General features: G+C 38.5%; 41 protein-coding genes (1 of these 41 cut by a window edge). 16 read left to right on the top strand and 25 right to left on the bottom strand.

Annotated features, from left to right (window positions below):
* Window positions 1-143 precede the first annotated feature (143 nt).
* From G9H60_RS11375 to G9H60_RS11365, 3 genes are all read right to left on the bottom strand, one after another.
* The gene (locus G9H60_RS11375; RefSeq protein WP_223144176.1) at window positions 144-1,565 is read right to left on the bottom strand and encodes a TonB-dependent receptor; all 1,422 of its coding nucleotides are present in this window, start codon (window positions 1,563-1,565) and stop codon (window positions 144-146) included.
* Between the two features lie 93 nt (window positions 1,566-1,658).
* Entirely contained in the window at window positions 1,659-2,519 is an 861-nt protein-coding gene (locus G9H60_RS11370; protein WP_223144175.1) for an N-acetylglucosamine kinase, read from the bottom strand.
* A 4-nt stretch (window positions 2,520-2,523) separates the two neighbouring features.
* Window positions 2,524-2,763: a cytochrome b5 domain-containing protein gene (locus G9H60_RS11365; RefSeq protein WP_223144174.1), complete on the bottom strand. Its 240-nt coding sequence runs from the start codon at window positions 2,761-2,763 to the stop codon at window positions 2,524-2,526.
* Window positions 2,764-2,861: 98 nt separating this feature from the next.
* On the opposite strand from G9H60_RS11365, the gene G9H60_RS11360 reads away from it, so the two are divergent.
* From G9H60_RS11360 to G9H60_RS11345, 4 genes are all read left to right on the top strand, one after another.
* The gene (locus G9H60_RS11360) at window positions 2,862-3,347 is read left to right on the top strand and encodes a hypothetical protein (protein ID WP_262900025.1); all 486 of its coding nucleotides are present in this window, start codon (window positions 2,862-2,864) and stop codon (window positions 3,345-3,347) included.
* 47 nt (window positions 3,348-3,394) lie between these two features.
* On the top strand, window positions 3,395-4,420 hold the full coding sequence (gene thiL / locus G9H60_RS11355; protein ID WP_223144173.1) for a thiamine-phosphate kinase: 1,026 nt from the start codon (window positions 3,395-3,397) through the stop codon (window positions 4,418-4,420).
* 1 nt (window position 4,421) lies between these two features.
* Window positions 4,422-5,123 carry a WbqC family protein gene (locus G9H60_RS11350; protein ID WP_223144172.1) on the top strand — a complete coding sequence of 234 codons (702 nt, stop codon included), beginning with the start codon at window positions 4,422-4,424 and terminating at the stop codon, window positions 5,121-5,123.
* Window positions 5,124-5,227: 104 nt separating this feature from the next.
* Window positions 5,228-7,156 (top strand): polysaccharide biosynthesis protein, encoded by a 1,929-nt coding sequence (locus G9H60_RS11345; RefSeq protein ID WP_223144171.1) that lies wholly within the window; start codon window positions 5,228-5,230, stop codon window positions 7,154-7,156.
* On the opposite strand, the gene G9H60_RS11340 is transcribed toward G9H60_RS11345, so the two are convergent.
* A complete protein-coding gene (locus tag G9H60_RS11340; protein ID WP_223144170.1) occupies window positions 7,153-7,791 on the bottom strand; it encodes a phosphatase PAP2-related protein in 639 nt (212 codons plus the stop codon). The genes G9H60_RS11345 and G9H60_RS11340 overlap by 4 nt on opposite strands.
* Window positions 7,792-7,952: 161 nt before the next feature.
* Between G9H60_RS11340 and msrA the strand changes: the two genes are divergently transcribed.
* Window positions 7,953-8,510: a peptide-methionine (S)-S-oxide reductase MsrA gene (msrA, locus tag G9H60_RS11335; protein ID WP_262900024.1), complete on the top strand. Its 558-nt coding sequence runs from the start codon at window positions 7,953-7,955 to the stop codon at window positions 8,508-8,510.
* Here msrA and G9H60_RS11330 read toward each other — a convergent pair.
* Window positions 8,507-11,224: a putative LPS assembly protein LptD gene (locus G9H60_RS11330; protein ID WP_223144169.1), complete on the bottom strand. Its 2,718-nt coding sequence runs from the start codon at window positions 11,222-11,224 to the stop codon at window positions 8,507-8,509. The two genes, msrA and G9H60_RS11330, sit on opposite strands and share 4 nt — an antisense overlap.
* A 162-nt stretch (window positions 11,225-11,386) precedes the next feature.
* On the opposite strand from G9H60_RS11330, the gene G9H60_RS11325 reads away from it, so the two are divergent.
* From G9H60_RS11325 to G9H60_RS11310, 4 genes are all read left to right on the top strand, one after another.
* Window positions 11,387-12,187: an N-acetylmuramoyl-L-alanine amidase family protein gene (locus G9H60_RS11325; protein ID WP_223144168.1), complete on the top strand. Its 801-nt coding sequence runs from the start codon at window positions 11,387-11,389 to the stop codon at window positions 12,185-12,187.
* 8 nt (window positions 12,188-12,195) lie between these two features.
* Window positions 12,196-13,143 carry an MlaD family protein gene (locus tag G9H60_RS11320; RefSeq protein WP_223144167.1) on the top strand — a complete coding sequence of 316 codons (948 nt, stop codon included), beginning with the start codon at window positions 12,196-12,198 and terminating at the stop codon, window positions 13,141-13,143.
* 7 nt (window positions 13,144-13,150) lie between these two features.
* Complete coding sequence (prmA, locus tag G9H60_RS11315; protein ID WP_223144166.1) at window positions 13,151-13,978, top strand: 50S ribosomal protein L11 methyltransferase; 828 nt, start codon at window positions 13,151-13,153, stop codon at window positions 13,976-13,978.
* Window positions 13,979-14,086: 108 nt separating this feature from the next.
* Window positions 14,087-17,026: a DEAD/DEAH box helicase gene (locus G9H60_RS11310; protein ID WP_223144165.1), complete on the top strand. Its 2,940-nt coding sequence runs from the start codon at window positions 14,087-14,089 to the stop codon at window positions 17,024-17,026.
* Between the two features lie 18 nt (window positions 17,027-17,044).
* On the opposite strand, the gene G9H60_RS11305 is transcribed toward G9H60_RS11310, so the two are convergent.
* Window positions 17,045-17,707, bottom strand: a complete 663-nt coding sequence (locus G9H60_RS11305; RefSeq protein ID WP_223144164.1) for a metal-dependent transcriptional regulator — start codon at window positions 17,705-17,707, stop codon at window positions 17,045-17,047.
* A 128-nt stretch (window positions 17,708-17,835) separates the two neighbouring features.
* Here G9H60_RS11305 and G9H60_RS11300 point away from each other — a divergent pair, with 128 nt between their 5' ends.
* On the top strand, window positions 17,836-19,158 hold the full coding sequence (locus G9H60_RS11300; RefSeq protein ID WP_223144163.1) for an Nramp family divalent metal transporter: 1,323 nt from the start codon (window positions 17,836-17,838) through the stop codon (window positions 19,156-19,158).
* Here the strand turns inward: G9H60_RS11300 and ribD are convergent.
* The 9 genes from ribD to G9H60_RS11255 form a co-directional block, all read right to left on the bottom strand.
* A complete protein-coding gene (gene ribD, locus G9H60_RS11295) occupies window positions 19,150-20,178 on the bottom strand; it encodes a bifunctional diaminohydroxyphosphoribosylaminopyrimidine deaminase/5-amino-6-(5-phosphoribosylamino)uracil reductase RibD (protein ID WP_223144162.1) in 1,029 nt (342 codons plus the stop codon). The genes G9H60_RS11300 and ribD overlap by 9 nt on opposite strands.
* Window positions 20,171-23,275 (bottom strand): efflux RND transporter permease subunit, encoded by a 3,105-nt coding sequence (locus G9H60_RS11290; RefSeq protein WP_223144161.1) that lies wholly within the window; start codon window positions 23,273-23,275, stop codon window positions 20,171-20,173. Before G9H60_RS11290 ends, ribD begins: the two co-directional genes overlap by 8 nt.
* Before the next feature lie 8 nt (window positions 23,276-23,283).
* Entirely contained in the window at window positions 23,284-24,330 is a 1,047-nt protein-coding gene (locus G9H60_RS11285; protein WP_223144160.1) for a glycosyltransferase family 9 protein, read from the bottom strand.
* Window positions 24,331-24,338: 8 nt separating this feature from the next.
* Window positions 24,339-25,436, bottom strand: a complete 1,098-nt coding sequence (locus G9H60_RS11280; RefSeq protein WP_223144159.1) for an efflux RND transporter periplasmic adaptor subunit — start codon at window positions 25,434-25,436, stop codon at window positions 24,339-24,341.
* A gap of 72 nt (window positions 25,437-25,508) precedes the next feature.
* On the bottom strand, window positions 25,509-25,991 hold the full coding sequence (locus G9H60_RS11275) for an Lrp/AsnC family transcriptional regulator (RefSeq protein WP_223144158.1): 483 nt from the start codon (window positions 25,989-25,991) through the stop codon (window positions 25,509-25,511).
* A gap of 4 nt (window positions 25,992-25,995) precedes the next feature.
* Window positions 25,996-26,481, bottom strand: a complete 486-nt coding sequence (locus G9H60_RS11270; RefSeq protein ID WP_223144157.1) for a gliding motility lipoprotein GldH — start codon at window positions 26,479-26,481, stop codon at window positions 25,996-25,998.
* Window positions 26,456-27,859, bottom strand: a complete 1,404-nt coding sequence (gene ricT, locus G9H60_RS11265; RefSeq protein ID WP_223144156.1) for a regulatory iron-sulfur-containing complex subunit RicT — start codon at window positions 27,857-27,859, stop codon at window positions 26,456-26,458. Before ricT ends, G9H60_RS11270 begins: the two co-directional genes overlap by 26 nt.
* A 24-nt stretch (window positions 27,860-27,883) precedes the next feature.
* Window positions 27,884-29,170, bottom strand: a complete 1,287-nt coding sequence (gene purD, locus G9H60_RS11260; protein WP_223144155.1) for a phosphoribosylamine--glycine ligase — start codon at window positions 29,168-29,170, stop codon at window positions 27,884-27,886.
* Between the two features lie 8 nt (window positions 29,171-29,178).
* Window positions 29,179-31,500 carry a RecQ family ATP-dependent DNA helicase gene (locus tag G9H60_RS11255; protein WP_223144154.1) on the bottom strand — a complete coding sequence of 774 codons (2,322 nt, stop codon included), beginning with the start codon at window positions 31,498-31,500 and terminating at the stop codon, window positions 29,179-29,181.
* An 88-nt stretch (window positions 31,501-31,588) separates the two neighbouring features.
* On the opposite strand from G9H60_RS11255, the gene G9H60_RS11250 reads away from it, so the two are divergent.
* Window positions 31,589-32,557 (top strand): KpsF/GutQ family sugar-phosphate isomerase, encoded by a 969-nt coding sequence (locus tag G9H60_RS11250; protein ID WP_223144153.1) that lies wholly within the window; start codon window positions 31,589-31,591, stop codon window positions 32,555-32,557.
* Between the two features lie 4 nt (window positions 32,558-32,561).
* Here the strand turns inward: G9H60_RS11250 and G9H60_RS11245 are convergent, their stop codons facing one another.
* Together G9H60_RS11245 and crtD are read right to left on the bottom strand one after the other, a co-directional pair.
* Window positions 32,562-33,035 carry a DUF4293 domain-containing protein gene (locus tag G9H60_RS11245; protein WP_223144152.1) on the bottom strand — a complete coding sequence of 158 codons (474 nt, stop codon included), beginning with the start codon at window positions 33,033-33,035 and terminating at the stop codon, window positions 32,562-32,564.
* A gap of 22 nt (window positions 33,036-33,057) precedes the next feature.
* Entirely contained in the window at window positions 33,058-34,533 is a 1,476-nt protein-coding gene (gene crtD, locus G9H60_RS11240) for a 1-hydroxycarotenoid 3,4-desaturase CrtD (RefSeq protein ID WP_262900023.1), read from the bottom strand.
* A gap of 99 nt (window positions 34,534-34,632) precedes the next feature.
* Here crtD and aspS point away from each other — a divergent pair, with 99 nt between their 5' ends.
* Window positions 34,633-36,393, top strand: coding sequence for an aspartate--tRNA ligase (aspS, locus tag G9H60_RS11235; protein ID WP_223144151.1), 1,761 nt, complete (start codon window positions 34,633-34,635; stop codon window positions 36,391-36,393).
* Here aspS and G9H60_RS11230 read toward each other — a convergent pair.
* The 4 genes from G9H60_RS11230 to G9H60_RS11215 are packed head-to-tail and all read right to left on the bottom strand — an operon-like array spanning window position 36,388 to window position 39,897.
* Window positions 36,388-37,029 (bottom strand): carbonic anhydrase, encoded by a 642-nt coding sequence (locus G9H60_RS11230; RefSeq protein WP_223144150.1) that lies wholly within the window; start codon window positions 37,027-37,029, stop codon window positions 36,388-36,390. The two genes, aspS and G9H60_RS11230, sit on opposite strands and share 6 nt — an antisense overlap.
* 2 nt (window positions 37,030-37,031) lie before the next feature.
* A complete protein-coding gene (locus G9H60_RS11225; RefSeq protein ID WP_223144149.1) occupies window positions 37,032-38,561 on the bottom strand; it encodes a SulP family inorganic anion transporter in 1,530 nt (509 codons plus the stop codon).
* A 44-nt stretch (window positions 38,562-38,605) separates the two neighbouring features.
* Window positions 38,606-38,959, bottom strand: coding sequence for a hypothetical protein (locus G9H60_RS11220; RefSeq protein ID WP_223144148.1), 354 nt, complete (start codon window positions 38,957-38,959; stop codon window positions 38,606-38,608).
* Entirely contained in the window at window positions 38,959-39,897 is a 939-nt protein-coding gene (locus G9H60_RS11215; RefSeq protein WP_223144147.1) for a toxin-antitoxin system YwqK family antitoxin, read from the bottom strand. Before G9H60_RS11215 ends, G9H60_RS11220 begins: the two co-directional genes overlap by 1 nt.
* 119 nt (window positions 39,898-40,016) lie before the next feature.
* On the opposite strand from G9H60_RS11215, the gene fcl reads away from it, so the two are divergent.
* Genes fcl through G9H60_RS11200 form a run of 3 tightly spaced genes read left to right on the top strand, consistent with a single transcriptional unit; the run spans window position 40,017 to window position 42,696 of the window.
* Entirely contained in the window at window positions 40,017-40,955 is a 939-nt protein-coding gene (fcl, locus tag G9H60_RS11210) for a GDP-L-fucose synthase (RefSeq protein ID WP_223144146.1), read from the top strand.
* Window positions 40,956-40,960: 5 nt separating this feature from the next.
* Complete coding sequence (locus tag G9H60_RS11205) at window positions 40,961-41,698, top strand: class I SAM-dependent methyltransferase (protein ID WP_223144145.1); 738 nt, start codon at window positions 40,961-40,963, stop codon at window positions 41,696-41,698.
* A gap of 5 nt (window positions 41,699-41,703) precedes the next feature.
* Window positions 41,704-42,696, top strand: a complete 993-nt coding sequence (locus G9H60_RS11200) for a YhdH/YhfP family quinone oxidoreductase (protein WP_223144144.1) — start codon at window positions 41,704-41,706, stop codon at window positions 42,694-42,696.
* Here the strand turns inward: G9H60_RS11200 and G9H60_RS11195 are convergent.
* A complete protein-coding gene (locus tag G9H60_RS11195; RefSeq protein WP_223144143.1) occupies window positions 42,693-46,673 on the bottom strand; it encodes a S8 family serine peptidase in 3,981 nt (1,326 codons plus the stop codon). The genes G9H60_RS11200 and G9H60_RS11195 overlap by 4 nt on opposite strands.
* A gap of 36 nt (window positions 46,674-46,709) precedes the next feature.
* Window positions 46,710-47,297 carry a ribonuclease HII gene (locus G9H60_RS11190; RefSeq protein WP_223144142.1) on the bottom strand — a complete coding sequence of 196 codons (588 nt, stop codon included), beginning with the start codon at window positions 47,295-47,297 and terminating at the stop codon, window positions 46,710-46,712.
* A gap of 80 nt (window positions 47,298-47,377) precedes the next feature.
* Between G9H60_RS11190 and G9H60_RS11185 the strand changes: the two genes are divergently transcribed.
* Window positions 47,378-48,052: a porin family protein gene (locus tag G9H60_RS11185; protein WP_223144141.1), complete on the top strand. Its 675-nt coding sequence runs from the start codon at window positions 47,378-47,380 to the stop codon at window positions 48,050-48,052.
* Here the strand turns inward: G9H60_RS11185 and G9H60_RS11180 are convergent.
* Together G9H60_RS11180 and G9H60_RS11175 are read right to left on the bottom strand one after the other, a co-directional pair.
* Window positions 48,049-49,389, bottom strand: a complete 1,341-nt coding sequence (locus tag G9H60_RS11180; protein WP_223144140.1) for a dihydroorotase — start codon at window positions 49,387-49,389, stop codon at window positions 48,049-48,051. The genes G9H60_RS11185 and G9H60_RS11180 overlap by 4 nt on opposite strands.
* A gap of 1 nt (window position 49,390) precedes the next feature.
* Window positions 49,391-49,545, bottom strand: partial view of an OmpA family protein gene (locus G9H60_RS11175; protein WP_223144139.1) — the final stretch only. Its footprint extends 1,870 nt past the window's final position; the window shows 155 of its 2,025 coding nt (coding positions 1,871-2,025); its start codon lies off the right edge, out of view; it ends in the stop codon at window positions 49,391-49,393.

Genomic DNA, 49,545 nt, shown 5'->3' with positions numbered 1-49,545 from the left:
CAAAAGACCTCACTTAGCTTTAGAATATAAAACTCCCAATCAAATACATTACAAAAAATCCTTGCCAGTTTTACCTGACAAGGACTATATTTACTAAAAAACTGTCAACCTATTTTAGGACGGGACACCTCATTTATTGGAATTTAAACCAATGTTTTTTCTGGAAAACCAAATAATGCTTTTTCCTTAATTAGTTTAACCACTGAACTTGGAACTAGATTTTCCCATTCGCCCGAACCTTGTTGAATTAAATCCAACACACGATCGGTACGGATTTTCATCAAATTTTCATCATAGGAATGTATGTCTGCCAATTTTTCATTATCCAATAAATATTGGAATAAACCCGTTAGGTGAGCCTCAGGTTGGAAGCTTTTCAAATTGATTAGTTGTCCATTTTCATCCAAGGTAGGATATAAATAAAGCTTAATTTTTAAACCAAATAGGCTAGCAAATGCCGTTAATATGCCCCCCGGATATTGGGTATAATGCTTTTCTTCAAGGATATATTCTAAGTTAGGCATACCCATAATTAAGGCCATTTTTAGGCGACTAAATTTGCTGAGGTAAGCCACTAGTTTGAAGTATTCGTGGAAATTTGAAATCAAGACCGTTTGACCCAAGGAACATAAAATATCTACTCGATCTAAAAAATCTTTTTCATTGATATGATTTCCTTCATTCTCTAAATTCCGAAGGGTTAATTCCGAAACCACACAAATTTTATCGTCATCTATATCAGCCTCATTTTCAAACTGTTTAATTCCTTTTTTGACCATGTCAGAAAAGATATTGGTTACAGGTCTGAATCGTCCACGGATGGCAACAATGTGCTTTTTTGAAAGAGCATCATAAGGTTGCATGACATTCCCGTCTGGCCCAAATAAAGCAGCTTGAGTGAAGCCATGCTTCACTAAGTACAAAGACATCAATCGATTATCTACCTCCTTAAAATCAGGACCTTCAAAGCGAATCATATCAATCTCAATTCGATCAGGAGATAGGTCGTCCAATAATGAAACTAGAATTTTTTCTGGGTCTGCATGATAATGGTAGCAACCATAAATCAAATTCACCCCGATGATTCCTAATGCTTGTTGTTGGAGTATATTGTCATTGTCCAACATATTGATATGTATAACCACATCATTCACAGGACCATTAGGACTTAACTGAAAGCGTAATCCTACCCAGCCGTGTGCATCATTATCTTTCTGGTAATTTAAAGCAGAAACAGTATCTGCAAAGGAAAAGAAACGTTTTTCATCAGCTGACTCCGTCAAACGCACTTTCAATAATTTGAACTCACGATTGAGCATTTTCATCAAGCGCGGCTCACAAACATATTTGCCGGATTCTTCTTCCCCATAAATAGCGTCAGAAAAAGCCATATCATACGCTGAAATAGTTTTGGCTATGGTACCTGATGCTCCACCTGCTTTGAAAAAATTAGCAGCGACATCTTGGCCTGCACCTATTTCTGCAAATGAACCATATATACTGCGATCTAAATTGATCTGAAGGGCTTTTTGTTTCGTCCCTATGGATTTTAATTTGGCAGTCATAGACGAATGAGTTAATTGATTACGAAGGCTACTACTTAGCAAAGTTATATAATTATACTGCTATTTACATGATTTTCTTGAAAACATCCTAACCTATTCAGGCCATCTTTTTGATTTATGATATAAGGTTAGACCTGCCATCGGGCTTTCACTGATATTTCCAACGTGATAACGATTTTTCCGCAACACTTGTTTCAAAATGTCCGAATAATAAAAGGCAACAGAACCCGTGAAATGGATTTTTTGAGTTTCTACTTCGGAATATTTACTAACATACAGTCGGATAAATTCTTGAAAAGCATGTTCTATCATTTGATAACAATACGGATGTTTGCGGTGATCAAACAGAAACTTGGAAAAACCAGCAAACCACCTGTTCGGATATTCTCCTTGGTAAGCTCTAGATAAAATTTCTAGTCGATTTAATTCACCAAAACGTTTAATAAATAAATCGCGAAGATCATTCGGTAGCTCATGATGTAAATAAGCTAATATCAATTGTTTGCCTAAAAAACCACCACTGCCTTCATCCCCAAGCCAAAAGCCTAATGGCGGTATTTGTTCCGTGATGGCTTTTCCATTAAAAAATCCTGAATTGGAACCTGTACCCAATATGCAAGCAATACCAGAATCATCACCACAGAGCGATCTCGCCGCCGCAATTAAATCATTGTCTACTTGAATGATCTTTGCATCAGGGAAATTGGGTGAAAGCCAGTTGCTAATAATTGCTCTTTTGGAATCATCCGTAATGCCAGTTCCATAATAATATATTTCCTCAACCGCTAATTTGCTTAGTTGAGTAAGTACATCCTTTTGAGAAACTTCAATCTCTTCAGGTGTTTGATAATAGGGGTTGATTCCCAAAGAATGAAAACGTTGATATGTTTCATTTGGAGTAGCAATATACCTCCATTCTGTTTTACTTGAGCCACTTTCTATTAGTAGAATCATGAAATTAGGTTAATATGCCAATGGCTTGATATTTGTCAAAAACTTGTGCGGTATGGGGCGCATCTTTTAATTCATTACTCAGATCTTGTCCTGCCCAATGTTCATAATGTTTGCCATTTTTCCAGAGTCGGGAATGGCTCATATCATAAATTTTCCCTTGGAAAGCGACCCAAATTTCAGGGCGATCTTGTCCATTTCTTAAGGCTAACTGTGCCCGTGAATAGTGTGGAAGAGTAGAGTCCAATGTGATTATAATTAGCACGAAACTAAATAAAAAGCATGAAAAGCCGTTTTGTAAGCAAAGATTTTTAATTTTACTTGTTATTTAATGTTACAGGATTTATGAAAAATACATTTCGCGTATTTATTTCCGTCTTATGTTTAAGTTTTTTAGCTGCTTGTAGTAAGGATGATCCTAGCCCAACTCCCCCAACCCCTACACCACTAGTTTCTGATCTCATCAAGAAGGTATGGTCAGCATCCAACATTCAATGGGATGGAAATGTCCAATACGATAAAACAGCTACTTCTAATTTAATTGCAGGTTATGCTCAGTTTAAATTAGATTTAAGTAGCTCTTCCTCCGTTTCTTTAACGGAATACGATGGAAATAAATTTACGGGAACTTATAGTTTGTCCTCAGATAATAAAACTTTGACTTTGTCAAGCTTGAAAACAAGCGATGGATCAGAGCCAACAGGTACTGGAGGAACTTTGGCATTCACTATTTCTGGAGTACCAACAGCCAGTAGCTTGGTGATGGAATCTACTACGGCATACGCAAAAGCAAGTAATAAAAAGATTAGGTTGAGTTTAGTCAATCCTTAATCACAAATTAATCATGAGGCCGCCTCATTGGGCGGCTTTTCTAGTTTATGGAGAAAAGAACAGAAATCGGGTCTTTAGGAGAATTTGGTCTCATTCAACGATTAGCAGAAGGTTTCACATCACATCAACCTTGGACATCTATAGGCATTGGTGATGATGCAGCAGGTTTAGAAGCCAATGGATTTAAAGTTGTTTCTACAACGGAACTTATTATAGAAGGAGTACATTTTGATTTGTCTTATACTCCTTTAAAACATTTGGGCTTTAAGGTTACTAGTTTAGCTCTTTCTGATATAGCAGCTATGAATGCTATACCAGCTCAGCTTTCTGTAGGTCTAGGTCTAAGTAATCGTTTTTCAGTGGAAGCAGTAGAAGAGTTATATGAAGGAATAAAGCTTGCCTGTGAAGAATATAAAGTTGATTTAGTGGGAGGCGATACGACATCTTCTCCCCAAGGATTAATTATTTCCGTGAGTGCCTTAGGCTTAGTCGCAGAAGATCAACTCGTAAAGAGAAGTGGTGCAAAACCCAATGACGTTATCTGCGTGACTGGGGATTTAGGAGGAGCTTTGATGGGATTACAGTCCCTGGAAAGAGAGAAACAGGTATACTTGGCTAATCCCGATATGCAACCTGAACTGAATGAAAAGAATTATGTAGTGATGCGCCAACTTAAGCCGATGGCCCGTTTTGATATCATTCATGATTTAAAAGAATTAGGTGTAGTTCCAACTTCAATGATCGATTGTTCGGATGGTTTAGCCTCTGAAATTTTGCATTTATGTAATGCTTCAGGTACGGGTGCCAGGATTTTTGAGAAAAACATACCGATCGACGATGAGACTTATTTAGTAGCTACTGAATTCAGTATTAGTCCATTGACAGCGGCATTGAATGGGGGCGAAGATTACGAATTAGTATTTACCATAGCGCAAGCAGATTTTGATAAAGTAAGTAAGATAACCGATGTTACAGCCATTGGTTACATGACGGATATTCCTACCGAACGCGTGCTTGTGATGAAATCTGAGCAAGTTGTAGCTTTGACAGCCCCAGGATTTGGCCCACAATAATATGTCAGTAGCTATCATGCAGCCTTATTTTTTCCCTTATTTGGGCTATTTTCAATTAGTTCAATCGGTGGATGATTTTGTCTTTTATGACGATGTCATGTTCATTAAAAAAGGCTGGATAAATAGAAATCAAATATTAATGCAACAACATGCATTTTTATTCACTATCCCCTTAGAAAAACAAAGTCAGAATAAAAGTATTCGAGAATCTAGCATAGCTTGGGGACCTGAATTTCCTAATAAATGGCTGCAACAAGTCCAGTCGGCCTATAAAAAAGCCCCTCACTTTTTGGCAGTGATGGAATTAATTGAGTCTGTTTTACAAAAAAAGCCCACAAGTATTGCTGATTTGGCAGCTAATAGCGTCATGGAAACTTGGCAGTATTTGAACTTAGAAAAAAGATTTCACTTTAGTTCAGAATTGGGGGTTTCAAAAGACCTAGATCGTGCTGAAAGACTCATGGCTATTACCGAAAAATTGGGAAGCAAGGAGTATATCAATGCCAAGAACGGTCAAGAACTATACCAAAAGGAATATTTCGCCGAACAAGGATTTCAATTAAATTTCTTAAATCAATCCTTAGTTCCTTATTCTCAAGGAAGTAAGCAGGATTTTATCCCAGGACTTTCTATGATTGATGTCCTGATGTGGAATTCAAAAGAAGATATCGTATCTATGCTTTCAACTTATTCTTTGATTTGATCAATCAGTATTCCGTTTAATAAATTTACATACTATTTGATTGTAGATTTGTTAACTTTGTTGGAATTCTCTTTAACAGAAAGTTCTGAAAGTAATCGAGTTCTATGTCACAATCTTTACTCCTCAGTAAATACTCCAATACCTTCCTTTCCAGGTGGTTAGTGTTTGCTTTTGATTTGGGAATTGTTGTTTTTTCTTTCTCTGCGGCAACTCTGCTTCGCATGAATTTTCGTTTGACAGACATAGATTTCAATGTTTTTAAGTACCATTTCTTATTTCTTTTTGTCTTTAGAGCTCTTTCATTTTTGTATTTCCAATCCTATACGGGGATAATCCGACATACTAGTATAGAGGATGCCGTTATCATTTTGAAGGCCGTATTTACCGGAACTTTCTTAGCCACCATGCTATCCCTGGTAGTAAGGTATTATTTCAATTTGGATACCATGTTTTACGTGCCTCTATCCATCTTACTTATTGATTTCTTTATCTGCTTATTCTTAATGGTCTCATTGAGGTTTTGGGTTAAATCATTTTATGAGTCATTTATTCGTGAATTCAGGCCTTCTGTAGGGATATTGATTTATGGAGCAGGATATACAGGAATGCTAACTAAAAACGTCATACAAAATGACCGTGGAATTAATTATTCCATTTTAGGTTTTATTGATGATAATGAATCAAAAATAGGGAAGACTATTGAAGGAATTCGCGTGTATAGTTTGGCGGAAGCCATGGACAAGTTTGTGGATAAAACAGAAGGTTTGGAAGTCATCATGGCTATTAATAAAATATCTTTGAAAGTTAAAAAAAGGATAACGGATGTTTTTTTGGATCGAGGAGTGGTTGTTAAAATCTTGCCTCCAGTAGAAAAGTGGGTGGGGGGAGAATTTGCCGTCAATCAAATTCATAATGTAAAAATTGAAGACTTGTTGGGTCGAGATGTTATTCAGATGAATAATAAGCAAGTGGCCGAACAGCTATTCAGTAAAACTATTTTAGTAACAGGCGCTGCTGGATCCATCGGAAGTGAAATCGTTCGTCAATTAGTAGCTTATTTGCCAGCATCCATTATTTTGGTAGATCAAGCAGAATCAGGATTGTTTGACTTAGAATTTGAAATTTCATCGAGTGTTCCCATTAATACTAAATTATCTGTATACGTGGCCGATGTGACGGATCAGAAACGTATGTCTAGGATAATCTCTGCGCATAAGCCTAACTTTATTTTTCATGCAGCGGCTTACAAGCATGTGCCTTTGATGGAAAGTAATCCTTACGAGGCAGTAAGAATTAATGTGTTAGGGACTAAAATTCTCTCAGAATTAGCAGCAGAATATCATGTCGAGCGTTTTGTGATGGTTTCAACCGATAAGGCCGTGAATCCTACGAATGTTATGGGAGCTACCAAGCGATTGGCCGAAATGTATACGCAATCCATGAATAATTTAGAGGGTGTCTCTACCAAATTCATTGCCACACGTTTCGGGAATGTATTAGGCTCAAGTGGATCAGTTATTCCATTATTCAAAAAGCAAATTGAGCGGGGTGGACCAGTGACCGTTACCCATCCTGATATTACCCGCTATTTCATGACCATTCCTGAAGCTTGTGAACTCGTTTTAGAGGCTGCTACTATGGGAAATGGGGGGGAAGTATTTGTTTTTGATATGGGGGATTCAGTTAAAATCATCGATTTGGCTAAAAAGATGATAACTCTGAGTGGCCTTCGGGTAGACCGAGATATTGAAATTAAATATACCGGTTTGCGACCTGGAGAGAAATTGTATGAAGAGTTGTTAAATAACAATGAAAATACCTTGCCAACGCATCACCCCAAGATATTAATTGCCAAAGTCAATACCCCAAGTTATTCCTACATGGAAATTCAATCCAATGAATTAGAACATATTTTGGACCATGGTACGAGTAATCAGTTAGTCTCTAAAATCAAAGATATTATTCCTGAATACAAATCCAATAACTCGGTTTTCGAACAATTGGATAAAGCATCAATCCGTTCCAAGGGTTAGATTTTCAACCACCTTTTTGCTAAAAAGATTGCTCCAATGGTTACAATGGGAGCCGCTAGCACGTCCATGGTATAGTGTACATGCTGTACTAATAGGAGAGCCATGAGTAATACCGTTAATGCATAAGCCCATTTTTTCTCTCTAGGGTTTGGCAAAAAGAAACAGACGAAAACCATGGTGGCTGTATGTCCAGAAAAGAAAAGATCCTTGGTAATGGCTAAATTCTCTCCGTAAATAAATATTTCAGCCAAAGGGTCATGCAAATCCACTAAATTGACGGGTGGATTTAGTGGTATTAAGTAAATACACGTAAGTCGAATTAAGGTTTCAAGGTTGAATGCCCAGGCAAACCAAAGAAAGGTGTTAGGATTTGGAATTAGTCGAATTAGGAGGTAAATAACACTACAATAAATGATGCTAAAAATAGGGTAAGAGACATTCAAGGCGGGAATATTGGCCAAGATGATGTCTTGAATTAACATACCTTCACGCAGCTGAATCCACTGGAAATAATCATCTGCCTTCCATGGGAAAAGCATGAAAACCAGTAAAGCACTTACGAATTTCCATCGAAAAGCACTTTCTTCCCAAGCCCTTGACCAGTTTACTCGAACAGATTGAATATAACTTTTCATGCTTATCTTTGGTTCTATCTATAATTTAAGTCCGCAAAACTACGTTAAAAATTAAAATAATGGAGAAATTGATGAAAAATGCCTGGGTAATTCTCGGAATAGTAATAAGCTTTTCTCATTTTTCATGTGGAAACGCTACAAAAGATAAAATAAATACAAAAATGGCAAATACAGAGTCTAGTCATGCACAACTAGAAACCATCACCTTTGGAGCGGGATGCTTTTGGTGTGTGGAGGCAGTTTATCAAAGAGTAAAGGGTGTTCATTCTGTGGTTTCAGGATATATGGGGGGTAAAATGAAGAACCCAAGTTACCGGGATGTGTGCACCGGTTTGACTGGTCATGCCGAAGTTTGTCAATTGACCTATGATCCTAAAGTGGTGTCCTTCGAGACTTTATTAGAAATTTTTTGGCAAACTCATGATCCTACTACCTTGAACCGTCAAGGGGCCGACGTGGGAACGCAGTATCGTTCGGCTATATTTTATCATACCCCCGCACAAAAAGCAGCGGCAGATCAGTGGAAGCAGAATTTGAATGCAAAGAAAGTTTTCCCGAACCCCATTGTAACAGAAATTGTAGCGGAAAGCACTTTTTATCCAGCAGAAGATTACCATCAAGACTATTTCAATCAAAATGGAGAAGAGCCTTATTGTAAAATAGTGATCAAGCCTAAGATGGATAAATTCTTAAAAGCATTTAAAGACAAATTAAATTAGAATCCACCTTTGTCGTAAAAGCTTCTTCTTCTTGAAATTTTCAGCTCTTGTAGTAAACTTGATTTAACCCGTAAATCGAAGGAATAGTTGCTCGCTCTTCCGTAAAATGGGCTGGCTATTGGCGTCCAGTTGAAGTTTAGCTCCCAGCAGTGTAAGTCCCTGTGTACGGAAATATTGGTATAAGTAAGTCCACTATATTTGAAGTCATATCCAGAACTAAAAGAAAACTTCCATTTCTCACTCAGGCTCAAATCCCCCTGAAAGGTTAAGCCACTGATGTTTTGTGATGGTGCTAATCCCGCACGGTTCATGCTAAATTGATAACTGAATGAAAATGACCAGGGTATATTCCAGTCGACATAATCATCCCGATTTCGGTTGATTTGCTTCAATTGGGCTTCTGATGCATTTTTGCTCACTTTTTCTCCTTGGCCTTTAGCCGGAGCAAATCTTTTGCCAATGGATAAATTAAAGGATTGTAATCGGGCTAAACCCTCTCCTTTAGTGACCATTAATTCAGGAGTTCTTCTTCCTACCACAGCAAAAGACTGATCTGGAACATATAAATATGGATCTAAATTACCTCCTATGTTGATATCAAATTGTTTGATTCTAGAATTGGCATTAAAGGTCAAGTTGGACAAGTTAAATTCCTTAGCGAGTAAATTATAGCTTCCATTAATTCCAAAATTGTCAAGGATATTGATCTTTTCGGATTCTTTGGTAGCTGTATCCGACTTGGTTTTTAATTTAGCTTCCAAGGTATTTTGTATACCAAAACTAATACTTCCCGAAGCGCCTCCATAACTCAGTTGGCGGGGGTCAAAAGTGCTAATTCTACGAATATCTCCTACTTGTTCTTCGCCATTGGTATTGATGAATTTTCTATTGTTAATTCGCACATCTTGGTAATATCCATAAGTAGGGTCTGAATAATCAGGGGTATAACTCAAACTGATACTTGGTGCCATGGTATGACGTACTGCTTGTAATCTACCTTTGCTAAAACGCATGGTTCCATACACACGGGTGTTCATACTAGCAGAAAAGGAAATTTGTGAGCTGAATTTGGGCAATCCTCCTACTGTATCTATTCTCACGGTAGAATCAGACGGCATGTAGGTGTACTTATAGGAACGGGTATACATATTTCCTGACCAGGAAATCCCTGGAGTCAGGTTGATGTAGGGATTGATTTTTATATTGGGTAAAGACAATGGAATGCTGTAATTGAATTTTGTCTGCGCTTTTTCCAATAACATAGGAAGGGTACTGCCATTCAATGGAATAACTCCGGGAGGCAAATCATCTGCATTTTTTGGAATAAAGGGTTTTTGAATAATTCCTCGTTGGCTGTTGGATTCACGTGGGTAGACATCAAATTCATATCGAGTGTATAAATCCGATACTTGGTTAGTCAAACTGACTGTACCTGAAAAGTCCATCCCAATTCTAAATTGATCGATGAATCGATCAGCTATGGCATTCTTTTTCTTGAATGGCTGGAATTGGTTAAGACCTAGATTGAAATCGGTACCTGCATCAAAAACGCGAGTAGTTGTATTTTGGTTGATACGTAGACTGATTCCACTTCTAAAATTTTGCCCGATGGCTTTGGTGTATTGTACAGAAGAACCAATGGTATTAGAAAGGTATTGCTGTGTATTGAAGGTATTGAATTGATTGTAAGAATTCGATGCAATATTAACTGAGGCCGAGAAACTTGAATTACCTAAACTTCTCGGGCTATGAGACCATTGTAAGGCAAAATCTGTACGTGTTGAAGGGCTAAATTCAGAGCCAGAATTATTGCGATTGAGGGCCAAGTTAAATGAGCCTGAATATCGATAACGCTTATTATACTGGGAATTGGCACCTAAACCCCAGCCTCCTTTGGAATAGATTTGCCCTGTGAATCGAATACCAATATTTTCACTAGCTGCCCAGTAATATCCCCCATCACGTAAATAAAACCCACGGCCAGAAGGCTCTTCTCCATATGTGGGAATTAAAATCCCTGATTTACCCGCTTCTTTGGGCTGAGAATAAGGGAAAAAACCAAAAGGTAAACCAATGGGCAGGGGAATGTCGTTCAGTTCAAAATGAAATGGTCCAGAAATGATTTCTTTCTTGCCTACCACTTTAATTTTACTGGCCCGAATGTTAAAATGGGGATGGCTTAAATTACAGGTTGTATATATGGCATTTCGGATGTAGAGGTTTTCTTCTTCATCTTTTTTGACATTTTTTCCTTGGACAAAACCTTCACCTTGTTGGGTGACGATACCTTTGATGATAGCTCTTTTTGATTTGAAATTATAGCGAATTTCATCAGAGTCATATTTGTCGCTTCCTTGAGTAAATACTGGTAGACCCACCATTTTTTTGCTGGTGGTATCAAAGGTTCCTTTGGCATAAACCTCGTTTTTTGCCCAATCTAAGCGGATGTATTCTGCTTCTAAGCTGATGTTACCATATTTTACTTTGGCACCACCATACAAGTTTACTATTTGCTGATCAGCATCTAAAACGGTGGAGTCAACCGCGGAATAAAAGACAGTAGTTTGTAAATCTTGACTCTTGCTAGCAGTGTCTTTTGGAATACTTTTTTGAATTGTATCGGCGCGAACTATTCGTTGAGCATGGACATTAGGTAGGCCTATGCAGGTTAAAATTAAAACAACGAAAAGAAAATAGATGCAATTCTTTATCAAATCAGCGTTAGTTCAACGTTCAGCATGTGAATATCATCAAGGGAATGGTGATAAATTCGCACGTTAATGAACGAAGGATGGAATTTAAAAATTATATTTGTCTTTGTATAAGCATACAAAATTACATCTTTGCGACTTACCTACGTCTAATTCATTAAAATAATGTTTACAGTTCTTAGAGCTTTTGTTGGATTTGCCTTAACATGCTTGTTAATCGCTGCCATACCAAGTCTTCCTGAGCCTACTCGTGCTGCTAAGCGTAACTTGGTTAAAACGATATGTTTGGATGCTGGTCATGGGGGAAAAGACCCGGGATGTTTAGGCCCCAAGGGTGCCCAAGAGGGGAAAGTAACGTTGAAGATTATATTGGAAGTTGGAAAGCGTTTAAAAAGCGAATACCCTGATTTAAAGGTGGTTTATACACGAGATACCGATGATTTTGTAGAGTTAAATGAGCGAGCTAATATTGCCAACCGCAATCGATCAGATTTATTTATCTCGGTGCACTGTAATGCGGCACCCAACAGGGCAGCTTATGGAACGGAAACCTACACGATGGGTTTGCATAAAACAGATGGCAATTTGAACGTAGCCAAACGAGAAAACTCCGTTATTTTGCAAGAGAAAGATTATCAAACTACTTATAATGGTTTTGATCCTAGTTCTCCTCTAGCCCATATCATGATGGCCAATTACCAAAGTGCTTTCATGGCCAGTTCGGTGAAATTTGCGTCTAAAGTAGAAGAGCAGTTTGCGAAAGTGTACAATAGAAAGAGCTTTGGGGTTAAGCAAGCTGGTTTTTTAGTTATTTGGAGAACAGCAATGCCCAGTGTCTTGATTGAAACAGGATTTTTAACTAACCCAGAAGAAGAGGGTTATTTAAATTCGGATAAAGGTCAATCAGAGGTGGCGGATGCTATTGTAGGAGCATTTAAAAAGTATAAGGAAGAAATCGAAAAATAGATTCTGACATGTTTCAAAGTAATGAATTAAAAGTTGGGTTTTTGGCCTTAATCGCCTTTTTAATCCTCTATTTTGGCTTCAATTTTCTAAAAGGAAACGATGTGTTTTCTTCTTCTAGAATCTATTACGTTGAATATGACAATGTGGATGGCTTAATGGTATCCAATCAAGTCATGGTCAATGGTATTGAAGTGGGTAAGGTAAAATCAGTCACCTTACAGCCAGAAAAAGGTAATAAAATATTAGTTACACTACGTTTGGCTAAAGATTTAGTCATTCCAGATAAAACGGAGGCAATCTTAATGGATGGAGCTCTGCTTGGAGGGAAAATTATTCGTTTGGAATATGCGGGAAAAGGGGCCTTACCTGAGGAGTCTTTTATTCCGGGTTCCTTGGAAAAAGGAGTAACCTCTTTGTTAAAAGAGAGAGCTATTCCTGTAATAGAGAACGCCGACTCTCTATTGATTTCCTTTCGTCAAATTAGTAAGAAATTTGAACACACGGGTTCATACTTAAATGAACTAATCAAAAGCTCCAATAGCACAGTTAAAGGAATTAATGGCTCAGTGAACGGGATGGTAGAAGAAAACCGGAACAACATTGCTCAGATTTCTGCCAACATGAAAATACTGTCGCAGAGCCTGATTGAAACTGAAAAACAATTGAAACCAATCTTAGTCAAATTTAATACCGTAGCGGATTCACTTCAAGCCTTACAGGTGGGGAGGACATTGCATGAAGCTAATTTGGCTGTTGCGTCCATACAACGCATTGTTTCTGGTTTGGAAAAAGGTCAAGGTACGGCAGGTAAATTCTTAAAGAATGATAGCTTGTACGTGGGTTTAAACAAGACCTTATTGGATTTAGATAAATTATTGATCGACTTCCGCTTGAAACCTAAGCGATATGTGAATATTTCCGTATTTGGGAAGAAAGATACACCTCCTAGTAATTAATTAAAACATGGCAACGATTCAAGCGCGTATTTCAGCTTCTGCTGAATTGTCGGATATCCTATTGGCAGAACTTGGCGAAATAGGTTTTGATATTTTTGAAGATACAGAAGAAGGATTTTTTGCATATTGTCCAGAAGCCTTGTTTAATCAGGAGTCCTTTCAAGAAATAATAGATCGTTACCAATCTCTAGGTCAAATAGATGTAGCAATGGGGCGTATTGAAAAGCAGAATTGGAATCAGGTCTGGGAAAGTAATTATGATCCGATTCGGATTTCTAATTTATTGTTTATTCGTGCAAGTTTTCATGAGTCTGAGCCTGGTTATCAGATGGAATTGGTCATAAATCCCAAAATGTCTTTTGGAACAGGGCATCATGAAACGACAAGTTTGATGGTCGAAGCTTTGTTTACTTTAGACTTGGAAGATAAATCCGTGTTAGATGCAGGTACTGGAACGGGGATTTTGGCTTTTGTAGCTAAAAAACTAGGAGCAAATCCGGTGAATGGATTTGATGTAGATGAATGGTCTGTTGAAAATTCAATTGAAAATGCCGCATTGAATGATTTGAATGGCATTCGATTTGATTTAGGAACGATTCGGGAACAATCTGCAGATGAATATGATGTAGTTTTGGCCAACATCAACCGCAATATTTTATTGGATGAAATGGCCGAATATGCTCTTCGGATTAAAGCTGGAGGACATTTATTATTAAGTGGATTCTATCAGGAGGATGTGCCATTATTGTTGCAAGAAGCCTCAGAAGCTGGTCTTACATTTATTTCCGAAAAGGAGAAAAATCGCTGGACCTGTTTACACTTGAGAAAGCTATAATTTTGTAGTTTTCTAATATTAGCCTATATTTTTTCGGTATTTCGTTTAAAAACCTTATTTTTGAAGGTTTTACTCTAAGAACTCGTGTAATCGAGTGCTTTACTTTACATGAAGATCTCCCCTAGTAAGCCTTTTCAGGTAATGTATTCTTTGTTATCCCATGAATGCCTCGGCTATTTGTTCGAAGTCTTTGTGGTGCAGTTAAATGAAAAATCTCAATTAACCTGGGAATATCAAACTTTAACGACTCGAAATTTTCATGAATTTGCCCATGGCTTGGATGAGCGTGATGAGCAAGCGGTGAAGTTAATCGAAGGGATGAAGCCTGCCGCTATTTTTGAAAAGTTCAATACTTCCAAGCGTAAAACGATGGAAGAGTTTTACTTGAAGACATTTGATGCAGAAAAAGGAGAGAAGGAAATTCAAGAAGCAGTGCTGAGTGTCGTTGAAAAAAAGCGTGGCCAAGTATTTGAGTTGATTTGTCCAGATAAGACTTTGTTCATCATGGGGAATGATGGAAACCCAATGCGCCAGCATGTACAGATACAACCTGAGCCTGTTGAGGTGCTGTTTCATTTTATGCGAAATGAAGAAAATACCCACTATTTCCCTACTTTAAAATACGCAGGAAACAAGTTGGAGTTTCAATATAAAGACGCCATGGTGTTGTGTGATGAACCTGCCTGGATGTTATTGAATCAAAAATTATATCATTTTAAGCCAGCGCTGGAAGGGAAAAAATTAAGACCATTCTTGAATAAAAAGTTTGTGGTGATTCCCAAGAACATGGAGGAGGATTATTTCCGCAAGTTTGTGAAAGCGATGGTGGCTAGGTATCCTGTTCATGCCAAAGGCTTTGAGATATTTAACACAGAAAAAAATTGCCAATATCTCCTTTCTTATGGACCTATTGTCAATAAAGTAGAAGAGGAGAAAGTTCCGAGTAAAAAATCAGCGGCTTTGGAAGCTGCTGACCGTTGGAATTTTGTGTTATCATTTCAATATGGCAATAATCGCTTCCCATGGGATGGTCTAGGTTCCGAAGCGAATGTCCTATTTGAGAAAAAAGGAGATAGCTATGCTTTCCAAAAAATCATGCGCTCCTTGACCAAGGAAAAAAGAGCCTACCAGCAATTAAAATCCTTAGGATTACAAATTGAATTAGATGGAAAGGCCGTTATGTCTCGTGGAGAGGCTGTTCAATGGTTGACTTTACATAAATCGGCATTGGATCAAGCAGGTTTTAGTGTTCAGTTTAAAGGCGATGGACAAGCTCCACGTTATTTCTTAGGTAAACCTGAAATTAAAATCAGAATTGGGGAGAAGTTGGATTGGTTTGATATTCAAGCGATTATTTCCTTTGGGGAATTCCAAATACCCTTTTTGAAGATTCGTCAGTTGATCTTACAGAAAAAGAAAGAGTTTCATTTACCTGATGGCTCCATTGCTATCATTCCCGATAATTGGTTTCATGATTACCAAGATTTATTCTATTTCTCAGAGACCAGACCAGGTGAGGATGGGGTGTATTTAAGGCGCCAACATTTCCAATTGGTTCAAGAATGGGAAAATCAGGATTTGGTCAAAACGGCTTTACGTAGTAAAACCATGAATGACTTGGCATTGGAGACCAAAGAGTTTCCAGTTCCTAAGCAGTTCAAAGGAACTTTAAGACCTTATCAGATGGAAGGCTACCGCTGGATGCGGACACGTCAGGCGGCGGGCTTAGGTGCTTGCCTAGCAGACGATATGGGTCTAGGAAAGACAGTTCAGACTTTATGTTTATTGCAGAGCTTAAAAGAGCAAGGGGAGACTTTACCGAGTTTATTGGTGATGCCTACTTCTTTGTTATATAACTGGGAAATGGAGGCAAAGAAATTTACTCCTCAGTTAAGGGTACTTGTTTACAGTGGTCCTCAAAGAGAAAAATTGCAAGCACAATTAGGCAAAGTAGATTTGATACTTTGTTCTTTTGGCATGGTGCGGTCAGATATTGATTGGTTTGAAAAGCAAGCCTTTAGTTATGTCATTTTGGATGAGTCACAAGCGATTAAAAATCCACTGGCAAATATTACTAAAGCCGTTCAGAAGCTTACGGCTAAATACCGTTTGGTGATGACAGGTACTCCATTGGAGAATTCAACCATGGATCTTTGGTCACAAATGAATTTTGTCAATCCCGGTTTACTTGGCTCACAGCGTTATTTCAAAGATTTGTTCCAAGTGCCTATTGAAAAGAAAGCAGATGCTGAGAAAAAGAAGCGTTTGTATTTCTTGATTAAGCCATATTTATTACGAAGAGAAAAACGACAAGTGGCAGCGGATTTACCTGCTAAAATGGAATCAGTTACATACTGTGTGATGTCGGAAGAGCAGGAAAGATTGTACGATAAAACGAAATCCTTTTATCGCGATGTCTTGTTGAAACAAATCAAGGATGAAGGTTTGCAAAAATCTAGATTCTCCGTTTTACAAGGTTTAACTAAATTACGCCAATTGGCTAATCATCCATCTTTATGTGAAGAAGGTTATGAGGGGGAATCTGGTAAGATGGAAGCCGTATTAGAAAAGTTGGAGACAGTCTTAGAGCAGCATCATAAAGTGTTGATTTTTAGTCAGTTTGTCCAGCATTTAGCTCTGATTAAAAAAGCCTTGGATGAAAGAAACATCGCCTATGCCTATTTGGATGGAAGTACATCCGACAGAAAAGGCCAGGTGGAAAGTTTCCAAAAAGCAGATGGGCAGTCGGTATTTTTGATTTCTTTAAAAGCCGGTGGAGTAGGGTTGAATTTAACCGCAGCGGATTATGTCTTTTTGTTGGACCCATGGTGGAATCCAGCAGCGGAGGCGCAGGCGATTGATCGTGCGCATCGAATAGGTCAAGTCAAAACCGTATTTACCTATAAGTTTATTTCTAAACAGACGGTGGAGGAGAAGATTTTGGCATTGCAACAAAGGAAATTGGATCTTGCCAATGATTTGGTTACTTCTGACGAAAGTATACTGAGAAACTTAAGTGAAGACGAGGTCTTAGATTTATTGAGTTAAGCTTTCCAGTATTCTAAATTAGCCTAATTTAATTAAGATATTTTTAGCCACTTCATGGCTAATGAAAACCGGTTCTGAGTCATTGATGGACACAGATATGGAACGGTCAAAAGAATTGATCTCTTTTACCATGAGTTTTGCTCCTAAACTTAAATTTAATCGCGTGAGCAATTGAAGAAAAACTGCTGAATCCTTGGCAACTCCCATCAATACACAAGCTTTATTCTCTTTTAAATCCGATAGATGGACATAGCTTAACTCAGGAAGAATACCTTCTTTATTGGGAATAGGATCACCATGCGGGTCTGTTTTAGGGAAATCTAGGAACTCATCTAATTTATTGATTAAGGCTTCGGATTCAATATGTTCTAATTGTTCCGCAATTTCATGAACTTCATCCCAATTGAAGCCCATTTTGTCAACTAAAAAAACTTCCCATAATCGGTGTTTTCTTACGACTGACAAAGCTATTTTTTCACCTTCTTCAGTCAGTCTTACTCCTTGGTACTTTTGGTAATTCACCCAACCTTTCTCGGCCAGTTTGCGGAGCATGTCGGTTACTGATGCGGCTTTGGTCTGCGTTAATTCAGCTACAGCATTGGTAGAAATATCTTCTAAAGTCGATTCCGATAATCGATATATAATTTTTAAATAATTTTCTTCCGCAAATGATGTGGCCATTTTCTATTGTTATACTGTATAAAAGTAAGCAAAATGCGACAGAAAATAAATTTTTAGCCTCGACTAAAAAATATTTTTGTTTAATCGTAATTCTTATCTATATTTGTTTGTAATAAAACCATTATTCCATGTCAAATGCTTGGCGATCAGAAGGTAAGACTCGTTCTTTAAGTGAGGTATACGGAAGTATTCCCATTCACTCAGGACCTGGCTTCTGGAAAAATTTACGCGCATTCATTGGCCCTGGATTTATGGTGGCAGTAGGGTACATGGATCCGGGAAACTGGGCTACTGATTTAGCTGGAGGTTCTCAATTTGGTTATACCCTGTTGTCGGTTATATTTATTTCCAGTCTTTTTGCCATTGTATTACAGCATTTAGCATTAAAATTGGGAGTTTCTACAGGCCGCGATTTAGCACAAGCCTGTGGAGAAGCTTTTTCTAAACCGGTAGCCATTTTTCTTTGGATACTCTGTGAATTAGCGATAGTAGCTTGTGATTTAGCTGAAGTAATTGGGTCAGCTCTTGCGTTAAATTTGCTTTTTGACATTCCAATTCTGTATGGTATTTTGATTACCATATTGGATGTGTTCTTAATTTTATACTTCCAGCACCGTGGCTTCAGGGTGCTGGAATCTATTGTCATGTCTTTATTGGCAGTAATTTCACTCTGCTTTGGTTACGAATTATTGCTATCTCAGCCTGATATTGGTAGTGTGATGAAAGGACTTGTTCCACAAGCATCAATTTTTCAAGATTCTAGTCAATTATATGTTGCCATAGGTATTTTGGGAGCTACAGTAATGCCTCATAATCTGTATTTACATTCGAGTATCGTTCAAACGCGCGCGTTTGCTCATACCGATGCTGATAAAACCAAAGCGGTTAAATTTGCTACGATTGATTCAACGCTTTCTTTGGGATTAGCCTTTTTTATCAATGCAGGTATTCTGATTTTAGCTGCATCAGCCTTTCATATCAATGGAATGCCACATGTGGCTGATATACGAGATGCTTATCAATTATTAGATCCGGTTTTAGGGAGTAAATGGGCCTCAGCTTTATTTGCTATAGCCTTATTAGCCTCTGGCCAAAATGCCACATTAACAGGGACTTTAGCGGGTCAAATCGTCATGGAAGGTTTTATTGATTTGAAATTGGCTCCTTGGTTACGTCGATTGATTACTCGAATGTTGGCTATTCTTCCAGCCTTTTTCATCACTTGGATTTGGGGAGATAGTAAGGTTGGGGAATTATTAGTCTTTTCCCAAGTGGTACTTTCTATGCAATTAAGCTTCGCAGTAATTCCTTTGGTGTGGTTTACTAGTGACAAAGCTAAGATGGGTAAATTTGTGAATCCAGTATGGTTGACGACCCTTTCTTGGATAATTAGTGCTGTGATTTTAGGTCTGAATGCCTATTTATTGATGCAAATATTTGGCCTAGCTTAAATCAGCCTGGTACCACACATTGTCTTCTCCCACTTGTATCCCTTTTTTCCAGTTAAGCGATTGTTGAGGTTCAGCAATTCCTTTTCCTAGTTGAATACTGCTTTCTTGTTTCCAAATTTCATCCACTAAATTAGATTGTAGAAAGGCCTCAAGGGTTTTTGCACCACCTTCTACCAAAATGGAAATCAGGCCTTTTTGATAGGCGAATTCTAGTATATCCTCAATGCTGTATTCATTTCCAATGTTGAACCAGCTATATGGGCCATCTTCTGCAGCGAAATGTTTTGTAATAATCCACGTGACCTGCCCATCTTGAAGTACTTGACTGCTTTGGGGGATACGGTGATGAGGATCTAACACTATCCGAATGGGATTTTTTCCCGGCCATAAGCGGACATTTAAACGTGGATTATCCTGAATGATGGTATTGACACCGACCAATATCCCTTGATGTTGGGTACGCATCTGATGCACCATGGCTTGACTTGCAGGATTTGAAAACGTTACGGGCTTCCCATTTTCTTGGGAAATAAATCCATCTTGAGAGGCAGCCCATTTTAAGGTAATATAGGGTCTTTTCCTGGTATGAAAAGTAAAAAAGTGACGGTTGATGTCAGTACCCTTTTTCTCTAAAACTCCTTGAGAAACCTTAATTCCCGCATCTTTTAATTTTTCAATTCCTTTTCCTGCTACCAGTGGATTGGGGTCTAGATTGCAAATAATGACTTCCCTAACTTGGGATCGAATCAATAAATCAGCACAAGGAGGAGTTTTTCCTGTATGAGAACAAGGCTCTAAGCTAACATAAACAGAAGAGCCTATGCTATCTTCAGGATTGGCTAATGAATTGATGGCCATGACTTCTGCATGTGCTTGGCCATATGCTTGGTGCCATCCTTCACCGACGATTTGGTCATTTTTAACAATGACACAACCTACTAAGGGATTAGGTGCAACACGCCCTGATCCCAATAGGGATAAATCCAGGGCACGTTGCATCCAAATCTCTTGTTTATTCATGGCCTACCAAAGAAGGACTCTCTTCTTTTTCACCTTGGTGTTTTAAGTTGCTAGACATGTAGCTATAAATAGCTGGAATGATGTACAAGGTCAAAGTAGTAGAAAATAACATACCACCTACTACAGCAATACCCATGGATACACGGCTTTGAGAACCAGAACCTAAAGCAAGTGCAATTGGTAAAATACCTAAAATGGTACAAAGGGATGTCATTAAAATAGGGCGGAAACGAGCAGTAGCTGCTTCTTGAACCGCTAAGACTTTATTGGATCCAGCTTCCTTTCTTTGATTGGCAAATTCCACAATCAAAATACCATTTTTCGTAACCAAACCGATGAGCACGATGATACCAATTTGTGAGAAAATATTCAATGTCTGACTGAAATCCCATAAAGTTAGTAAGGCACCTGCCACGGCAAGAGGCACAGTAAATAAAATAATTAAGGGATCAATAAAGCTTTCAAACTGAGCCGATAGAATTAAGTAAATCAATAAAATGGCTAAGGCAAATGCAAATAATAAAGAAGAACTAGATTCTTTAAATTCCTTACTTTGTCCATCATAAGCGGTAGAGAAAGAAACATCTAGAGTCTCTTTGGCTATTTTATCCATCTCATTTAAGGCTTCACCCAAGGTTACCCCTTTGGCCATTTGAGCTTGAACGGTAGCCGCTACATAACGGTTATAACGGTAAAGCTGCGGAGGAGTACTTTGTTCCGTAATTTTTACCAAATTATCTAATTGAATTAAATCGCCTCGGTTATTTTTAACGTATAATGATTTCAAATCATTCACATCATTACGCATGGGTCTATCGATTTGACCAATTACTTGATACTGCTTGCCATCCATGATAAAATAGCCGAATCGACGACCTGAAAGTCCTAATTGAAGGGTTTGTGCAATGTCTTGAATAGCGATACCTAGGTTTTGAGCTTTGGCACGATCAATTTCAATGCGTAATTCAGGTTTGGTAAATTTCAAATTGACATCCGATGTTTCGAATTTTGGATTATCACGCACTTTCGCTAGGAACTGAGGCATGATTTTTTTCAAACTCTCAAAATTAGGAGCCTGAACCACAAAGGCAATCGGTAAGCCACCGCCACCACGCTGTCCGGTAGAAAGTGTTGGCTCTTGTATTAAGTTGGATCTCGCTCCAGTAAACTTCTTGATTTTAGGAGAAAGTTCATCCGCAATTTCCTGTTGACTTCTTCTTTTTTCAGGATCACCTAATAAAATACGGAAACTACCTGTGTTGGCAGCACCATTTCCAAAAGGTGGAGAAGTAATGGCATAAATCGCATAACGTTCTTTAGCTGGAATGGCCTCCATCAAAAACTTAGCCATTTTATCAGTATAGTTCAACATATAATCGAATGTGGCTCCTTCAGGTGCTGTAGAACTAATACGTAAGGCTCCACGGTCCTCAAGAGGGGCTAATTCAGAAGGGATGGCATCGTATTTAAACAAGGTATAAATGATACCAATCAAAGAGACCATGATAACCCAAGCCATCCAGCGGATTTTCAAGAAAGATTCCAATGATCCCTGGTAAGCTGCAGTTAACCAAACAAAGAAAGGTTCTGTAACACGGTAAAACCAAGGTTTATGGTGTCCGCCTTTCAACAATTTGGAACTCAACATGGGTGTTAAGGTCAAGGAAACAAAAGCTGAAATGATAACTGAACCAGCCACCACTATACCAAATTCACGGAATAAACGCCCTGTAATACCTTGTAAGAAAATTACAGGAAGGAAAACCGCAGCTAAAGTGATGGTGGTAGAAATTACAGCGAAATAAATCTCTTTCGAACCTTCTAGGGCCGCTTTCCATGGCGTCATGCCATCTTCAATTTTGGAATAGATGTTTTCCAACACCACAATAGCATCATCCACAACAAGTCCGATGGAAAGTACAATTCCTAATAGTGTTAGTACATTGACCGAGAACCCGACTAAGTACATGAAGAAAAATACACCAATCAAACTGACCGGGATTGCTGTTAAAGGAATCAAGGTTGATCTCCAGTCACGCAAGAATAAGAAGATGATGATGGTTACCAATAAAATGGCAGTAAGGATAGTTTCTTCTACCTCTACTAAGGATTTACGTACGTATTTGGTATTGTCAAAGCCTTCTTTTAATTCTACGTCAGCCGGTAAGGTTTGGCGAATTTGAGGAAGTTTTCTATTGATGGCATCTACGATTTCAATTTGGTTGGATCCCGGTTGAGGAATCACCGCAATGGAAATCATAGGTGTCATATCACGCTTAAAGAAAGTTTTATCATTTTCTGGAGATAACTCGGCAAAACCAACATCGGAAAATTTCACAGATCGACCATCTTGTTCTTTGATAATCAGATTATTGAAGTCTTCTACGGTAGTCATTCTACCTTGAGTACGTACCGTTAATTCCGTATTCGCACCTTCAATACTTCCGGATGGCAACTCAATATTTTGTTTACTTAATGCCGAAACGATATCTGGAGCCGTTAAACGGAAAGAAGCCAAACGTTCTGGGTCAATGTGCATACGCATGGCATATTTCTTCTCTCCCCACATTTGTACGGAACTTACTCCTGGAATGGTTTGGAATTTTTCCTTCACATTTCTTGTGGCTAACTCGTTTAATTCCAATAAACCGCGCGTTTTAGAGAAGATATTGATATTGTAGATGGGGTTGGCATCTGCATCAGCTTTGGCAACTACTGGAGGATCCACATCTTTTGGCAATAAAGCCATAGCTCTAGAAACACGGTCACGAACATCATTGGCTGCATCTTCAATATTGACAGCTAAATCAAATTCTACTGTGATGCTTGAACGACCATCTCTACTGGAACTAGCTAAGGTTCTAACCCCAGCAATACCATTGATGGATTCCTCTAAAGGTTCTGTAATTTGAGATTCAATAATGTCGGCGTTAGCTCCCGTATAGGAAGTCTGGACCGTTACCACAGGCGGATCCACGGATGGGAACTCACGAACCCCCAAATAGGTATATCCAATGATTCCAAACACAATAATAGTGATGGACATTACAATGGATAATACGGGTCGTTTAATGCTGGTTTCTGATAGAGAGGCCATAATATGTATTATTTATGATTTGGTATTTCGTGTAAAATAGGATTGACTTCTAAAGCGTTTTGGAGTTTATTCCAAACCTCGTCAAAGCTTAAATCTTTAGCTGGGCCATTTTCATGGTATACCAGGCTGGCAATTTGACTCAATTGATATGCCCCTGAATAAGACATGTATTTTTTAAAGTCGGCAAATTCACCTAACATTACCAAGGCAGGAATTTGAAAGGCATTTGCACAATGCGTTGGTCCTGAATCAATTCCAATAAAAAAACTCGCGGAATTGATAAGGAATAAACTGTCTTCTACGCTGGTTTTACCAACCAAAGAAAGAAATTTTGGGTGTTGAAAAGTAAGACCTTGGCTTGTTCCAATTTCCACAATATTCACATCCCATTCTTGAATGGCAGCTTGTATCAATTTAACCCAATTCTCATCAGTCCATTCCCGACAAGGGTCATTGGAGATACGATGAATAAGCCAATAATTGCCTTCAAATGGGAGAGGGAATTTTTTGTTAGGTAGGTAAAGCGTAGGTTGTCCCGTGATTAATCCTAGGCCAGCTAATTGAGAAAAATTCTCTAATAAATTATGCTGAGCGTAGTAATTGTGTATGTTGATATTCAGCTCTTTGGCTTTTTCGTTCTCTAATGGAATATGGAAATAAGGATCTTTTCTTAATTCGTTTAAATGAAGATTGAAAAAATGTTGAAAGGGATTCCACTTGGTTAGGAAATAGCTAAACAGCATATTTTTTTCAGTTACCAAGCGGAAAATTCCAGGATGGTGTTCCAAAAGTGGTCTAAAATGGCCTTGAATGATCCAAACTAGTTTTGCTTTCGGGTATTTAACATGTAAGGCAGGTATGATGGGTTCTGAAGCAACAATATCACCTAAATGTTGGGCCAGTAAAATCCCCAAAACAGGTCGAGATGGCTGAAATAAACGCTGAAAAATAACCCAAGTACAAAGCTGTACATAGGCAATTAAACCAGCAAACAAATAAGCTAATTTGCGGAATTTAAATTGCCAAAGAGCTGTACTTAGGTAAATGCTGGGCATCTTTTATCTTATTGAACTACTTCTTTAATATCCACTTCACCGTCTGGTTTAACTTGGATGATACCATTGGTAATCAAGGTGTCCCCAATCGATAGTCCCGATAAAATTTCCACGGTTTTCTCTCCACGTGTTCCTAATTCTACTTTGGTAGAAACGGCCTTGCCATTTTTTACGATAAATACTTTACTTCCTTTAGATTCAGGAATGACAGCTTCTGTGGGTACCAAAATGGCTGATCCTTTGGTTTTAAGAATCAAATTAACTTTTGCGAATGCCCCTGGAACCAAAACTCCACCTGGGTTAGGAGATAAAGCTCTAATTTGAAGCGTACGCGTTAAAGGATCAATTTTTGGATCAATGGCGTATACCTTACCTGAATAAGTTTTAGTTTCATTTTCTGTCACAAATTCAATGGTGTTTCCTTTACGAATTTGAGAAGCATATTTAGCTGGAATAGAAAATTCTATTTTTGCCGGATTAGTATTCGTTAATGTCGCAATTTTAGTGGTAGGCGAAATATAACTACCCATACTTACATAACGAAAACCAACAGTTCCTGAAAATGGAGCGCGAATGGTTGTTTTTAAAATTTGAGCTTTTAAATCTTCAATATCAGCCGAAATGGTATTAACAGAGTTTACCGCAATATCATATTCTCTTTGAGAAATGGCTTCCTTTTGAAGTAAAACCTTTTGACGAGCTTCATTATCTTCCGCTAATTTTTTGTTATAACCTAGCTTTCTTAATCGCGCCTGCAAATCATCGTCATTGATATGTAATAAAATAGTTCCTTTCTGAACGACATCTCCTTCTTTAATATTTAATTGGATAATTCTTCCTGCTATTTCAGATCGGATTTCGACTTCTTCATTAGGTAAAATACTACCAGTAGAATTGATCATGTCATCTAGTCGAGTTGATTTCACCACCATCACTACAACAGTAGTTTTACCACCTTTGCCCCCACCAGGACCACCCTTGCTTTTCTCTTTACCTTCTGCCTTTTTCTCAGCGAAAAAAGTCTTTTTTACCTTGGGGTAAAAGGCGATGCCTAATATCAAAACGATTACTAATAGGCTGACGATTGTTTTTGTAATCTTGTTCATAAGGTCAATTCAAACGATGTTAATTATTCAAGTTAGGTAATTTTATTGGTGCATCTACCCCAATTTATAGGTTTATCTAGTTTTTTCTTGATTTAACCAAGGTAAAATGCTTTCATTTTGTATTTGATTCATCACAAAGTGGCTTTGAGCGTTTCCAATATTCTTGATACTCGCCAGTTTATGTAGGATAAAATCACGGTATTCATCCATATCTGCCACCACAATTTTAAGTAAGAAATCACTATGTCCGGAAACGCAGTAACATTCTTGAACTTCCAATAAATTCATCACATCTTCTTCAAACTGCTTTAGGTATTCTGCAGCATGTTCTTTTAGTGAGATATCACAAAAAACAGTTAGAGATTTTCCTAATTTGTTGGGATTGATGGTGGCTTTATATCCAGTAATCACCCCATCTTTTTCCATGCGCTTAATACGTTCATGGATAGGCGTGGGACTCATACCTAATCGCTGAGCCATATCCTTGTTGGACATGTAGGCATCTTCATGTAAAAAAGCGAGGATTTGTTTATCAATATCATCAATCTTGGACATGAGATTAGGGATTGGGAACTAAGGATGCTCCGATAGAAATTATTCCAGCTAAGGTATCAGTTCGCATGTCATGCGAAAGAAGCAATCGATATTTTCCTTTTTTGGGGAATTTTAATTGCTTAAAAATCAAAAATTTATGGCTGTAAATATCACCCAATCCTTCCCCTTTGGCTTTTCCCGATTTTGGGTCATACAAAATAGCTTCTGCTAAGGCTTGTTTCACTAATTTTCCATCAGCTCCCATCACTTTAGGAATGAAGTAAAAATTATTGAATGGATAATCGTTAGATTGACGTAAAGCAACATATAAGCTATACGATTTATCTAACTCTTTGATTTCAAAAGGATAGCTAATCTGATTTTTTTGAGACCATCCATATTCTCCCATTTTGCTTGTTTGGTCAAATACCTGATCACCTTGACAAGCCAGCAAAAAGCCCAAGGAAAAAAGGAATAGAACGAATTTAAGCAGTTGGTGTCTCAGGGCCATTTCTAGGTGGTCTGGGTTTAAATTTCTTCTTGAATTTCTTTTTAAATGGCTTTGGTGTTGCCTCTCCAGTATTTTCAGCGCCTTCTGGGCTATTGACTACGGGAGGTTTTACGCGGTTATCAGGACGCTCAGAATTTCCTTCTGGCTTGTTTTGCAGTCTATTGGGGTTGTTTCCAGGTCCTTTAGTCCCTTTTTGGAAATTGCCACGTGCCTTTTGATCTCCATTATTTCTTCTTGGATTATCGGAGCGTTGACCACTAGGTTTTCCTTTCCCGTATTTTTTGTCCATCCTTTCCAAATCTGAATTTAATTCAGATAATTTAGGCTTTTCAACCTCAGGAACGTCAGGATTTAGGTTTTCAAAGGAATCTGGAATGATGCCTTTTTTATTTAAATCAATGATTTCTTTTACTCGGTCACAGGTCACTGGAATCCAAATGGATTCTTCTCCGGCATAACCAAACCACATCATGCGTTTAAAGATGTCTGTTTTTTGTAAAATAGCATCTCCACGTTTGGTCTTAATGCGACCTTCAATGGTTGGTATTTCTTTTAAAGCATCCATGTAGGTCTCTAATTCATAATTGAGACAACATTTTAAACGCCCACACTGTCCACTTAACTTGACAGGATTCAAGGATAAATTTTGATATCTAGCTGCCGAAGTGGTAACATTTTTGAAGTCGGTTAGCCAAGTAGAACAACATAATTCTCTACCACAAACACCAATTCCTCCTAATCTTCCAGCTTCTTGACGCAGCGATATCTGCTTCATTTCCACCCGAATTTTAAATTCCGTTGCCAAAAGTTTAATTAATTCACGGAAGTCTACTCGGTCGTCTGAGGAATAATAAAAAACGGCTTTCGTTCCATCAGAAAGAAACTCTACATCTGAGAGCTTCATGTTTAACTTTAAATCACCAATGATTTGACGGGTACGATAGAGTGTAGGTAAATCTCTTTCTAACGAATGACGGTGCTTTTCCTCATCTTTTTCTGTGGCAATGCGCAGGATATCTTTGAGTTTATCATCGTCTTTGATACCTTTTTTTAGTAATTGTAAACGCACCAACTCCCCTTGAAGAGATACAACACCTAGCTGTACGCCAGATGAAGAATCTACCATGACAGAGTCTCCTGTGTGTAAAGCTAATTGATTGGGATTGCGGAAATATTCTTTTCTGCCGGCTTTAAATTTTACCTCAACTACGTGAAAACGTTGAAATTGAGGCACATCCAGGTCGGATAGCCAATCAAAAACGTTCATTTTATTACAAGCACCAGTACCACAGCTTCCATTGCTTTGGCAGCCTGAAACTGCACTATCTGTTGATGCCTTGGATCCACATGATCCAGTTGAACACGATTTACATGCCATAAGTATATGTGTCAATCGGTCTCATTACGACTTATAGCGTAATACGTCGAGACCAATATCTCGTCTAAAGTTTTTACCTTCAAATTGAATGGTTTGAGCCGCCTTTTGAGACTTTTGTATGGCTCTTTCCAAGGTATTTGAAGTGCCTGTTAGGGCCATTACTCGGCCTCCCGAGGTAACAATTTGTCCGTCTTGCTCACGGGTCCCAGCATGAAATACTAGGGCTTCTTCTACTTTCTCAATACCTGACATGATATCCCCTTTTCGGTAATCCTCAGGATAACCTCCTGCCACGACCATGGTCGTAACGGCGTATTGGTTAGAAATCTGTAAACTTTCAGTTTTTAAATTCCCTTGAGCAGCCGCAAGAAGCAAAGATAAGAAATCTGATTCGATTCTTGGCAATACAACCTCAGTTTCAGGATCCCCCATGCGGGCATTGTATTCAATCACATAGGGTTCTCCCTCGTGATTCATTAAACCGATGAAGATGAAACCCTGGTAGGGAATATTTTCTGATTTCAGTCCTTGGATAGTCGGCTCAATCACTTTTTGCTTGACCAATTCCATGAATCTTTCGGTAGCAAATGGTACAGGGGAAACTGCCCCCATGCCACCGGTGTTCAGGCCTTCATCGTTTTCACCTATTCGCTTGTAATCTTTGGCTTCTGGTAAAACCACATAGTTTTCTCCATCTGTCAAAACAAAAACAGAAAGCTCAATGCCGCGTAGAAACTGTTCCACGACTACTTTGGAACTTGCTTCGCCAAATTTGGCATCATATATCATTTCTTTGAAAGCTTTTTCTGCTTCGGCATGACTTTGAGCTATAATCACCCCTTTACCAGCGGCTAATCCATCTGCTTTTAATACAATCGGTAAAGATTGAGTAGCCAAATAAGCTAAACCTTCTTCTCCTGTTTCTTTAGTAAATGTTTTAGAAGCAGCCGTTGGTACACCATGAGCATGCATGAAGTTTTTAGAAAAATCTTTACTTCCTTCTAATTGAGCTCCCAATGCACCAGGGCCTACAATTCCTACATGTTGTAAATCTTCTTGTGATTCAATGAAATCCCGAACACCCTTCACCAAAGGTTCTTCTGGTCCTACAATCACTAATTCAATTTGATGGGTTCTAATAGCTTCTACTATTGCCGTGAAATCAGAATACCCAAAAGGTAAATTCATACCCAATTGGGCAGTTCCAGGGTTGCCTGGAGCTATGTATAATTGACTTAATAATGGACTTTGGGATATTTTCCAGGCAAATGCATGTTCTCTTCCTCCGGATCCCAAAAGTAATACATTCATAATTTTCGTTAATTGGCTAGTTCACTTAAAAATTTAATACGCATTAATCGCAACTCTTCCTCACTCACATCGTCGATATTGCAATTGTCTAATGCTTCGGTAATATTATCGGTATCAGAACTTAAGAAGTAATCATAGATTTCCTCTTGTTTATCTGGTTCAATGACTTGATTGATGTAATAATCCAAATTCAATTTTGTTCCAGAATAACAAATGGCTTCAATCTCTTCGATTAATTCAGCCATACTTAACTCTTTCTGATATGCTATGTCGTCTAAATCAATTTTACGATCTACTTGCTGAATGATGTAAATCTTGATTTTGGATTTGTTGACTGTTGATTTAACTACAACCTCACGAGCCGTTTCAATCTCATTTTCATCTACATATCGATTGATAACATCCAAGAATGGTTTTCCAAACTTGATTACTTTCCCCATTCCGACCCCATTAATCTGGGCCATTTCTTCCTGAGTACTTGGATAGGTGGTAGCCATTTCCTCCAAAGAAGGATCTTGAAAAATCACATAGGGAGGTAGGTTTTTCTCCTTGGCTAATTTCTTGCGAAGGTTCTTTAGCAATTCGAATAAAGCATCATCATAGGCTTTTGCACCTACACCCGCATTCATTTCATCATTCTCATCGGGTTCCGCTTCTTTCTCATAATCATGATCTCTGGAGAAAGTAACTGGATAGGAATCTTGAATGAAGTTGAGGCCTTTTTCGCTCAATTTTAAAACTCCGTAGTTTTCAATATCCTTAACTAAATAACCATGTATGGTGATTTGTTTGATGAATGAAATCCATGGCGATTTCTCGTCGTCTCCATGATGTTCTTTCTGCGATTTCTTTTTGAGTTTTGGCTTTTTAGGAGTTGGATTGTCCTCATCTTCATCCTCATTGTCCTCGTCATCATCATCGTCATCAATAGCCTGGCTATTCCAAGAAACAGTTTTTCCGGCACCAAATAAGGGTAATTTATCGTGATCGTAACTTTGAACGTATTGATTTACTTTACCTTCTAACACATCTGCAATGTGCTCTGCATCAAATTTTTCTTCGGTTTCTTGAACGGCTTGTAAGACTAAAACAACTTCCCTTTCCGCCTTGAACGTAGGCGTAGGATGTAGGCAGTTGTCGCAGAAGCCACAGTTTTCCGCCATGTATTCCCCAAAATAATTGAGGAGTTGCTTTCTCCGACAAACACCTAAATTGGCATAATACACCATTTCGGCCAATAATAATTTGGCATTTTCTTTTTCAGAAACCGCTTTATCTTTATTGAACTTGTCTAACTTAAGAATATCGTCGTACGTATAAAATAAGATACACGTTCCATCCAATCCATCTCTACCTGCTCTACCAGTTTCTTGGTAATAGCCTTCTAGGGATTTAGGGGCATCATAATGTATCACAAAACGTACGTCGGGTTTATCGATACCCATACCAAAAGCGATGGTGGCTACCATCACTTCCACCTCTTCATTGAGGAAAGATTCCTGATTAGCCATGCGAATAGCAGGATCTAGACCAGCATGGTAGGGAAGGGCTTTTATTCCATTGACATGTAATAAATCAGCTATCTCTTCTACCCGTTTTCTACTCAAGCAGTAAATAATCCCTGCTTTCCCAGAATGGCTTTTGATGTAGCGAATTAGTTGTTTGTCAATGTCCTTTTTAGAACGTATTTCGTAATAAAGATTTTTTCGATTAAAGGAAGTTTTAAAGACTTTGGCATCTTCTAAATTCAAGGTCTTTTGAATATCCAATTGCACTTTAGGCGTAGCTGTAGCTGTTAATGCAATGATGGGTAATTTCTCGTCCACCGACTCAATGATGGCACGGATTTTTCTATATTCAGGCCGGAAATCATGTCCCCATTCTGAAATACAATGTGCTTCATCTATGGCAACAAAAGAAATGTTGGCTTGTTGTAAAAAATTGAGATTCTCCTGCTTATTCAAAGATTCAGGGGCGATATACAACAACTTCACATCACCGCTTAATACCTCGTTCTTTACCCGATTCATTTCAGCACGGGTCAGAGAAGAATTTAAAAACTGAGCATTGACACCAAAAGCAATCATTTGATCAACTTGGTTTTTCATCAAAGCAATCAAGGGAGAAATAACAATGGCTGTTCCTGGCATGACTATTGCCGGGAGTTGGTAGCAAAGGGATTTACCTGCTCCAGTAGGCATGAGTACAAAGCTATTATTCCCTTGAAGCGTATTTTGGATGATAGCTTCCTGTTCTCCACGAAATTGGCTAAATCCAAAGGTCTTCTTGAGATGCTCCTTTAACGTATCGTTGGAAATTTGAATGGGCATAATTTTAGGAACTACTGGTATGTTTCACAATGTAGCAGAATTATTCGTAACTAGTTAATTAACTTTGTGAACTCAAATTCTACTAAAATTGAAATTAAACAAAAATATTCAATCCACAGCAAAAAAAGTTTTAACCCAAGAAGCAGAAGCTATTTTACAAGTTAGTGATGCCATAAATTCTGAATTTGAAGCTTGTGTGGAACATTTATTGGCAAATCCAGGCAGAATTGTCTTTACTGGAATTGGCAAATCTGCATTAATTGCTCAGAAAATTGTGGCTACTCTGAACTCCACAGGAAGTCCCGCCTTGTTCATGCATGCAGCTGACGCTATTCATGGGGATTTAGGAATGATACAACGTGGAGATTCGGTTATTTGTATATCAAAATCTGGTGATACCCCTGAAATAAAAGTATTAGTGCCATTAATTAAGCGCTTGGGCGTTTCTTTAATTGCAATGGTCTCTAATAAACAATCGTATTTAGCTCAGCAGTCAGACTTTGTTCTTCATGCTCAGGCGGATACAGAGGCTGATTTATTGAATTTAGCTCCAACCACATCGACTACCGTTGCTCTTGCTTTGGGAGATGCCTTGGCCGTGTGTTTGTTGGAATGCAAAGGTTTTACATCTCAAGATTTTGCCAAGTATCATCCGGGTGGAGCTTTGGGTAAGCGACTATATCTTAAGGTAGCGGATATCTATCCTCAACATGAATTTCCTTGTATTTTACCTCAAGCAAGCATTCAAGAAGCAATTCATGAAATTAGCTCCAAGAGGTTAGGGGCCACTACGGTCATGAATGAAAAAGAAGAATTGCTGGGTATAATTACCGACGGAGACGTTCGTAGAATGTTGGAAAAACAACAAGATTGGGCCAATATCCAGATTGTTCAGATGATGAATTCCAATCCTAAAACCATTTCTTCAGAAGCTTTTGCCACAGAGGCTCTTTCCATCATGCAAGAAAAAAATATAACGCAACTGGTCGTCCTTGAAAAAGAAAAGGCCGTGGGATTTATACATCTCCATGACCTTTTACGTGAGGGTATCGTGTAATTTTTTACCTCATTCTGTTGGAAGATTGCACTAGCATTTCATCCTTACGGATTAAGCGATTCGCAATCATATTGGCTAAAAGGGCTACGATTAAGGCATAAAACCCTAGGTCATAGGCTCCTTGCATTTCTGGATTAAACAGAGGAATTGTTTTTTTGTAAATGGTGTAAAAACTATATCCCATGGTAGCAGCAATTAGCATGGAATTGACCAATCCCAAAGCCATTTGACGCATTCTGTTCTTGAACTGAAACAAGATATAGGCTGTCAAGGCTACCGAAATCAACAATAAAATCAAGGGGATATAATTGGCTTCTACATGGGCTTTTCCTTGGATTTGGGAAGTCCACTCTGAGATAAACACTTGTGCTGTTTCACCAGACATTCCTGTTTTGGTCCATAATGGCCAGCCGGATATCACTAAGATTTCAGCAATAACAACGATAAGTAAAAAAATAGATTGGGGTCTTTGAATCATGATATGTCAATTTTCTGCGAAATTACGCATTTTCTTGAAAAAGCTTGGAGGCAATTTTGGCAGAAGATAAACAAAGTGGAATTCCTCCTCCAGGATGAACACTTCCTCCAATCCAGTATAAGTTTTTAATAGCACTTCGGTAATTCGGGTGACGTAAAAATGCCGCAAAACGATTGTTGGAGGCATTTCCATAAAGAGCGCCACCTGAAGATGATGTCCGATCTTCTATTCTTCGAGGGTCTAAATAATCCTCAGCAACGATGTATGAGCTAATATCTTCTCCAAGGGCCCGACTTATTTTTTGAATCACTCTTTCACGAGTAAGTCGTATTAATTCATCCCAATTTTGGCCTTGATTTGCAGGAGCATTGATTAAAATAAACCAATTTTCTCCACCTGCAGGGGCATCTTCAGGAGCTACTTTACTGGAAATGTGGAGATAAACAGTTGGGTCGTCCGACAAAGTTTTGTCCGTAAATAGGGCTTTAAACTCTTCTTGGTAGCGTTCAGAAAAGAAAATGTTATGCACTCCAAGTTCATCCCATTGTTTATTCATTCCCCAATAAAAAATAATGCCAGAGCTGGATTTTTCTTGTTGCAACAACCTTTTAGGCTGAATTTGATCCGGAAGTAATTGTTGATAGGATGGTCGGATATCCATGTTACTCGCCAATATATCAAAGGAATATTTCCCTTTGGCAGTTTCTAGTCCAACCGCTTGCTTATTTTCACACAGTATCCGATTTACCTTTTCATTGAAATGAAATTGTACACCTAAATCTTGAGCCAGTTGATGCAAAGATTGAGTAATAGCAATCATGCCCCCTTGCGGGAAAAATGCCCCAATATTATATTCTAAATGAGGAATGATGGAAAGTGTAGCTGGTGTTTGATAGGGGTCTGAGCCATTGTATGTGGCATATCTGTCAAATAATTGAACAGTTTTTGGGTTTTTAAATCGGTTTTTATGGGCTTGATGCATGGTAGAAAACATGCCTAAGCGCGGAATGTTTAGATAGCCGTTCCAAGCCTTTTTACTGAACCATGTGCTCGTTTGATGTAAAGAATTTTCAAGGAAAAGTTCTGAAATGATTTGGTATTTTTCTTGTAAACCCAAGATGAAATCATGCACATTTTTTTCATTTTCGCCCAAAATCTTAGCGATTTCATGAGCTGTATCTGCGGAGTTTTCCAGCGTACACAGACGAGTCTGATCTTCCCAGAAATAGCGACAAACCTCAGGTAGTCGGGTATAATTAAAGTAGTCTCTTGGGTCATTATTGGCTAGTGTAAATAATTCATCCACCAAATGGGGAAGGGTAAAAAGAGAAGGGCCTGCGTCAAAGCGGAAGCCATTGATTTGAAATTCGGAAAGCTTACCCCCAGGGAAGGCATTAGCTTCAAAAACCTGAACTTGATGTCCTAAACAAGCCATGCGAATAGCAAAAGCCAATCCTCCAACGCCTGATCCAACAACCCCAACTTGTTTCATAGTCATGATATTTCTCAAATGGGTCTAACTTATTAAAAGGACAAAATGTTTAAAACGGATATTTTCCGTAATTTTGCACAAATTTTTTTAATCTGAGAATAAACTATGCTACGCACTCATACGAATGGCGAATTACGATTGGATCATGTAGGGCAAGAAGTTACCTTATGTGGTTGGATACAGCGAACAAGAGATAAAGGGGGAATGATTTGGGTTGATTTACGTGATCGCTATGGTATCACGCAGCTGATGTTAGAGGAGGGAAAATCCAGTCCAGAAGCATTAGCTATGGCACGTAATTTAGGAAGGGAGTTTGTGGTGGAGGCTAAAGGGGTGGTCGTAGAAAGATTAGCTAAAAATGATAAATTAGCCACAGGAGATATTGAGATTAAAGTGAGTGAAATCAAAGTGCTTAATCCAGCCAAATTACCTCCGTTTTTGATTGAGGATGAGACGGATGGTGGCGAAGATGTGCGCATGAAATACCGTTATTTGGATCTTCGTCGTACTCCTATTCGCGAAAGCTTACGTTTACGTCATACTGTGGCCAAAGAAGTGCGTCGCTATTTAGATGATGCAGATTTTATTGAAGTAGAAACTCCAGTTTTGATTAAATCTACTCCAGAAGGAGCTCGTGATTTTGTGGTGCCTTCTCGCATGAATCCAGGTGAGTTTTATGCGCTACCTCAATCCCCTCAAACCTTCAAGCAATTGTTGATGGTTTCTGGTTTTGACCGTTATTATCAATTGGTTAAGTGTTTTAGAGATGAGGATTTGCGTGCGGACAGACAACCTGAATTTACGCAGATCGACTGTGAAATGTCATTCGTAGAGCAAGAGGATATTTTAAATATGTTTGAGGGATTGATTCGTCATTTGTTTTTACAAGTGAAAGGATTGGATATTGGTGAAGTATCTCGAATGACTTATGCTGATGCGATGAAATATTATGGTTCTGATAAGCCTGATATTCGTTTTGATATGCATTTTGTGGAATTAAAAGGAGAAGAAAATGATCTTACCACGGGTAAGGATTTTCAAGTATTTGATTCGACATCGCATGTGATTGGTATTTGTGTGAAAGGCGCAGCTGAATATACCCGCAAGCAAGTTGATGAATTAACAGATTTTGTTCGTCGCCCACAAATTGGTGCCAAAGGATTAATCTATGTGCGTCATCAAGCAGATGGTTTGAAATCATCCGTTGATAAATTTTATGGAGAAGAGGACTTGAAAAAATGGTCTTCTGCCTTCCAATCTGAGCCAGGAGATTTGATGCTGATTTTAAGTGGTGAAGGAGATAAAGTGCGTAAGCAATTAAATGAATTGAGATTAGAAATGGGTACTCGCATGGGATTGCGTGATCCAAATAATTATAAAGTGCACTGGGTCGTTGATTTTCCTTTGTTGGAATTCAGCGAAGAAGAAAATCGCTGGTTTGCGATGCACCATCCTTTCACAAGTCCTAAGCCAGAAGATATCCCTTTAATGTTGGCTGGTGATTTGGGTAAAGTTAGAGCCAATGCTTATGACCTTGTGGTGAATGGCGTTGAAGTAGGAGGGGGATCTATTCGTATCTTCCAAAAAGAGCTTCAATCAACGATGTTTGAGGTTCTAGGGTTTACTGAGGAAGAAGCAAAGGCCCAATTCGGCTTTTTATTAGACGCCTTTGAATATGGTGCACCTCCTCATGGTGGATTAGCCTTTGGTTTTGACCGTTTATGCTCTTTATTTGGAGGTTCAGAATCGATACGCGATTACATTGCATTCCCTAAAAATAATGCAGGTAGGGATGTGATGATTGACTCACCCTCACCCCTGGCCCCTGCACAATTAAAGGAACTAAAAATTAAGACGGATTTATAATTCTTCGTCGAAATTAAAGGAGAACACAGAACTTTGCCATTCGTTGGGATCAATGTTCAAGATTTCTTTAATCTCTCCATGATGCATATCGAATACCCAGCCATGTAGGTATGGGTATTCGAATTTTTTCCATGCTTTTTGAATGATGGTGGTTTTTGCCAAATTGAGCACTTGCTCTTTTACATTAAGCTCCACTAGGCGATCAAATTGATCCTTTTCACTAGGAAGGGCGTGAATTTCTTCGAAATTCTTTTCATAAACCTCCTTGATATTTCTAAGCCATTTATTGATTAAACCATAGTCTTTGTTGGTCATGGCAGCACGAACACCTCCGCAATTGTAATGCCCACAAACGATGACATGTTTTACTTGTAATACCTCCACAGCGTACTGTAAAACGGAAAGTAAATTCATATCTGTATGTACCACCATATTGGCCACATTTCGGTGCACAAATATATCACCCGGATTTGCATGGGTTATTTCTTCTGCTGGTACTCGACTATCGGCACAGCCAATCCAAAGAAATAGAGGCTTTTGGTCTTTGGAAAGATCATCAAAATAGTGTTCATCTACCGCTAATTTTTCCGAGGCCCAGGCTTTATTACTTAATAGTAGTTTTTTATATTCTTTCATGTTTATTTCTTTTTGATTTCGGCTTCAATGCCTCTTTCGTGAGCGGTATTAATAAATTCTTGAATCAATAATTGAATATCATGGTCCATAAAATGCACTTTCGTCGTGTCAATATATACTTCCGAACCGGAAGGGATTTTACGGAAAGTTTCTTTTAAAGCCATTTTATGTAAAAAGGTTACGTCTTTTTGGAATTTAATCAAAATTTCATTTTGACTACTAAACACGGAAAATACGGAAGAGTAATTGGTGACAATTACAAAGCCAATCCCTACAATGGTTCCAATAAAGATACCCCACAATAAATCAACCATAACGACCACTATGATAGTAATTAAAAATGGAATCCACTGTTTCCAGCCTTCAGAAATCACTTTTTGGAATTGACTTGGGTGGGCAAGTTTATAACCAGTGTACAACAAAATGCTCGCTAAGCATGCCAAGGGTATTTTATTTAAATATTGGGGCAATAATAAGACAGCCAAGAGTAAGAGTATGCCATGAAAGAAACCTGACATTTTACTTTTTCCTCCTGCATAAACATTGGTAGAAGATCGAACAATCACAGATGTGATGGGTAGACCTCCTAAAAATCCAGAAAAAATGTTTCCTACTCCTTGAGCCACAAGTTCACGATCTGCAGATGATATTCTCTTTGCTGGATCCAATGAATCGGTAGCTTCTAATGATAATAAAGATTCTAAGCTAGCCACTAATGCTAAAGTGATGGCTAGGCTGTATACTTTAGGATTACTAATAATCGACCAATCTGGAAATGCCATTGCCTGCCCGATTTCGGCAATATTAGAAAATATAGGTAAGCCTACCATGTGGTCTTTGGAATTACCTAAATACCAATGAGGCATCCAAATGCTGTAGGCAGCATTGACAAGAACGCCTAAAATTACGACGAATAAGGAAGCAGGTAATTGGCTAAATAGGGGGATTTTTTTACTGAGTGGTGTCCAGGAAAACAGTAAGATTAATCCTCCAAGGGCTATAATTAATGCCCCTGGATTAATGGATAATAAAGAACCTATTAATTCACTAAAGGTATTTTGACCATCGGAACTTTGGTTGAATTCGAACTCCCCAATGAAATCCAAATCATCTCCAATGGCATGCGGTATTTGTTTTAAAATGATGACAATTCCTATGGCCACCAGCATTCCGCGAATAACTGAAGAAGGGAAAAAACTTCCCAATTTGCCCATTTTGCCAAGGCCCAGAATAACCTGGATAATGCCAGCTAAGATAACAACAACTAAAAAACCGGCAAAAGAACCAATGTCTGTAATGGCATTTGCCACTATAATGGTTAGACCTGCCGCAGGCCCACTAACAGATAATTGAGAGCCAGATGTCCATGAAACAATGGTTCCGCCAATGATACCAGCAATTAAACCGGCAAGCAATGGTGCACCTGAGGCCAAAGCAATACCTAGGCATAGAGGTAGAGCGACCAGAAAGACCGCAATTCCGGATTTCCAATCCCCTTGAGCGAAGGATTGAAGATAATTTTTGAATGACATATACGTGTGGTTTGATTAAAATCTACAATAATTGGAAATGGAGATTAACCACGCATATCGGGAGGAGGGGAAAAGGTTTGTAAATGAGGATATGTCAACCGAAATGGTTGAAAAACATGAGCTTCCAGAATGGACTCTGAGTAAAATAAGAATTTTAAATCTTCATGCTTGGTGAATATCGATATGTTATGTTGTGAGTTGCCCTCTTCCTCTTCTTCCTCCTCCTCGCAAAGCTCAACCCAAGGGGCCATGAACATTTTTGATTCTAAATTATCTGTTTTGATTGTGGTTTTAGATACAGGTATAGTCGACGCAGCCGTGATGGAATTAAGCTGCGAATACACCGTAGCTACCATCAGGAAGGCAAAGGCCAATAAAGTAAAACCTAGCTGTTTCATTAGTCGAATTTCTGGGTACTTTGAAAGATAATTTTAGCTTGATTATCTCTCTCTTGCACTAGAACCGGCGTAAAGTTATCAAATTTATCCTTTCCATAACGCCATTCTTTTTTTAATCTACCTCCACTTCCTTTTTCATGGTATTCTCTCCATCGCCCTACCTTGACGCTGTCGTCTAGCTTGCCTTCTTCTTTGAGGAGGCCATTGGGATAAAAAGATAAAAATTGCCCAACTACTTTACCGTATACTTTAGGGATAACCTCTTTTATCTTTTTTTGTTCTTTATCGTAATAAGAAATAAGGGATTCGGCAGGAAATCCTTTTTTAAAATATAGCTTGTTTTCTAGTTCAAACTCCTGACCATAATTTTCCCATCGCCCATCTTTAACGCCCATGTAAAAATGGCCTTCTTCTACTAAGTTTTCATGTACAAACTTACGATACGGCCCATGACAAATTTGGGCATTTTTACTATCCTTAATGGGAGAATTTACTACTCTCGATTGAGCTGGATCGTACCACCAAATTTCTTGACTATAAGGACTTAAGGCTTCGTCTTCTACGTATTTTACGACATTTAACTCCTCTACTGTAGCTCGGTTGCCACTTCCATAAGAGCCTATTCGGCGTTCCGTTTTGACACCTAAATATTCATCTTTAATCTCTACCTTTTTCTTTTTGGAGTTGTTTTTCGATTTTGAACCTATGTTCTCTATTCCCAATTCAGATAAAATGGCCTTGCTTTCTTTTTTCCAATTGGCGCTTTCATCTTTGGTTTTACCTACCAATTCGGAGATACTTTGTGCCCTTCCTTTACTTTTTTGGCTAGTATCAATAGCCGGCTTTTTATTCGTTTGCAAGGCATTATTTTGCCCATGACTAGGAAGAAATCCAAGCAATAAAAAACTTAAACCTAAAATGTAGCCAGATTTAATCATGTAAAATGGAACGATAGCACAGCAAAATTATTTCGCAAATTAAGAATTTAAATAATTAGAACCTGCTTTTATGTATTTTTGCACTCTTATAAACTCGTTTTATTTAAATATTGATTGAATTGGAAAAAGTAGCAAAAATATTCGTTGCGGGACATCGTGGCATGGTAGGTTCTGCCATTGTCCGTCAACTTAGTTTAGAGGGATATACAAATTTAGTACTACGTACATCTGCTGAATTAGACTTACGGAATCAAGCAGCCGTAAATGATTTTTTTGCTCAAGAAAAACCTGATTATGTTTTTTTGGCTGCCGCAAAAGTAGGAGGGATTGTAGCAAATAATACCTATCGTGCGGATTTTCTCTATGAGAATTTAGCGATTCAAAATCATGTGATTCATGCTTCTTTTATAAATAAGGTGAAGAAGTTAATGTTTTTGGGATCATCTTGTATCTATCCCAAAATGGCTCCTCAACCTCTGAAAGAATCCTATTTGTTGAGTGGTTTTTTAGAGCCAACCAACGAGCCTTATGCTATTGCTAAAATAGCAGGAATTAAGATGTGTGAGGCCTACCGCGCACAATACGGCTGTCAATTTATCTCTGTTATGCCCACCAATTTGTATGGTATTAATGATAATTATGACTTAGAAAATTCACACGTCCTACCAGCCATGATTCGGAAATTTCATGAGGCAAAGGAACGTGGTGATTCCTCCATTACCCTTTGGGGAACAGGTTCGCCTCAACGCGAATTTTTGTATGCAGATGACCTAGCCAAGGCATGTTTATATCTCATGGAAAATTATAATGAGTCGGAATTTATCAATATTGGAACGGGTGAAGATGTTCGTATTTTGGAATTAGCCGAGATGGTTAAAAAAATTACGGGCTTTGAAGGAAGCATTCACTGGGATACTTCTAGACCTGATGGAACCCCAAGAAAGCTCATGGATGTTTCCAAATTGCATGAGTTAGGATGGAAGCACGAAGTGGAACTGATGGACGGAATTCAACTCGCTTATCAAGATTTTTTACAAAACCCCAAAGGAAGGAAATAGGAAGGATGCAAGTGAAGGAGTGGTTTAGTACCTGGTTTGATTCCCCATATTATCATATTTTATACGCCCAGCGTGATGAGGTGGAGGCTGCGGCTTTTATTAGATCTTTGCAATCTAAGCTAAAGCTTCATCCTGGAGCTCAAGTTCTAGATGTGGCCTGTGGTAAAGGTCGACATGCCATTACCTTGCATGATTTAGGATTGCATGTCAAAGCTTTTGACCTTTCCCCCTCCAATATTGAGCAAGCTCAAGCTTTTGCTACTGACAACCTCTCATTTTTTGTTCATGACGTAAGAAATGCCTTATCTCCTGAATTCCATTTTGACGCGATCTTTAATTTCTTTACCAGTTTTGGTTATTTTGATTCACAAGCAGAAAATCAGCAGGCCTTCCAAGTATTGAGCGATGTGCTGAAAAAAGAGGGCGTTTTTGTTTTGGATTTTTTTAACCCAAGTTATGTTATTGCTCACTTGATAGAAGAGGAAAGTTTAGTTAGAGGGGGAATTCATTTTAAGATTAAGCGCTGGGAATCAGAAGGGTATTTGTATAAGTCAATCGATTTTGAAGATCAAGGAGAGTGCTTTCATTTTGAAGAGCGGGTTGAGCTGATATCCAAAAATGCTTTTATAGCCTATGCGGCCCAAGCTGGATTACATTTGGTGGATTTGCTTGGAGATTATAAATTAGGTTCTTTTGATGAAAAGAACTCTAGTCGTATGATATTCGTCTGGGTCAAAAAATAAAACCCATGGATTTTTTTAACGCATTGTGGACTTCAGAATTGCCTGATGGGCGTTTTGAAACCAGCATTCAGTCTATTCCTTTTGATACTCTTCCTTCGGATAGAGTATTGATTCAAGTTATTTATTCCTCACTCAATTACAAAGATGCCTTGTCCGCCAATGGACATAAAGGGATTACCCGTGATTTTCCACATATTCCAGGAATAGATGCGGTTGGTAAAGTTATGTTTGATCCTAGTCAAACCTTTGCTGTAGGACAAGAGGTAATCGTTACGGGTTTTGATTTGGGTATGAATACTCACGGAGGATTAGCTGAATTTATCGCAGTGCCTGCCAATTGGATCATTCAACTCCCCCATGGGATGTCAGCTCTTCAAGCCATGCAATGGGGTACAGCAGGCCTAACAGCAGGGATGGCTTTGTCTGCACTTTGGCATCAAGGCCTTCGGCCCCAACAAGGAGAAATTGTGGTAACAGGGGCAACAGGAGGAGTGGGTATGATTTCCATTTTATTACTCAAACATTTGGGTTTTCAATTAGCAGCCATTACTGGGAAAATGGATCAATATGAGTTTTTAAAGCAAATAGGGGTAGATAGAATTATTGATCGTGAAGAATTTCTATCTGAAAAACCTCGCGCCTTGTATGCCATGCAATTTGCTGGAGCCATAGATGTGGTAGGAGGGGAAGTGTTAACTAAGATCATTAAAAGTTTACATTTTGGAGGATCGGTAGCTGCTTGTGGAATGGCTTCTAGTGTAGACTTACCTTTGCAGATTTATCCATTTATCTTACGAGGAGCCAATTTATTGGGCATTTATTCAGCGGATTCCCCATTAGAAAAAAAGCAGGAAATTTGGGATAAATTAGCCCATGTTTGGAATATTCCATTGGATGCCATTTCACGCACCATAACATTGGCAGAAGCCCCTGCATTTTTGGCTAAAATTCGGGAAGGGAGCCATATTGGTCGGACAGTTGTTCAAATCAAACCCTAATATTTAATAAATTTCACGGGTGCTTGAGTCGGGTAATCGGCCATTCTTAATAAATAAGATCCTGAAGGAAGGATTCTAACATCTAGGCTAATACTATTACCTGAAATTGCCGACGAGTTAATGATTTTTTCTAGGACTTTTTTGCCTTGTAAATCCCAAATCTCAATATGGTACTCATCTGGTATAGCCTGATCTGGCAAACCTAATTGAATATATTCTTTGGTAGGGTTGGGAAACAAAGTTAATTGTTGGAATGGGTTTTCTTTTTTTGTGGCTAATATGACCACATTGATATAATCGGAAACAGCTAAACATCCATTTGCATCGGTTACCTTAACTTGATATGCTCCCGTTTGAACAGGAATATAGCTGGCTTGATTGGCACCTGATATTGCCGTAATGCCGAAATACCATTGGTAGACACTTGCATTGGCGGGTGCTTGTAATATTCCAGAACTATAGGTGACTGCTGGCGTAGGTACAGTACCTACATTTATGTTTAAAGCCTGGGTGGTGACAGGACATGATCCGCCATAACTTGCCACCATTTCAAATTTGCCTTTTGTCGTAGCTTTATAAGTTAAGCTCGTAGCTCCTGTAATCGCTTTCCCATTTAGATACCATTGAATGAGGGTATTGTCGGACGCTTTACCTTGGATGGATACACTTGCACCTTGACAAACAGTCAAATCACCAAATGGGTTAATGGATGCGGTGGGGGCATCTTTAACACTTACAACTACGGCTGCTCTAGGACTAGGACATCCCAAAGATTTGAATTTCATGTCATAGAAATAATAATATCCTGAAGTGATAACCCCGCCATTAAATAATGCCCCGGGAATATTCAGAATATTAGGGATGGTATATGGGAATCCAATGTTTGTAGCCGCATTTATTGTATCTGACTTAGTTCGATTGCTTCGATAAATGGAAGCACCATCTAGACAGGTTTGACTTAAATAATACGTGCCTGCATCCGGAATCTGAAGGTTAAGTGTGATTACCATACCCGAATCATTTTTATCATCTACTAATTGTCCTGTTAATCCTGCACTACTTAATGTTCTGGTAGCTTTGACGGTTTTTGTAACTGTAGAAACCACATTGCCAGTTTCTTTATTGATGACATCAAACGTGATTTTACCTGATGTACCTACATAAATCCGGGCACTTTCTAAAATAATTGGCACTTTAGCTTCTACGATAACCGTAGGGCCAAAAGTGGTATAATAAGTACCTCCGCCAAATTCTGATTTTGTTTTAGGGCCAATTCCTCCACTGAAATCATTATATGAAGCGGTGTATTTACTGTTGATGGGCACTTTGATGTTTAATCCAGAACCTACCAAAGTGTTATCACTATTGTACCAAAGTGGAGTTCCAGAAGTAGCAGACAATGTCAATTCGCTTAAACCAACGCATTGTATTCCACTTACGATAGGAGCGCGCGGGTTTTCAATAGTTTCATTAATAACATAGCTGTTATTCCCAGTATTTTGATCGTTAGCTAGTGAAGTAAGTAATTCAAAAGTATAAGTTTGTCCAGCTTGTAAATTGAAGTTTCCGGTAATAGTTTCTTCCGCTTCTTTACCAGACAAAATTTCGGCAATAGTTCCTGACGAACTACCTACTTGTACACCATTTTGTAGAATTTTTAATTCGTAAGGTACTTTGACTTGGTCTTTCAATCCTTGATTTTTCACGACTATAGAAAAACTGCTGCTAGTAGATGATGCGCAAAAATTACCCGTAGAAGAAGTAATTGATAACGCACTGATGTCGTTGGAGGCATTGGCAGTTTGAATGACATATTCTTCAATTTCTCCGCTACCAATATTTCCACATGCAGCCGCTAATGTGGCGCTGTTTCCTAATTCCGTAACTACTCTCATTCGGTAATATTGGCCCGTTTCAGTTGCTGGAAAATTACTAGCATTTCCAGAAAATGAAGTCGCTGTAAGGATTCCACTGTTCAAAATCATTTCGTCACTATCCTCAAAGTCACCATCTTGGTTCCAATCGACAAACACTTTGGTTTGTTTGGATTGAGCCGTACTGTATTTTAATTCTATAGGGATTTTTGATCCAATTTCAACAGGGATAGCATTTTGAGTGAAATCTTGACTAGTCGAAACGCTGTTACTATATGTTCCCAAGGTGAATTTTTCTAAGGCATTACTTTTATTTTGTGCTGTTATGGAGCAATAAGCTTTGCCTCCCATACCAGAAATTAAAAGTGCATAATCTTGTTTGGAGTTCTTTAATGTCCCTTTGTGAGATACGGTTAAGCTGTAAGACTTCCCTGGTACCACATTGCTGACCAAAATTTGTTCTATATTATCACGGATATTATCACCGGCCACTGCAGCTTTGGTGGGATTATCTGGATCTAAAATAAAAGGTAATAACTGACCATCTGCCGACTGCAAACGAATATCCAAATCATTCATTAACATGGGTATACGTGAGTTAAGGCTTGAAGGGATAATGGGTAACACTTTTCCATTACTACCTTCATAGGCCGGATCTGTCCAAGCAATAGTGACATGAAGTGGACCTTTACCAGAAGCGATCAAATCCATTTTTTTGCTAGCTCCATTGGTCAGAGACTCTTCAGTAATCAGATAGGATTTATCCTGATTTTGAAGCATTTTCCCAGCTTTTTCCATATCCAATAATCCCCAACCACTGGTGTAGTCAGGCCCTGCTTGTCCCACATCAAAAGCGGTATGAGTAACTAAACCTCTCAATGTAGAAGCCCACATGAATTTTTTATTCAATTGTAAGGAGAGTTGTTGTAATAAAAATAAAGAACCTGATACCTGAGGAGTGGCCATGGATGTGCCACTCATTCGCTCATAGTCTGTATTGCTCAAATATCCCGTGGAAAATAAATCTTTTCCTATGCCAATGATTTCAGGTTTTATTCTTCCGTCATCTGTAGGGCCACGGCTCGAAAAGCTGGTAACGGTCACATCACTTGGCTTGACAGGAGATGAAGTAAGCGGTTCTGCGGCTCCAACGGAAAGCATATTTTTTGCAGTAGCAGGGCTACCTACTGTATTAAAACCCGTATTGGTACCTCTTACTACATTGGAAGAATCTTTGGAATTACCAATCAGATAATATTGACCCGCCGGAGGTCCATTTTCATCAGCACTATTTCCTGTGGCTGCCACCATCAAGTAATATGGAGAATTATAAGCAATTTTATCTTTGGCTTGTGCATCGTCATCATAAAATCCAAATACGTAATCTTCTGTTACGCTCATTTTATCATCACCAAACCAACGATATTTGTTCACGTCTTCATCATAACTCCATCCCGCAACAGCACCATAGGAATGGTTACTGATGAGAAGGTTGGGTGAGGCCGCACTGATTTTAGCATCATCATTTTGGAAGTCCCACGACTTCAATGTTGCTTCAAAAGCCATTCCTCGAGCCTCCGGATTAAATATTCCAGAGGCAATCATAGTGCCACCCACGTGAGTAGAGTGTTCTCCAAAAGTTATGGACTTTTCTTGAGCCAAGACCCTTCCAGTCAATTCCTGATGGCTGGTTCGAACGGTTTGCTCATCCCATACTGCCAATTTGCCATACAAGCTATCAGATTTCCCTGTTAAATTGAGACCAAGAGAACCTCCAGAATAAAATTGATTGGTTTTTGTGGCAACGGAAGCCATTTTATTCGAGAATACTCCTTTGTAAATAGGTTTTCCATTAGGATTGATACTTTGGAGATAAATGGACCTTTTACCTATTTTTGCCGAGGAGGCAATCCCTTTTTCAGCTGCAAGCTGTTGTACTTTAAGGTATAAACTATCTTTTTGAGAACTATATTGGTTAGCAAAATTAAGGATTGCTTTTCTTCTCTCTAACGGATATAATTCACCTTGTCCAAAACTCCAAAGAGATGCACAAATCCAGAGTATGATGGTAGAAAAGAAAGATAATAAAGGTTTCGTTCTCAAATTGTTAGCGGATAAGAACTTCTAAAATACTATAATTTATTTGATTTGCACTCGAAAGGTTTTTCTATGTAAATAACATGGTCCGTGGGCAAGTATCGCTTTCCTATGGTGAATGGTTGGATAACCGGCATTACTCTCCCAACCATACTCAGGATATTCCAGGGCCATTTTTTCCATTAATTCATCTCGATAAGTTTTTGCCAAAATGGAAGCGGCAGCAATTGAGAAGTACTTAGAATCACCCTTTACAATGCAGGTATGAGGTATTAATGGGTAGCTAATAAAACGATTTCCGTCGACCAAAAGATGGTCTGGACGATGTTTTAACTGATCGACAGCTTGATGCATGGCCAAAACACTAGCCTTATATATATTTATTTTGTCAATGGTAGGTGCATCTACTTCTGCCACAGCAAAGTCAATGGCATCACGTTCCACTTCCTTTTTAAGTTGAAGTCTTTGTTTGGCATTTAACTGCTTGGAATCAGTTAAAAAGGGATGGTGAAAATCCAGGGGTAAAATAACAGCAGCAGCAACAACTGGACCAGCTAAGCATCCACGACCGGCCTCATCAAGACCTGCTTCATAACCTACATTTGAAAAATAGGGAAGAAGTGTCGACATTTGTATTCTAAATTAAAATTGTGTTCATTTTCATCGCTCTAATGTCTACAAAATTGATGAATAATTCTCTAAGCTATCTCATGCGCTCAAAAATTTATCTTGTATCAATCTTGTTTTTGACATTGACTCACCTAATTTCGGCACAGGTGGATAAACCAAAAAAAATATTTCATTTGGCCATGAAATCTGTGCGGTTTAATGGAGATGGCTCCAATGGAGAAGCCTATTTGTTTAAACCTTCTATCGAAGTGGGTTTCGGCTTACAATTTCCAATCAATAAACATTGGAGCTTCAATCCTGAAATAAATTTGGCACAACGAGGACATCACGGTAAAGCCACATACACAGATTCTACCTATACAGAAAGAACTATTACCTTAAACTACTTAGACCTGAACCCAAATTTTGAATTAACCTTAGGGAAAGTGTCTGAGTTTTCGAGCAATATATCCATTTGGGGCGGACCATATTTTGGAGTAGGTCTTTGGGATAATACTTTAGTCGAAAATCGCATTATCAATCCCAATAAACCGAATAGTTACATGACTATTACCAATTCCAGCGAAAGCTTTTCAAGCGACTTTCGCCGAATTGATGCAGGGTTAAAATTTGGTATAGGTATTGTAGCTAAGCGTTTTGTAGCCGCAGGTTTTACCTATCAAACAGGTTTTGTCAACATTACTGCAGCTCCAGTAAAAACCTATAACCAGTCTTTGGGATTTTATTTTAGGGTCTTTTTCGACGATATGTTTTAATTACGGTCGAAAAGCAGACGTTTGCCTAAAAGACTTTCATTAAAATTTCCGTTTGAATAAGCTAAATGTCCGGATACAAATGTTTGAGCTATGCTAGCTCCAAATGTATGTCCCTCCATTGGTGACCATTGGCATTGGTATTGAAGGTTAGATTTTTCGACTTTTTGAGGTTTGTTGAAATCAACAATAGCCAAATCTGCCCAATAGCCCTCTCTGATATATCCTCTATCTTGAATTTGGAAAATATCGGCTACCGTATGAGCGGTCTTTTCAGCAATTTGAGCCAGCGAAAGTACACCTTCTTTTTCTAAGTCAAACAACATCAGCAAAGGGTGTTGGACCAAAGGTAAACCAGATGGGGATTTCCAATAACCTTGTTGCTTTTCTTCCCAAGTGTGTGGGGCATGATCTGTAGCGATGATGTCCAAACTACCTGTTTGTAATGCTTTTCTAAGGGCGTTTTTATGTCTAGAATCTTTGATAGCTGGATTACATTTAATCTGATTACCCAATAATTCATAGTCCGATGCATCAAACCAAAGATGATGTACACATACCTCAGAAGTAATGCGTTTTTCTTTAGAAGCTTTATCTGTTTCAAACAAAGCTAATTCTTCTTCAGTGGAGATATGGAGAATATGTAATCGCGTATTCCATTTTTTGGCTAAATCGATGGCCATGGATGAAGATAAGTAACAAGCCTCTTCATTTCTAATTAAAGGATGAATAAAGGCTGGAGCATCTTCAGGATATTTTTCACGGAATAATTGAGTTCTTGCCTTAACGGTAGCCTCATCTTCACAATGTGTAGCAATCAATAATTCACTCTTAGAAAATATATTTTCCAAGGTGGTTCTATTATCGACCAACATGTTGCCCGTTGAAGAACCCATAAATATTTTTATTCCACAAACATCTTGTTTGTTGGTTTTCAAAACCTCTTCCAAATTGTCATTCCCCGCTCCCATGAAAAAGGAATAATTGGCTAAAGATGAACGTTGTGCAATGGCATATTTATCAGCTAAAATCTCTTGAGATAAAGCATTGGGGACAGTATTGGGCATCTCCATGAAACTGGTAACTCCCCCAGCAACAGCAGCCCTTGCCTCACTCGCAATATGTGCTTTATGTGTTAAACCAGGCTCTCTAAAATGCACTTGATCATCGATCATTCCGGGAAAAACATGTTTGCCAGATAGGTCGATGATTTCTTCATTTCCTTGTGGACTAATGGAACTTGCAATTTTGTCAATTCGGCCTTTTGAAATGCGTATATCTCCTTCTACAATCTGACCTTCATTGACTATTTTAGCATTTTTTAATAGGTAATTCGACATATTACTCCGCTTTAATTTCTGTGATTTTAAATTCTGTTCTTCTGTTTTGTTGATGCATTTCTTCGCTACATTCAACCCCGTCAGCACATTCATTGACTAATTGACTTTCTCCGTAACCCTTAGCCCTAATTCTTTTTTGATCTATACCTCTCTGAA

The organism is Aquirufa aurantiipilula (assembly GCF_019923745.1).
GTDB lineage: Bacteria > Bacteroidota > Bacteroidia > Cytophagales > Spirosomataceae > Aquirufa > Aquirufa aurantiipilula.
This window is presented reverse-complemented; position numbering and strand designations above follow the sequence as displayed.

Excerpts from the sequence above, each read along its gene's own strand:
- G9H60_RS11185 (WP_223144141.1), top strand. The coding sequence starts at position 47,378 with ATGCGCTCAAAAATTTATCTTGTATCAATCTTGTTTTTGACATTGACT.
- G9H60_RS11180 (WP_223144140.1), bottom strand. The coding sequence starts at position 49,389 with ATGTCGAATTACCTATTAAAAAATGCTAAAATAGTCAATGAAGGTCAG.
- msrA (WP_262900024.1), top strand. The coding sequence starts at position 7,953 with ATGGCAAATACAGAGTCTAGTCATGCACAACTAGAAACCATCACCTTT.
- G9H60_RS11350 (WP_223144172.1), top strand. The coding sequence starts at position 4,422 with ATGTCAGTAGCTATCATGCAGCCTTATTTTTTCCCTTATTTGGGCTAT.
- G9H60_RS11280 (WP_223144159.1), bottom strand. The coding sequence starts at position 25,436 with ATGAACAAGATTACAAAAACAATCGTCAGCCTATTAGTAATCGTTTTG.
- G9H60_RS11320 (WP_223144167.1), top strand. The coding sequence starts at position 12,196 with ATGTTTCAAAGTAATGAATTAAAAGTTGGGTTTTTGGCCTTAATCGCC.
- G9H60_RS11285 (WP_223144160.1), bottom strand. The coding sequence starts at position 24,330 with ATGCCCAGCATTTACCTAAGTACAGCTCTTTGGCAATTTAAATTCCGC.
- purD (WP_223144155.1), bottom strand. The coding sequence starts at position 29,170 with ATGAATGTATTACTTTTGGGATCCGGAGGAAGAGAACATGCATTTGCC.
- crtD (WP_262900023.1), bottom strand. The coding sequence starts at position 34,533 with ATGACTATGAAACAAGTTGGGGTTGTTGGATCAGGCGTTGGAGGATTG.
- G9H60_RS11245 (WP_223144152.1), bottom strand. The coding sequence starts at position 33,035 with ATGATTCAAAGACCCCAATCTATTTTTTTACTTATCGTTGTTATTGCT.
- G9H60_RS11270 (WP_223144157.1), bottom strand. The coding sequence starts at position 26,481 with ATGGCCCTGAGACACCAACTGCTTAAATTCGTTCTATTCCTTTTTTCC.
- G9H60_RS11215 (WP_223144147.1), bottom strand. The coding sequence starts at position 39,897 with ATGATTAAATCTGGCTACATTTTAGGTTTAAGTTTTTTATTGCTTGGA.
- G9H60_RS11305 (WP_223144164.1), bottom strand. The coding sequence starts at position 17,707 with ATGGCCACATCATTTGCGGAAGAAAATTATTTAAAAATTATATATCGA.
- G9H60_RS11310 (WP_223144165.1), top strand. The coding sequence starts at position 14,087 with ATGAAGATCTCCCCTAGTAAGCCTTTTCAGGTAATGTATTCTTTGTTA.
- G9H60_RS11290 (WP_223144161.1), bottom strand. The coding sequence starts at position 23,275 with ATGGCCTCTCTATCAGAAACCAGCATTAAACGACCCGTATTATCCATT.
- G9H60_RS11255 (WP_223144154.1), bottom strand. The coding sequence starts at position 31,500 with ATGCCCATTCAAATTTCCAACGATACGTTAAAGGAGCATCTCAAGAAG.
- G9H60_RS11230 (WP_223144150.1), bottom strand. The coding sequence starts at position 37,029 with ATGAAAGAATATAAAAAACTACTATTAAGTAATAAAGCCTGGGCCTCG.
- G9H60_RS11360 (WP_262900025.1), top strand. The coding sequence starts at position 2,862 with ATGAAAAATACATTTCGCGTATTTATTTCCGTCTTATGTTTAAGTTTT.
- aspS (WP_223144151.1), top strand. The coding sequence starts at position 34,633 with ATGCTACGCACTCATACGAATGGCGAATTACGATTGGATCATGTAGGG.
- G9H60_RS11200 (WP_223144144.1), top strand. The coding sequence starts at position 41,704 with ATGGATTTTTTTAACGCATTGTGGACTTCAGAATTGCCTGATGGGCGT.
- ribD (WP_223144162.1), bottom strand. The coding sequence starts at position 20,178 with ATGAATAAACAAGAGATTTGGATGCAACGTGCCCTGGATTTATCCCTA.
- G9H60_RS11220 (WP_223144148.1), bottom strand. The coding sequence starts at position 38,959 with ATGAAACAGCTAGGTTTTACTTTATTGGCCTTTGCCTTCCTGATGGTA.
- G9H60_RS11190 (WP_223144142.1), bottom strand. The coding sequence starts at position 47,297 with ATGTCGACACTTCTTCCCTATTTTTCAAATGTAGGTTATGAAGCAGGT.
- G9H60_RS11370 (WP_223144175.1), bottom strand. The coding sequence starts at position 2,519 with ATGATTCTACTAATAGAAAGTGGCTCAAGTAAAACAGAATGGAGGTAT.
- ricT (WP_223144156.1), bottom strand. The coding sequence starts at position 27,859 with ATGGCATGTAAATCGTGTTCAACTGGATCATGTGGATCCAAGGCATCA.
- G9H60_RS11300 (WP_223144163.1), top strand. The coding sequence starts at position 17,836 with ATGTCAAATGCTTGGCGATCAGAAGGTAAGACTCGTTCTTTAAGTGAG.
- G9H60_RS11205 (WP_223144145.1), top strand. The coding sequence starts at position 40,961 with ATGCAAGTGAAGGAGTGGTTTAGTACCTGGTTTGATTCCCCATATTAT.
- prmA (WP_223144166.1), top strand. The coding sequence starts at position 13,151 with ATGGCAACGATTCAAGCGCGTATTTCAGCTTCTGCTGAATTGTCGGAT.
- G9H60_RS11375 (WP_223144176.1), bottom strand. The coding sequence starts at position 1,565 with ATGACTGCCAAATTAAAATCCATAGGGACGAAACAAAAAGCCCTTCAG.
- G9H60_RS11325 (WP_223144168.1), top strand. The coding sequence starts at position 11,387 with ATGTTTACAGTTCTTAGAGCTTTTGTTGGATTTGCCTTAACATGCTTG.
- G9H60_RS11225 (WP_223144149.1), bottom strand. The coding sequence starts at position 38,561 with ATGTCATTCAAAAATTATCTTCAATCCTTCGCTCAAGGGGATTGGAAA.
- G9H60_RS11345 (WP_223144171.1), top strand. The coding sequence starts at position 5,228 with ATGTCACAATCTTTACTCCTCAGTAAATACTCCAATACCTTCCTTTCC.
- G9H60_RS11340 (WP_223144170.1), bottom strand. The coding sequence starts at position 7,791 with ATGAAAAGTTATATTCAATCTGTTCGAGTAAACTGGTCAAGGGCTTGG.
- G9H60_RS11275 (WP_223144158.1), bottom strand. The coding sequence starts at position 25,991 with ATGTCCAAGATTGATGATATTGATAAACAAATCCTCGCTTTTTTACAT.
- thiL (WP_223144173.1), top strand. The coding sequence starts at position 3,395 with ATGGAGAAAAGAACAGAAATCGGGTCTTTAGGAGAATTTGGTCTCATT.